At 71.7% G+C, this 49940-nt stretch carries 35 protein-coding genes (1 of these 35 only partly in view); 25 read left to right on the plus strand and 10 right to left on the minus strand.

Annotation, left to right across the window (positions count from 1 at the left end; all coding sequences use genetic code 11):
- The 5 genes from ACFY1U_RS25890 to ACFY1U_RS25910 form a co-directional block, all read right to left on the minus strand.
- Positions 1 to 493: the start of a hypothetical protein gene (locus ACFY1U_RS25890; RefSeq protein WP_390696523.1), read on the minus strand. Its footprint begins 614 nt before the window's first position; only the first 493 of its 1107 coding nucleotides appear in the window; its start codon is at positions 491 to 493; its stop codon lies off the left edge, out of view.
- Positions 494 to 602: 109 nt separating this feature from the next.
- A complete protein-coding gene (locus tag ACFY1U_RS25895) occupies positions 603 to 1631 on the minus strand; it encodes an L-idonate 5-dehydrogenase (protein ID WP_390696524.1) in 1029 nt (342 codons plus the stop codon).
- A 14-nt stretch (positions 1632 to 1645) separates the two neighbouring features.
- Positions 1646 to 2404: an SDR family oxidoreductase gene (locus ACFY1U_RS25900; RefSeq protein ID WP_390696525.1), complete on the minus strand. Its 759-nt coding sequence runs from the start codon at positions 2402 to 2404 to the stop codon at positions 1646 to 1648.
- A 10-nt stretch (positions 2405 to 2414) separates the two neighbouring features.
- Entirely contained in the window at positions 2415 to 3812 is a 1398-nt protein-coding gene (locus ACFY1U_RS25905; protein ID WP_390696526.1) for a GntP family permease, read from the minus strand.
- Between the two features lie 51 nt (positions 3813 to 3863).
- A complete protein-coding gene (locus tag ACFY1U_RS25910; protein ID WP_390696863.1) occupies positions 3864 to 4382 on the minus strand; it encodes a gluconokinase in 519 nt (172 codons plus the stop codon).
- A 158-nt stretch (positions 4383 to 4540) separates the two neighbouring features.
- Here ACFY1U_RS25910 and ACFY1U_RS25915 point away from each other — a divergent pair, with 158 nt between their 5' ends.
- On the plus strand, positions 4541 to 5242 hold the full coding sequence (locus tag ACFY1U_RS25915; protein ID WP_390696527.1) for a FadR/GntR family transcriptional regulator: 702 nt from the start codon (positions 4541 to 4543) through the stop codon (positions 5240 to 5242).
- Positions 5243 to 5252: 10 nt separating this feature from the next.
- Here ACFY1U_RS25915 and ACFY1U_RS25920 read toward each other — a convergent pair whose 3' ends face one another.
- The gene (locus ACFY1U_RS25920; RefSeq protein WP_390696528.1) at positions 5253 to 5717 is read right to left on the minus strand and encodes a YchJ family protein; all 465 of its coding nucleotides are present in this window, start codon (positions 5715 to 5717) and stop codon (positions 5253 to 5255) included.
- A 372-nt stretch (positions 5718 to 6089) separates the two neighbouring features.
- Here ACFY1U_RS25920 and ACFY1U_RS25925 point away from each other — a divergent pair, with 372 nt between their 5' ends.
- The 20 genes from ACFY1U_RS25925 to ACFY1U_RS26020 are packed head-to-tail and all read left to right on the plus strand — an operon-like array spanning position 6090 to position 35563.
- Positions 6090 to 7952: a phage tail sheath family protein gene (locus ACFY1U_RS25925; protein ID WP_390696529.1), complete on the plus strand. Its 1863-nt coding sequence runs from the start codon at positions 6090 to 6092 to the stop codon at positions 7950 to 7952.
- Between the two features lie 34 nt (positions 7953 to 7986).
- Positions 7987 to 8511 (plus strand): phage tail protein, encoded by a 525-nt coding sequence (locus ACFY1U_RS25930; RefSeq protein ID WP_004003113.1) that lies wholly within the window; start codon positions 7987 to 7989, stop codon positions 8509 to 8511.
- Between the two features lie 42 nt (positions 8512 to 8553).
- Positions 8554 to 9282, plus strand: coding sequence for a hypothetical protein (locus tag ACFY1U_RS25935; protein ID WP_390696530.1), 729 nt, complete (start codon positions 8554 to 8556; stop codon positions 9280 to 9282).
- On the plus strand, positions 9275 to 10000 hold the full coding sequence (locus tag ACFY1U_RS25940) for a hypothetical protein (RefSeq protein WP_390696531.1): 726 nt from the start codon (positions 9275 to 9277) through the stop codon (positions 9998 to 10000). Before ACFY1U_RS25935 ends, ACFY1U_RS25940 begins: the two co-directional genes overlap by 8 nt.
- A 49-nt stretch (positions 10001 to 10049) precedes the next feature.
- Positions 10050 to 10880 (plus strand): Pvc16 family protein, encoded by an 831-nt coding sequence (locus ACFY1U_RS25945; RefSeq protein WP_390696532.1) that lies wholly within the window; start codon positions 10050 to 10052, stop codon positions 10878 to 10880.
- 33 nt (positions 10881 to 10913) lie between these two features.
- Complete coding sequence (locus tag ACFY1U_RS25950) at positions 10914 to 12857, plus strand: ATP-binding protein (protein ID WP_390696533.1); 1944 nt, start codon at positions 10914 to 10916, stop codon at positions 12855 to 12857.
- Complete coding sequence (locus ACFY1U_RS25955; protein ID WP_390696534.1) at positions 12848 to 13144, plus strand: hypothetical protein; 297 nt, start codon at positions 12848 to 12850, stop codon at positions 13142 to 13144. Before ACFY1U_RS25950 ends, ACFY1U_RS25955 begins: the two co-directional genes overlap by 10 nt.
- A complete protein-coding gene (locus ACFY1U_RS25960; protein ID WP_390696535.1) occupies positions 13141 to 19809 on the plus strand; it encodes a DUF4157 domain-containing protein in 6669 nt (2222 codons plus the stop codon). The genes ACFY1U_RS25955 and ACFY1U_RS25960 overlap by 4 nt, the downstream gene beginning before the upstream one ends.
- Before the next feature lie 29 nt (positions 19810 to 19838).
- Complete coding sequence (locus ACFY1U_RS25965; protein ID WP_390696536.1) at positions 19839 to 20546, plus strand: hypothetical protein; 708 nt, start codon at positions 19839 to 19841, stop codon at positions 20544 to 20546.
- A complete protein-coding gene (locus tag ACFY1U_RS25970) occupies positions 20543 to 21226 on the plus strand; it encodes a hypothetical protein (RefSeq protein WP_390696537.1) in 684 nt (227 codons plus the stop codon). Before ACFY1U_RS25965 ends, ACFY1U_RS25970 begins: the two co-directional genes overlap by 4 nt.
- 10 nt (positions 21227 to 21236) lie before the next feature.
- Positions 21237 to 21590, plus strand: coding sequence for a hypothetical protein (locus ACFY1U_RS25975; protein ID WP_390696538.1), 354 nt, complete (start codon positions 21237 to 21239; stop codon positions 21588 to 21590).
- Positions 21583 to 22722, plus strand: coding sequence for a hypothetical protein (locus ACFY1U_RS25980; RefSeq protein ID WP_390696539.1), 1140 nt, complete (start codon positions 21583 to 21585; stop codon positions 22720 to 22722). The genes ACFY1U_RS25975 and ACFY1U_RS25980 overlap by 8 nt, the downstream gene beginning before the upstream one ends.
- A gap of 27 nt (positions 22723 to 22749) precedes the next feature.
- A complete protein-coding gene (locus tag ACFY1U_RS25985) occupies positions 22750 to 23286 on the plus strand; it encodes a phage baseplate assembly protein V (RefSeq protein ID WP_390696540.1) in 537 nt (178 codons plus the stop codon).
- Between the two features lie 21 nt (positions 23287 to 23307).
- Positions 23308 to 23643 carry a hypothetical protein gene (locus ACFY1U_RS25990; protein WP_390696541.1) on the plus strand — a complete coding sequence of 112 codons (336 nt, stop codon included), beginning with the start codon at positions 23308 to 23310 and terminating at the stop codon, positions 23641 to 23643.
- The gene (locus tag ACFY1U_RS25995; RefSeq protein WP_390696542.1) at positions 23640 to 24029 is read left to right on the plus strand and encodes a GPW/gp25 family protein; all 390 of its coding nucleotides are present in this window, start codon (positions 23640 to 23642) and stop codon (positions 24027 to 24029) included. Before ACFY1U_RS25990 ends, ACFY1U_RS25995 begins: the two co-directional genes overlap by 4 nt.
- Positions 24026 to 27142: a putative baseplate assembly protein gene (locus ACFY1U_RS26000; protein WP_390696543.1), complete on the plus strand. Its 3117-nt coding sequence runs from the start codon at positions 24026 to 24028 to the stop codon at positions 27140 to 27142. The genes ACFY1U_RS25995 and ACFY1U_RS26000 overlap by 4 nt, the downstream gene beginning before the upstream one ends.
- Positions 27139 to 30918, plus strand: a complete 3780-nt coding sequence (locus ACFY1U_RS26005; RefSeq protein WP_390696544.1) for a putative baseplate assembly protein — start codon at positions 27139 to 27141, stop codon at positions 30916 to 30918. The genes ACFY1U_RS26000 and ACFY1U_RS26005 overlap by 4 nt, the downstream gene beginning before the upstream one ends.
- A complete protein-coding gene (locus tag ACFY1U_RS26010) occupies positions 30918 to 33071 on the plus strand; it encodes a hypothetical protein (protein WP_390696545.1) in 2154 nt (717 codons plus the stop codon). Before ACFY1U_RS26005 ends, ACFY1U_RS26010 begins: the two co-directional genes overlap by 1 nt.
- Positions 33072 to 33125: 54 nt before the next feature.
- Positions 33126 to 34679, plus strand: coding sequence for a DUF6519 domain-containing protein (locus ACFY1U_RS26015; RefSeq protein WP_390696546.1), 1554 nt, complete (start codon positions 33126 to 33128; stop codon positions 34677 to 34679).
- Entirely contained in the window at positions 34679 to 35563 is an 885-nt protein-coding gene (locus tag ACFY1U_RS26020; RefSeq protein ID WP_390696547.1) for a peptidoglycan-binding protein, read from the plus strand. Before ACFY1U_RS26015 ends, ACFY1U_RS26020 begins: the two co-directional genes overlap by 1 nt.
- A 34-nt stretch (positions 35564 to 35597) precedes the next feature.
- Here the strand turns inward: ACFY1U_RS26020 and ACFY1U_RS26025 are convergent, their stop codons facing one another.
- The 4 genes from ACFY1U_RS26025 to ACFY1U_RS26040 all read right to left on the minus strand — a co-directional run bounded on the left by ACFY1U_RS26025 (position 35598) and on the right by ACFY1U_RS26040 (position 43172).
- Positions 35598 to 36968, minus strand: a complete 1371-nt coding sequence (locus ACFY1U_RS26025) for a M1 family metallopeptidase (protein ID WP_390696548.1) — start codon at positions 36966 to 36968, stop codon at positions 35598 to 35600.
- Positions 36969 to 37045: 77 nt separating this feature from the next.
- Positions 37046 to 40912: a Pls/PosA family non-ribosomal peptide synthetase gene (locus tag ACFY1U_RS26030; protein ID WP_390696549.1), complete on the minus strand. Its 3867-nt coding sequence runs from the start codon at positions 40910 to 40912 to the stop codon at positions 37046 to 37048.
- A gap of 287 nt (positions 40913 to 41199) precedes the next feature.
- Positions 41200 to 42756 carry an MFS transporter gene (locus ACFY1U_RS26035; RefSeq protein ID WP_390696550.1) on the minus strand — a complete coding sequence of 519 codons (1557 nt, stop codon included), beginning with the start codon at positions 42754 to 42756 and terminating at the stop codon, positions 41200 to 41202.
- Positions 42753 to 43172, minus strand: a complete 420-nt coding sequence (locus ACFY1U_RS26040; protein WP_390696551.1) for a DUF3291 domain-containing protein — start codon at positions 43170 to 43172, stop codon at positions 42753 to 42755. Before ACFY1U_RS26040 ends, ACFY1U_RS26035 begins: the two co-directional genes overlap by 4 nt.
- Before the next feature lie 514 nt (positions 43173 to 43686).
- Between ACFY1U_RS26040 and ACFY1U_RS26045 the strand changes: the two genes are divergently transcribed.
- The 4 genes from ACFY1U_RS26045 to ACFY1U_RS26060 form a co-directional block, all read left to right on the plus strand.
- Entirely contained in the window at positions 43687 to 44979 is a 1293-nt protein-coding gene (locus ACFY1U_RS26045) for an NAD(P)/FAD-dependent oxidoreductase (RefSeq protein ID WP_390696552.1), read from the plus strand.
- Positions 44980 to 45012: 33 nt separating this feature from the next.
- Positions 45013 to 45279, plus strand: coding sequence for an acyl carrier protein (locus ACFY1U_RS26050; protein ID WP_123964082.1), 267 nt, complete (start codon positions 45013 to 45015; stop codon positions 45277 to 45279).
- Positions 45263 to 46174, plus strand: coding sequence for a thioesterase domain-containing protein (locus ACFY1U_RS26055; protein ID WP_390696553.1), 912 nt, complete (start codon positions 45263 to 45265; stop codon positions 46172 to 46174). Before ACFY1U_RS26050 ends, ACFY1U_RS26055 begins: the two co-directional genes overlap by 17 nt.
- Before the next feature lie 70 nt (positions 46175 to 46244).
- The coding region (locus ACFY1U_RS26060) for a beta-ketoacyl synthase N-terminal-like domain-containing protein (protein WP_390696554.1) at positions 46245 to 49940 on the plus strand (3696 nt) is incomplete at its 3' end.

A 49940-nucleotide genomic window follows, 5' to 3' on the forward strand; every position in this document is an offset into this window, starting at 1 on the left:
AGCTCCCGCCCTTGCCCTGCGCGGTCAGACAGGCGGTCGCGAGGGCGTGCAGCAGCCGCCACTGCGGGTCCGTGGAGGCCGTGGGGATCGCCTTGAGGGCGGTCCCGCACTGGCCGGGGTCGCGCAGTTGGTCGTAGACGCTCGACGGGTCCGGTGTGGTGTCGGCGTTGGGCGAGACAGGGCCCGGCGGGAGCCAAGCGGGGCTCAGGAGCGGCCTGTTGCTCGGGGAGGCGCCACTCGGCGACGGAGTGGCAGCAGGCGGGTGGCCCCGGCCGCTCGGCAGTGCGGTGCCGCTCGCTTCTCCTGCGGGTGACTGCCGAGGCGTGGGGGAGGGCGACGCGACGCCGTTCGACGGCCCCGCGGTCACGATCGAGCTGCCCCCGCCCCGGCTGTCCGGCGGGCCACTCCCGTCACCTGTGAAGGCCGCGACGGCCACCGCCACCGCTCCGACCACGAGCAGCCCCGAGATACGCGTCCCGAGGGAAACCGCCATGACGCCCCCCGACCCCCAGCGCCCCTGGAGGCCGTGCCCAGGGGTCCCCTCATCATCGGGTCGGCCCCGGCGGCGGGGAAGCCGCCTCGGGCTGATTCTTGGGGAAAATTCAGGATGCGAAGTCGAGCAGCACCTTGCAGGAACGGCTGCGGTCCGCGGCCAGGGCGAACGCCGACTCCGCCTCCCGGACCGGGAGCACCGCGCTGACCAGCCCGTCGAAGGCCGGCTCGGCGGCGAGCAGCCGCAGCGCCTCGTCGAACTCCGTGTCGAAGCGGAACGCTCCCCGCAGCTCGATCTCCCGGCTCACGACCAGGTTCCCGGCGAAGGGACTCGGCCCCGGCGGCAGCATCCCGAGCTGCACGACGACCCCGCCGCGCCGCACCAGACGCAGACAGGTGTCCAGGCCCGCGGCCACCCCGGACGCCTCCACCGCCACGTCCACCTCGGACGGCCGGCCGGCATCCTCCGGATCGTCGGCCCGTACGAGGCTGTCCGCGCCCGCGGCACGTGCGTACTCCAGGGCCGCCGGGAGGAGGTCGGTGACCGTCACCCGTGCGGCGCCCGCCGCCTTCGCCGCCGCGACCACGAGGCAGCCGATGGGCCCGGCGCCGGTGACCAGGACATGCCTGCCGTGCACGTCTTGGGCCCGGCGGACCGCGTGCAGGGCGACGGCGAGCGGCTCGGCGAGGGCTGCCCGGCGCAGGCCGAGACCCTCCGGCAGCGGCCTCAACTGCTGGGCCGGTACGACGACCTGGGCCGCGAAGCCGCCCTGTACGTGCGGGAAGCGGGCCGCGCTGCCGAGGTAGCGGGTGTCCCGGCAGACGTTGCGGCGTCCCTCCACGCATTCCGGGCACACGTCGCACGGGGTCGCCGGGTGCACCGCGACCGCCGTGCCCACGGCCGGGCCCGTCGCGTCCGGGGATCCGTACGCGACGACCGTCCCGACCACCTCGTGGCCCAGCAGCATCGGCTCCTTCAGGCGGAAGTCGCCGACCCCGCCGTGCTTCCAGTAGTGCAGGTCGGAGCCGCAGACGCCGCCGTAGCGGACGGCGACCAGCGCCTGGCCGGGGCCGGGCTCGGGGACCGGCAGCTCGTCGACGCGCAGGTCGTCCTGGCCGTGGATCACACAACCGAGCATCTGGGCAGCCCCTCTCACAGCACGCTCGTCATTCCGCCGTCCACGTACAGCACCTGTCCGCTGACGAAGTCCGCGGCGGGCGAGGCGAGGAACAGCACGCCGCCCACCAGGTCCTCCGTGCGTCCCCAGCGGCCGGCCGGGGTGCGGCGGCGCACCCAGGCGCTGAACTCCTCGTCCTCGACGAGGGGTTGGGTCAGCTCGGTCTCGATGTAGCCGGGGCCGAGTCCGTTGACCTGCACGCCGTGCGGGCCCCAGTCGGCGCACATGCCCTTGGTGAGCATCTTCAGGGCACCCTTGGTGGCCGCGTAGGGCGCGATGCCGGGGCGGACCACCTCGCTCTGCAGCGAGCAGATGTTCACGATCTTGCCGTGGCCGCGTTCCGTCATCCGGCGGGCCACCTCGCGGCCGACCAGGAACGCGCTGGTGAGGTTGGTGTTCAGGATGCGGTGCCAGTCGCTGTCCGTGAACTCGAGGAGCGGGGCGCGCAGTTGCATTCCCGCGTTGTTGACCAGGATGTCGAGCGGGCCGACCCGCTCCTCGACGTCCGCTGTGCCGGCGGCCACCGATGGGCCGTCGGTGACGTCGAACACGGCCGTGTGGACGTCGCCGGGCAGCTCCGCGGCCGCCTTGGTGAGGCGGTCCGCGTCGCGGCCGTTGAGGACCACCGTGCAGCCGGCCTCCGCGAGGCCCCGGGCCAGGGCCAGCCCGATACCGCGGCTGGAACCGGTGACGAGGGCCGTACGGCCGCTGATGTCGAAGAGCGGGTGACTCATTCCCGTACCCCTAGATGACGAGTGAGAGGAGGAGGACCAGACCGCCCGCGACCACCGAGATGATCGTCTCCATGACGGACCAGGTCTTGACGGTCTGGCCGACGGTCAGGCCGAAGTACTCCTTGACCAGCCAGAATCCGGCGTCGTTGACATGGCTGAAGAAGAGCGAGCCGGCGCCTATGGCCAGGACCAGCAGGGCCGTGTGCGCGGTCGACATGTCGGCCGCGAGCGGGGCCACCAGGCCGGCCGCCGAGACCGTCGCCACGGTCGCCGAGCCGGTCGCCAGGCGGATGCCCACCGCGATCAGCCAGGCCAGCAGCAGCGCCGGGATCGACCAGTCCTTGGAGATGTCCAGGATCATCTGGCCCACACCGGTGTCGATCAGCGTCTGCTTGAAGCCGCCGCCCGCGCCGACGATCAGCAGGATGCCCGCGATGGGCGCGAGGCCCTTCTCGACCAGAGGAGTCAGCCGCTCCTTGCCGAAGCCCGCCGGCCTGAGCAGCGTGAAGATGCCGACCAGCACCGTGGCGAGCAGGGCGATCAGCGGGGAGCCGATGACGTCGAAGACGCGCTGGGTGAGGTTCGTCGGGTCGTCGATCACGATGTCGACCAGTGCCTTGGAGAGCATCAGGACGACCGGGAGGAGGATCGTGGCGAGGGTGGCGCCGAAGCCGGGGCGCTGCTCCAGTTCCTCCGAGGCGCGCTGCGGAAGCATCCGGTCGGGCGCCGGAACGTCCACCCAGCGGGCGGCGAACTTGGAGAACAGCGGTCCGGCGATGATCACCGTCGGGATGGCTATGAGGACGCCGAGGGCCAGCGTGACACCCAGGTTGGCCTTGACCGCGTCGATCGCGACCAGCGGGCCGGGGTGCGGCGGGACCAGACCGTGCATCACCGAGAGGCCCGCGAGGGCCGGGATGCCGATCCGCATCAGCGAGTAGTTGCCGCGCTTGGCGACCATCAGCACGACCGGGATCAGCAGCACGACACCGACCTCGAAGAACAGCGGCAGCCCGATCACCGAGGCGATCAGCACCATCGCCCACGGCATCGCCCGGCCACCCGCCTTCGCGAGGATCGTGTCGACGATCTGATCCGCACCGCCGGAGTCGGCGAGCATCTTGCCGAGGATCGCACCGAGCGCGATCAGTACGCCCACACCGGCGACCGTGGTGCCGAGACCGGTGGTGAAGCTGGTGAGGACCTTGTCGAGGGGCGCTCCGGCGATCGCGCCGAGCGCCAGCGAGCCGATGGTCAGGGACAGGAAGGCATGCAGCTTGAACTTGGTGATGAGCAGGACGATGACGGCGATGCCCGCCAGTACGGCGAGGCCCAGCTGAGCGTGGCCGGCCGAGGTGATCGGCGCGGGTGCGTCCGCTGCCAGCATCTCAACGCTGAGTCTGGTCACGGGGGTTCCCTTGCAGGTACGGGGATGGGGGAGGAGTGCGGGGGGTGGGTGCTACGCGGCCGGGTGAGGAAGGGCGTCCAGTGCCTCCACGGCCCGGGCGGTGATCTCCTCGGGGCTCCCGGTGACGTCCACCGCGACCCCCGCCTCGTCCGGCTGGAGCGGCTGGAGCGTGGCGAACTGGGAGTCGAGCAGCGCCGTGGGCATGAAGTGACCCTGTCGGTGCGCCATCCGGTCCTCGATGAGGGCCCGGTCGCCCGTCAGGTGCACGAAGACGACACCGGGGGCGGCGGCCCTGAGCCGGTCGCGGTACGACCGCTTCAGCGCCGAGCAGCTGACCACCCCGCCGAGCCCGGCCCGCCCGTGCGCCCAGGCACCGATGGCGTCGAGCCAGGGCCACCGGTCCTCGTCGTCGAGCGGGACGCCGGCCGACATCTTGTCGATGTTGGCCGGCGGGTGGAAGTCGTCGGCCTCGGCGTACGGAACGCCGAGCCGGGCCGCGAGGAGGGGACCGATGGTGGTCTTGCCGGTGCCCGCGACGCCCATGACCACGACGACATGGGGGGTGCGCAGCTGCTGCATGGTGCTCTCACTGTCTTCTTCGACATCCGGACGCCGGCCGTTCAACCGACGCCGACGTCACTGAAACCGATTAGGTACGACGAATTCAAGACCCTGTGACATATAAGTCTGACTTTTTGTTCCCGTGACCTGCCCCGTACGCTGAGCGCATGACCACTCCGGGCCGGGGTCTGCACGGCCATGTACTGGACTCCCTCGGCCCCGCGATCACTGCGGGCGAGTACCCCCCGGGCAGCGTTCTGCGCACCGACGAGCTCGCCCAGCGCTTCGACGTGTCACGCTCGGTGATGCGCGAGGCCGTCCGGGTGCTCGAATCCATGCACCTGGTCGAGTCGCGGCGGCGGGTCGGTGTCATCGTGCGCCCGAAGTCCGAGTGGAACGTCTACGACCCGCAGGTCATCCGCTGGCGGCTGGCCGGCGCCGACCGCCCCCACCAGCTGCGCTCGCTGACCGTCCTGCGCTCGGCCGTCGAGCCGGTCGCCGCGGGCCTCGCCGCCAGGAACGCGTCCGCCGAGCAGTGCGCCGAACTCACCGAGTGCGCGCTCGGGATGGTCGCCAACTCCCGCGGCCACAGGCTGGAGGAGTACCTCGTCCACGACATGGCCTTCCACCGGGTGATCCTCGTGGCGTCCGGCAACGAGATGTTCGCCCGGCTCGGTGACGTCGTGGCCGAGGTCCTCGCGGGCCGCACCCATCACGAGGTCATGTTCGAGGACCCCGACCCGGCCGCCGTCACCCTGCACGTCCAGGTCGCCGAGGCGGTCCGCGAGGGCGACGCGGCCCGCGCGGAGAAACTGACCCGCGAGATCACGGTGGGCGCGCTGCAGGAACTCGACATCCTGGCGCCCTGATCCTGCGCCTCTACGCCTCGGGGAACTCCCCGTCGACGTACACCCAGGCCCCCTCGACCCTCCCCCAGCCTCCGGCCGGGGGGACCCCCATCTCGCTTCGCTCGAACCGGCTGCGCTCCAGCAGTGAGCCGCCCTCGTACGAGGCGCGGAAGGTCACCGTGCCCGTGGCGTGGAACGCCGAGCCGTCGGTGGTGTCGAGGATCTCCAGGCCCGTCCAGCGCATGCCGGGATCGAGTGTGAGCGTCGCCGGGCGGGTACTCGGGTGCCAAGTCCTGAGCAGGTACTGATCGTTGAGCTTCACGAAGGCGCTGTAGCGCGAACGCATCAGCGCTTCGGCCGTGGGTGCCGCGGCCTCACCCCGGTGGAATCGGCCACAGCACGTTTCGTACGTCTCCGCAAGACCGCAAGGGCAGGAGGGCTTGTGAACGGGGGCGGAGCCGTGCTGCCGCCGGGATTGCGAGCTACGTCGGGACATGTGCTCCATTCTGCTGCACCAAGGGCTGTGTGAAATCTGTGAAGCGCCTGTTCCGACACGCGCACATCCGGTGCGAGTTGTGCACACCCGCCTTCATCGAACCTCCTTTCGGACTGGCGTGAACACGCCTTGTTCCCTCAAGGGTCAACTCGCAGTCTGGGCACAGCACTTGAGCATCAGGAGTCACAAGCGTGCGTGCTTGACCCGGGCGGCCGTCCGTCCGGGGCATTGACGGGGGAAGCTGATACGGGGTGTGCGGACCGGCGCGGCAAGGGCGCGCCGGCAGACCGCTGCGCTCCGCCGTGCCGAAACCTCTCCCTCTGCCGCCTCTTGGTGCCTTTGACCGGTGCCTGAGAAGGGATAGGAGGGGGAATGCCGACGAATGCCGCGGCCGCCAGGCCGACGTATCCGGGCGTCTACGTCGAAGAGCTTCCCAGCAGCACCCGCGCCATCTCCGCCGTGACCACTTCGGTGACCGCATTCGTGGGGCACACCCGGCGCGGCCCGCTGAACGAGCCGGTGCGCGTCACCGGATTCGCCGACTTCGAGCGGCGCTTCGGCGGGCTGAGCGCGCAGAGCCCGCTCGCCTACGCCGTCCACCAGTTCTTCGGCAACGGCGGCTCCGTCGCCGTGATCGTCCGGGTCACCAAGGCCGGCAGCGGCAAGGCCGCCTGCGTCGTCCTGGAATCCACCGAGGGCCGCAGCGAGAGCCGCGTCCTGGAGGTCCACGCCAAGGAACCCGGCGTATGGGGCAACGGCCTGCGCGTCGCCGTCGACTACGACACCCCGGACTGCGAGGCGACCTTCAATCTGCGGGTCTACGACGCCAGGGGCGACGCCCGCGAGAGCTTCACCGGCCTGTCCATGGACGCCGGCAGCGGAACCTACGCGCCCACCGTCGTCAACGCCGGGTCGCGGCTGATCCGCGTCGAGGCCGTCGGCGAGGGCCGCCCCGACCCGTCCGGCACCGTCTCCAAGCCGTTCGGCCACGAACTGCCCGACCTGGCCGTCGACCTGACGGTGAAGATCGGTGACGTGGAGCGCGAGTTCAAGCTCTACGACCCCGACCGCGACGGCGAAGCCCCGTCCACCGTGGCCGAGTTGGCGCTGCTCCTGGAGCGCAAGCTGCGGGCGCTGCCCGACGCGCCCGGAAAGCACGCCTTCGCGGGCGTCGAGGTCACCGCCTTCGGCCGCCGTGTCCAGGTGGTCGCCGGTTCCACCGACCCCGAGGACGTCGTCCGCTTCCTCGGCGAGTGCGCCAACGATTTGGGCCTGGAGGCCTCGGTCAACCCGCCGGTGTTCCCGCTGGAGGGCGGCGAGGACGGCGAGGCCCCCGGCCCGCGCGACCTCATCGGCTCCGAGGCCGACAAGACCGGCATCCAGGCGCTGCGCCAGGTGGCCGACGTCAACCTGCTCGCGCTGCCCGAACTGGCGTCGTACGAGAAGATCGACGACGCGCTCACCGTCGTATCCGCAGCTCAGCGGCTCGCCGAGGAGCGGCGGATCTTCCTGCTCGTCGACGCGCCCAGCGCCTGGGTGAGCGTGGACAGCGCCCGTGCCGGGCTGTCCGCCTTCGACCCGGTGCGCGGCAACCACGCCGGCCTGTACTTCCCGCACATCCAGCTCACCGACCCGCTCACCGGGCGGCTGCGCGCCTTCCCGCCGTCCGGCGCGGTCGCCGGCGTCATCGCGCGCACCGACTCCGAGCGCGGGGTCTGGAAGGCGCCCGCCGGTACGGAGGCACAGCTCGTCGGAGTGCACTCGCTGACCGTCGACCTGACGGACCGTGAGACCGGGCTGCTCAACCCGCTCGGCGTCAACTGCCTGCGCACCTTCCCGGTCACCGGCCCGCTGGTGTGGGGCGCGCGCACGCTGGAGGGCTCCGACGCCCTCGACAGCGCATGGAAGTACGTGCCCGTGCGACGCCTCGCGCTGCATGTGGAGGAGAGCCTCCAGCGCGGACTGCAGTGGGTCGTGTTCGAGCCCAACGACGAGAGCCTGTGGCAGCAGATCCGGCTGTCCGCCTCCTCGTATCTGCACACGCTCTTCCGCCAGGGCGCCTTCAAGGGCAGCACCCCGCGCGAGGCGTACTTCGTCAAGTGCGACAGCGAGACCACGACGGACGAGGACGTCGCGAACGGCGTCGTCAACGTGCTCGTCGGGATCGCGCCGGTGCGGCCGGCCGAGTTCGTGGTCGTCAGGATCCAGCAGACGTCCGGGCAGTTCGCTCTCTAGCGGCCCGTCAATCTCGGAGAGCTGAAGGAAATCGATGGCTGAGTTCACGGTCAACGCGCATCGCTTCGACCCCTACAAGAACTTCAAGTTCCTGGTCCTGTGGGACGGTCGGACGGTCGCCGGCATCAGCAAGATCAGTCCGCTGAAGCGGACCACCGAGGTCGTCAAGCACCGTCACGGCGGCGACCCCTCCTCCCCGCGCAAGTCGCCGGGCCGCTCCGAGTTCGAGGGCATCACCCTCGAGCGCGGGGTCACCCACGACCCCGAGTTCGACCGCTGGGCCAACAAGGTCTGGCAGGTCGGCGCGGGTCTCGGCTCGGAGGTGTCCCTCGCGGACTTCCGCAAGGACATCGTCATCCAGGTCCTCAACGAGGCCGGCCAGGTCGCCGTCTCGCACAAGCTCTACCGGACCTGGCCGAGCGAGTACCAGGTCCTCGGCGAGCTGGACGCCAACGCCAACGCGGTGGCCATCCAGTCGCTGAAGCTCGAGTGTGAGGGCTGGGAGCGGGACTACGAGGTGCCCGAGCCGGAGGAGCCGTCGTTCCTCAACCCGGCCTGACCCGGGGGCAGTTGAGCGACGACGGCGAAAACGGGGTGGGACATGGCGATCACCGGGGCGGCCGAACTGCTGGCCGCCTGGGAGGCCGGGCTCGGTCAGGCACCGGTCGGACGGGCCCTGCTGCTGCACCGCACGGCACGGCCCGACGTCGACACCGGGAGGCTGCCGCAGCTCCCGGTGGGCGAGCGCGAGGCGGACCTGTTCGCCCTGCGCCGGGCGCTGTTCGGCGAGCGGATGCAGGTGCGCCTCGACTGCGCAGCGTGCGGGGCGGACATGGAGTTCGACCTGGACGCGGGGGAGCTCGCGGGCTCACTGGGCTCCTCGGGGGACTCGGTCGTACGGGTCCGACAGGACGGCTGGGACGTGGAGTTCAGGCTCCCCGGGGTCGCCGATCTGCAGGCCGCCGCCCGTTCGGCGGACCCGCGGGCCGCGCTGCTCGCCCGGTGCCTGGTCTCGGCGACCCACGACGGGACGGCCGCGGCGGCGGGGGAGTTGCCCCTGCCGGTGCAGCGCCGGATCGCCGAGGCCGTCGAGGCCGCCGACCCGGGCGCCGACCTGGCCCTCGACGTCGCCTGCCCGGAGTGCGGGGAGGCCACCCGGGCCGAACTCGACATCGCCTCCTACCTGTGGACCGAACTGGACGCCTGGGCACGGGACGTGCTCCTCGACGTCCACCTCCTCGCCACCGCCTACGGCTGGAGCGAGCCGGAGATCCTGGCGCTCAGCCCGACGCGGCGCCGCTACTACCTGGAGCTGTGTGCCGATGTCTGACACCCGGGGTGCGCCGGACAGCCCCGACTTCTTTGATCGGCTGCTCGCACGGCACGCGTCCCCGCGACCGGCCGCGGTGCGGGTACGGCCGCGGCTGCCCGGCCCGTTCGAGCGGGTCGAGGCGGTACGGGCCGCCGCACCCGCACCGGACGAGGACACGCTGCTGTGGCCCGCCACCACGCCGGCCGCTGCCGTGCCGCCGGACGCACCGCGCCCGTCGGCGGTCCGGACACGCACGCACACGGAGCGGGAGCGGACCGTCGTACGCACCGAACGGGAGCCCGCCGCACCGGCCCCGCCGTCGTCGCCGGTCCGCGCCGAGGCACCCCTGCTGCGTCCCGTCGCGCCCGTCGCGCCGGGCCCGCGGCCGCTGCCCGAGGCCGGGCGGCGCGCGGCCGGGCGGGGGCGGGCGGAGCCAGGAGCGTCACAGACCGCGGTGTCCGCGCCCATCCCCCCGGGCACGGAGGCCGCCCCCCGAGTCGTGTCGGCGGCGCTGCGACCCAGCGCCGCCGACACGGCGGCGGCACGCGACGCCGTACGGCAGGCCGCGGCCCGCCGGCCGTCCAAGCCCACCGAGCAGGTGGTGCAGGTGCAGATCGGGCGGCTGGAGGTGACCGCCGCCACCGCCGCGGAAGGCGCCGGGCAGCGGCGGAAGGCGGCGGAGCGGCCCGGGACGGCCCTGAGCCTCGCGGACTACCTGGCCAGGGGGCGCGAGTGAGCCGCCACGCACACAGCAGCAGGACGAGAGGAACCGAGGAACTGACGTCATGAGCAACGCACTTGCCATCGCCCATGTCACCCAGGCTCTCGCCCTGCTGATCGAGAACAACGTGGGACCGGAGTTCGGCGAGGCGGTGAAGGTCGAGCCGCGCAAGCCGCCCGCCGACCCGCAGCTCGAACAGCCCACGATCTCGGTGTTCCTCTACCAGGTCACGCCCAACACCTCGCTGCGCAACAACGATCTGCCGACCCGCGCGGCCGACGGCACCCTGGTCAAGCGGCCCGCGGCGGCGCTCGACCTGCAGTACCTGATCAGCGCGTACGGCGACGAGCGGGAGCTCGTGGGCCAGCGGCTGATCGGCTCCGTGGTGCGCACCCTGCACGAGATCCCGGTCCTCCCGAAGGACGTCATCGAACAGGCCGGTGAGCGGCCGTACCTGGCGGGCAGTGATCTCGCCGAGGCGGCGCAGCGGGTGCGGTTCACGCCGACGGTGATGGACGTCGACGAGACGTCGAAGCTGTGGGGGATGCTCTACCAGACCCCGTACACGCTGTCGGTGGTCTACCAGGCGACCCTCGTCCTCATCGACGGGCGGCAGAGCCCGGTGCCTGGGAAGCCGGTGGAGCGGCCCGAGGTGAAGGTGCTGCCGTTCGGGGCACCCGGGGCGCCGGTCCCGCCGACGGCCGCGACCGACACCGATGCGCCCTCAAGTGCGCCCACTTCTACGGAAGTTGTGCACCAGAAAGCGGAGCAGTCCGCTCCCGTGCCCGCCAAGAGGCCGGCGAAGACCGTCGCGAAGACCACCGCCAAGGCGCCCGCGCGCCCCCGGAAGACCACCCCTGCCCGGCGCCGGGGCGACGACGGCACGGAGAAGTGAGACGACATGGCGACGGCGGGGGCAGGTGAGGGCATGGGAGCACATGAGCACGGCGCGCAGGCGGCGACCGCGACGACGCTGACCGCGGAGATCCGGCGTGTCCTGGCCCGCGTCGACGCGCATGCGGCGCGTGCCGCCGGGAAGGACCAGGGCCCCGGTGCCCAGCTGGTCCCCTTCGACGGCCCCGCCACCGCCCCCCTCGACGCCCTGGTCGCCTGCTTCAGCCTCACCTCCTTCGAGCGGGACCTCGTACTCCTCGCCGCCGCCCACGAGCTGGAGCCCACGGCCGCCGCCCGGTGCGCCGCGGCCTGCGGCGATCCGGAACGGGCGTACCCGACCTTCTCCCTCGCCCTCGCCGCCCTCGCGGAGCCGCACTGGAGCGCGCTCACGCCCGTAGCGCCGCTCAGGCGGTGGCGGATCGTCGAGCTGGAGGACGAGTCACGGCTGACGACCTCCCGGCTGCGGCTGGACGAGCGGATCCTGCACTTCCTGCTGGGCTCGCCCTATCTGGACGCCCGGCTGCACGGGCAGCTGCGCCGCACCCCCGTGCCGAAGGCGCTGACACCGTCCTACGACCTGGCGGCCACCCGTCTCGCCGAGGGCTGGACGAATGCGACCGAGGCACCGCTGGTCGAAGTCACCGGCGGCGATCTGCGCAGCAGGGCGGACATCTCGGCCGCCGCGGCCGCCCGCGCGGGCCTCGGCCTGTATTCCATGAGCGCCGAGGACATCCCCTCCGACCCGGCCCAACGCGACCGGCTGGCCCGGCTGTGGCAGCGCGAGGCGATCCTGCTGCCCGCCGCGCTGCTCGTCGAGGCGGGCGAACTCGACCGCGACCAGCGGGCGGCGACCGAGTCCTTCCTGGCCGGGGCGGCCGTACCGGTCGTGGTGTCGAGCGAGGACCCGCTGCGTTCGGAGCGCTCGTACGGGGCCCGGGTGGCCGTTCCGCGGCTGGACGACGAGGAGCAACTCGGCCTGTGGGCAGACGCCTTCGAGGAGATTGACCTGGGCGATGGGGAACTCCGCTCCCTTGTCGCCCAGTTCCAGCTGCCTCCGCATGTCGTGCGGTCCGCGGCCGCCGCCGTGCGCCGCCGCCTGCCGCACGAGGACGAGCTGGACGCCGGTGAGCTCGCCTGGCGGGCCGGGCTCGACGAGGCGCGGATCGGCATGGACGAGCTCGGGCGTCGTATCGCGCCGCAGGCCGGCTGGGACGACCTGGTGCTGCACGAGCGGCAGACCAGCGTGCTGCGGGAGATCGTCGCGCATGTCCGGCAGCGGGCAACCGTCCACCAGGAGTGGGGATTCGCCGCCACCCTGCGCCGCGGGCTCGGCGTCACCGCGATGTTCGCCGGCGGCTCCGGCACCGGCAAAACCCTTGCAGCCGAGGTCATGGCGAAGGAGCTCGGCCTCGACCTGTTCGTCATCGACCTCTCCCAGGTCGTCAGCAAGTACATCGGCGAGACCGAGAAGAACCTCCGCCGGGTCTTCGACGCCGCCGAACGCGGCGGCGCCCTGCTCCTTTTCGACGAGGCCGACGCCCTGTTCGGCAAGCGCAGCGAGGTCAAGGACAGCCACGACCGGTACGCCAACCTCGAGGTCAGCTATCTGCTGATGCGCATGGAGGCCTACCGGGGCCTGGCCATCCTCACCACCAACATGAAGAACGCCCTCGACACGGCGTTCCTGCGGCGCATCCGCTTCGTCGTCGACTTCCCCTTCCCCGCCGAGCACGAGCGCGCCGAGATCTGGCGGCGCGTCCTGCCCCCGCAGGCCCCGGTCAAGGACATCGACCCGACCCTCCTCGCCCAGCTCACCGTCGCCGGCGGCTCGATCCGCAACATCGCCCTGTCCGGGGCCTTCCTCGCCGCCGAGGAGGGCGACCGGCTGCAGATGCGGCACATGCTGGCCGCGGCCCGCACCGAGTACCTGAAGCTGGAGCGCTCGCTGACGCCTACGGAGGTCCGCGGATGGGTGTGAGACCGGGTCCGGAACGGGAGCCCTCGGCGATCCGCATCGAGGTCGGCGAGCTGGTGCTCGACGGCTTCCGGGCCGACCCCGAGCGCGTGTCGGTGGCCTTCGAGAGCGAGTTGACCCGGCTTGTACGGCAGCACGGCGTCCCGCTGGCGGCCGACGGTCCCCTCGCCGTCGATGCCCTGTCCGGACTGCCGCCGCTGCCGGCCGGGCTCTCGGCGCGCCGCCTCGGGCAGGAGCTGGCCCGAGCCGTGCACGAGGGACTCAGCGGGCACGGGGAGGTGAGCCGGTGAGCTCCCAGACACAGGACGCCCAGGCGGAGCAGGCCGCCGAACAGCGGCGTCGCAAGCGCAAGGAGAAGGCCGCCAAGTCCCGGGCGCCCGAGCCGAAGAACATCGTCAGCGGCGCCGGACAGCCCCTCGACCCCGGTCTGCGACGGGAGCTGGAGGAACAGCTCGGCCACGACCTGAGCCGGGTACGGCTGCACACCGGCCGGGACGCCGGGCAGCTGACCGAGCTGCTCGGCGCGGACGCGGTCGCCGTCGGCCAGGACATCCTCTTCCGCGAGGGCGCCTTCCGGCCCGGCACCGACGAGGGCCGCCGGCTGCTCGCCCACGAACTCCAGCACACGGTGCAGAACCCGCACGGCCTCGGCGCCCTGCGGGCCGGCCGCGAGCTGGGCGCCGTGAGCCTGCCGCAGCAGGCGATCGAGCGGGAGGCGGAGACAGCGGCGCAGGCGACCGTCCGGGAGGAGGCCGCCCCACAGGTCCAGGAGGGCCAGGCCACCCCCGGCTGGCTGCGGTACGCGACGGTGGACGCCGACCGGCAGCGCGCCGAGGCGATCGACCCGGCGACGCTCGTCGACCGGCTCGCCAACTCCCTCGTGCGCTCGCTGCGCGGCGACCCGGAGGACCTCTCCCAGCGCACCCGCCGCCAACTGGCGGGTCTGCCCGCCGAGTTGCTCGACAGCGTCCTCGACCGGCTCGAGGGCCGACTGCTCGGCCCGGAACACGACCGGGTGCTCGACCTCGTCGACGACATCGAGGCATACGACGACTTCGCCGACGACCGCGTGGAACGCGATGCGCACGACGCTCCCGAGGCCGAGCCCGACACGGCCGAGGACCTGCGCGCCGAGCGGGAGAGCGCCGCGCGCCGGGCCCAGGAGGACCGGGCCGACCAGGGCCGCCCGGCCGGTGCGACCGGTCCGGAGAAGGAGCGGGCCGAGCGCGAGGGCGCACCCGGAAGCACCCCGCTGAACGGCGGCACCAGGGAGCAGCAACAGGCCGAGTCGCAGGACCGGACCCGGCGTGAGCGGGCCGAGTCCGACGCCCGGGACCGGCGGCGGCAGTCGGGGACCGAAGCGCGCGGGGGCGGGGCTCCGGCGGCCGGGGTGCGGGACGAGACGCAGGCGCGGGGCACGTCGGTCACCGCCGGGCAGCAGACGCAGGACACCTCGGCCGCCGCGCCGGAGGAGACGTCCCAGGACGCGGAGGGCGGTGGGCAGCAGGAGACCTCCCAGAACGCCGAGGACGGCGGGCAGGCACAGGAAGCCGACCAGGGCGGACAGGACCAACAGCAGCAGGGCGCCGCAGGTGAGCAGGGCGTCCCCGTCGCCGGCGCGGAGGAGTCCGCCGCGCGGAACCGGCCCGGTGCCGCCGACCAGTTCGCCGCCGGCCGGCAGATCCCCCAGACGGACAAGCGGAGCTCCGACCAGCCGACGGGTTCGCCCGCGCCCGGCACGGACATCCCGCTGCCCACGCCGTCCAGCAGCCTGGACGGCGTACGCAACCAGGACCTCGACGGACCACAGGAGACCGCCGGCGACGAAGGCGCGCTCTCCGACAGCACCTCGGAGGTGGAGGTCGGTGGCGCCGAGCCGAGCGCCTGGGACATCGAGCTCCAGCCGGAGGACTTCCTGCCGACGCAGGATCCCGATGTGTCCGGGGTGCCGACGCCAGATCAGTCGGACGCAGCCGGCGCGTCCCTGCCCGACTTCCCGGCGCCGCCGCCGACCAAGGCCGACCAGGTACAGGCGGAGCGCGACGCCGAGGACGCCGAGGACTCGGCGGCTCAGGCGGACATCGAGGACAACACCGCCGAGGCACCGGCCACCGAGCCTGCGCCCTCGGCCTCGCCCGAGTCCGTGGGCGGGCCGGGTGACACCCTGCTCTCCGGCATGGAACCGCAGGAGAAGGCCACCGGGCTGCCGGACGTCGGTGCCGTCTCGAAGGACCCGAAGAGCGGCGACGATCCGAAGGCCGGTCCCGTCACCGCGCAGGCCACGGTGCAGCAGGCTCCCGGTGCCCGGCAGACGGGCGGATCGGACGGCGGCGGAGCCGTGCAGGAGGGCGCGGCCAAGCAGGAGAAAGGCACCCCGGCCGCGGGTGAGCAGGCCACCACCGCTCAGGAGAAGGGCTCGCAGCAGGCGGCGGGTGGTACGGCCGCGGCGCCGCAGAGCGCCTCCGCGTCCTCCGCTTCCGTATCGGGTGGTACGGCCGAGCGCACGCAAGCCGTTGCCGAGGCACCGGCCGCGCGTGACTCGCAGGTCACCGGCGGCTCCAACGCGGACCGGCCCGGCAGCGCCACCAGCGGCGCGCAGAACGCGGCCTCGCCCAGGGCCGGCGGCTCGACGTCCGGCACTCCGGCCGCAAGCACGGCCCCGCGGCCTGCCGCCGCACAGCCGGCGGGCCAGGCGGCCCTTCCCGCGTCCACACCGGCGAAGGCCGCCGACTCCACGGCCACGGCACAGGCGGCCGACGACGCGATCGGTGCCGCGCCGCAGCCGGACCAGGCGCCGGGCAGCGCCCCGGCGGCTTCCGCCCCGAGTGCGCCACGGGCCGGCGGCGTCGCCAGCAAGGCCGTCGGCAAGGGGCAGGGGAAGAAGGACTCGGCGCCCGCCCCGAACCTCTCCCAGGTCTCGCCCGAGGCGGGCTTGAGCACGGCCGCCACGCTGAAGCCGTATCAGGCCTACCAGGCCATGGGCGGAGTGAACGGCGCGGTGGACCGCAGCGTGGGCGACGAGCACAAACAGCTCGCCGCCGCACCGCCCTCCATGCAGCGTCCGGCGGGCGCGCCGCAGACCCTGGAGGGGAAGCCGAAGACCGACGCGCCCGCCCAGTACTCGCAGGACCCGGCCCAGAAGTCGCAGGCTCCCCAGCAGGAGAACGCACAGGTCACGGGCGCGAAGGAGCCCGAGGGGCAGATCGAGGCGGAGAAGGCCGAGCCGCCGGACGGCTGGCAGACCTTCAAGATGGCGCTGGGCTTCGGCATCGGCTGGCTCGCCTCGAAGCTCGGCTTCCACGTCGACAAGCAGGAACTGGCCGCCAAGTTCGCCGGGCTGCCCACCAAGGACGAGGCCCTAAAGCAGGCCCAGGCGGGCAACGCCCCCGGCGTGCAGATGCAGGGCGCGGCCCAGCAGACGTCCGACGAGCAGGGCGGCGCCGTCGACGCGAAGGGCCAGGAGACGCTCGACACGGCACGTGACGACGCGGGCCGTTCGATGGGCGAGGACCAGGTCTACCCCGATGCCCCGCAGGAGGAGCTGAAGGGGAACGTCCCCGGCGCGGCCTCCGCGCCGGGCGCGATGCCGGAGGGGGCGCCCACGGGTGCCGTACCCGCGAACGCGGCCTCCGCCGTGGCCGAGCACGACAAGGGGCCCGAGTTCCAGGCCGCGTTCAGCCGGGGCCAGAAGGGCATGTCCGACAGCCGCCAGACCAAGGACAAGGGCTTCCGCGACTCACAGCAGAAGCACCAACAGCAGGTCGGCAGCGAGATCGACAAGAACACCCGGGACCAGGCGGGCCAGCGGTCGAAGGCCCTCGACGAGGTCACGGCACAGCGAGAGGGCTGGCGCCAGGACCAGGACCAGGCCCTCAAGACACTGGGCGACAAGAAGAACGACCGTACGGACAAGGTCCGCAAGGACGTCCAGGACCGCGAGAAGAAGACCGACGACGACGTCACGCAGCAGAAGACCGACAGCGACAAGCAGATCAAGGACAAGGGCGACCAGGCCGAGTCGGACGCCAAGAGCAAGGCGGACAACGCGGCCCAGGACTCGGGCAACTGGCTCACCAAGGCCTTCGACTGGATCAAGCAGAAGGTCATCGAGATCAAGAACGCGATCGTCCAGATCATCCGGGACGCTCGTGACGCGGTCGTCAACTTCATCAAGAACTTCAAGGACACCGTCGAGCGCTGGATCAACGAGGCCCGGTCGTTCATCGTCGACACGATCAAGAGTCTGATCGACGAACTGATCCAGTTCGCCGTGGAGATGGTCAAAGCGATCATCGAACTGGCGCAGCGCATACGGAAGTTCGTCACCGACTTGATCGCGTCGGCGATCGCCCTCGTCACCCGGCTCGCGGCAGAGCTCAAGCAGATTGTCACCGACCTGCTCAACCAGCTCGCCAAGTTGCTCAGCGACATCCTGAACATCCTGAAGAAGATGCTCATGGACGTCATCAAGTCGGTCATCGACGCGGTCAAGACGATCCTGCAGTACGCCTCCCAACTCCTGGGCGCGCTCGGCGAGTTCATGATGATCGCGATCGACTTCCTGGACGACCCCGGCGGCTGGCTGAGCGGCGCGAAGAACTCGGCGGTCGACGGCGCGGAGCACTACATGTTCCGCGAGGTCCAGACGGCGGTCAAACAGTGGTTCCAGGAGAAGATCCAGCAGATCCTCGGCATCCCGCAGATGATCATCGACAAGCTGATCAAGGGTGGCTTCTCCCTCGAGCGGATCGTGAAGGAGACCTGGGACGCGGTCGTGCCCCAACTCCCCTTCATCATCGGCGAGATCATCATCACGAAGGTCATCGCGAAGCTGATCCCCGGCGCGGGCTGGGTGATGGCGGTCATCGACGCGATTCGCACGGCGATCGGCGCCCTCGGGCAGATCCTGACCGCGATGGGCGCGGTCCTGTCCTGGCTGCGCGCGGTCCGCCAGGGCGGCGCGGGCCTCCTGTTCGCCAAGGCGGTCGCGGCCGGCATCGTCGCCCTGCTCGAACTCGCCTACCAGTATCTGCTCAACGCGATCGGCAAGTACGTCGCCAAGGTGGGCCGCCGCCTGAAGGGCATCGCGGGCAAGCTGTTCCGTGGGGGCCGGGAGGGCGAGGGTCCGGGCAGGCGGCCCTCTGCCGGAGCGGGGGACGAGGGCGCACCGCGCGGCGACCGGCCGACGGAGAAGACCCCGACGACGACGCGTCCCAACGACGCCGAGGCGCCCACCCGAAAGCCCGCCACCGAAGATTCGGGCACCCCGACCCGCCCGAAGCCGGCGGAACCGACGGGCGCCACCCGCCCGAAGGACCGCCCCGCCGACAAGTCCTCCGGCGAGACGGACACCCGCCCCACGCCGGCGGCAAAGCCCAAGCCGAAGCCGGAGCCCCGCCCGAAACCGAAGCCCGAACCGGAGACGAAGCCGAAGACCCCCGAGAAGCGGAAGGACTCCACCCCCGACAGGCCGAAGGACGAGGTTCCCCAGCGCCCGAAGGACACGGGGGAGACACCGGGCACGAACAGGCCGAAGGACGGTGAACCCGGCAGGTCCAAGGAAGGGGAGCCGGGCAAGCCCAAACCGCCCAAGGACACTGAGGATCCGAAAAGGCCGACGACCGGCAAGGACGAGGATCCGAAGAAGCCGAGGACCGCCAAGGACGAGGATCCGAAGAAGCCGAGGACCGGCAAGGACGACGACCCCAGGAAGCCCAAGCACGGCGAGGACGACCCGAAGAAGCCGAAGCGGAAGCCGGAGGAGGACGGCCCGGGCCGCCGCAGGCCCAAGCACGAGAAGGACGGCCCGGGACGGCCCAAGTCCGGGCGCAGCAAGAGGAAGCGGAAGCAGGACGAGGACCAGAACGGACCTAAGCAGAAGCGCCTCAACAACGCCGTGGACCGCATCAGGAAAATCCTCACCGTGCTGCTCAAACCCGGGCTGCCGCGCCCTGCGCACCTTGCCGTCCTAGCCGGTCTGCGGCGGTGGTACCGCCTCACGTCGCTGGAGCGGCGGCAGACGAAACGGGACGCGTTCGAAGTGTGGGCGAAGGTCAACCCCGAGGACAGGGTGATCGACGGTTTCCCGGACACGCTCAACGACTACCTGAACAAATGGGACCTGCCCCGCCCTGAGATCACTCCGACCCCGCAGAACGGGGTGGCACCCGGACCGGATACCAACGCGCGCTACATCAACCCGGAGTACGCGAGGGCATTCGGCAGGCCGCCGAGCGGGCAGTTCACCTACGGGTTCCCCTACCTCGAGAACCTGTACAAGCACACCAGCAACCCGCCGCAGTGGGATCGGATGCACCTCATTCCCCGGGAGGTCGGCGGGCCGGCGAAGACATCGAACTTCGTTCCCGCCAGGAACGATGACAACGCCGCGTTCTACCGCACGATCGAGAGGTACGCGGCACAAGCATTCGGTGAGAAGAACACCGAAGAGCCCCCGATTCCTGGGTGGTACAGAATCCAGTTGGCGCGCTACTCCGGACCCAGTCCCGCGAGCCTTCCATACCCCTACGGGCAGTATCCGAGAGGATTCCCCGAGACGGTTGAGGCCGAGTGGGGTCTGTATCGCAAGCGTGGGGACGGATCTGGCCGGGAAAGGTCGGACTGGATGAAGCTTCCGGCCGAGCAGCGGGCCACGAAACACTTTAATCCGCCGCCCCCGACCGCAGCCAAGGATCTTAACCCGGTCAACGTCAATAGGGATTCTGAGGCGGATGTGAAACGCGCCTTCGGCAGGGTGACAAAGCTGTTCATGGAAGCGTTCATGAACGTACGGGGACAGGCTCCTCCCGGCACCGATGCGTTCAGTGACGTCGACGACATACGCAGGAAGCTGTCGAAGTTCAAGTCGCAGAACGGGAAGAGCCTCTACTCGCTGGAAAGGACGATGTTCGACATAGAGGAGCGCTTCAAGCAGGGGTTCTTCACCTTCCAGTAGCCCGTACCATCCACGAAAGGCCCGCGAGTATGACCGACCTCACCGACAACGAGCGGCGGCACGCAGCAGCGCTGGCAGCCATCCGGGAGAGTCCGTATCTGAACGCCCGATGCGGAAGCATGGTGGAACTGGCCGAGCCCCTCGAGGATCTGCTGCCTCTCTACGAACACAATGAGGACTGGGACGACGTCCAATTGGACGAGGGCATGCTGCGCTGCGCCCTCCGCTTCACCGACCTCGGCGCACAGTGGGTGACCACCGGTGGCCTGCCCGAGCTGTACGGGGAATACCGGATCCTGCACTTCTACGATGTATTCGAGCAGGACGGTGGGCCCGCGCCCATGCCCGACGCGACGGATTTCCAGCGGCAGTTCCTCTCGGAACTACGTAGCTTCGATACCACGCCGCGTTCCGGGGCCGGAATGATGTCCTTCATTCGGATGCAGTCGAACGCCAGCCCGCTGGAGATCTGGTATCAGGACATCGCGGACATCGGTGGGGACCCTTATCCATCGGGCTTCTTGAAAATGGACATCACATATTGCCAGTATCTCGATGCCCTGCTGCTGACCAAGGGAACCTACGGTTGGCAGTACCTCTACACGGACATGCCGCTGGGCGGCAGAGGTCATCAGGGCACGGTCGGTCACCTTCAGCGCATGTTGCAGGTCTTCCCGGAAATCTTCCCGCAGCACGACTACCGCGAACTGCGTGAGCGCCTGGAGGCCCGCCTGTGACCCGCTACGCCGACATCCCCAAACCCATCCGCTCCGGAATAGTCGTCGTCGCCCCCGACACCGGCATCCCCCAGCGGATTATCGTGCTGCAGTTCAACCCCGACACCCTGGAGCGCAGCATCGCCCCCCAGTCCGCCGGGGACAGCGGTGACACGGGCAGTGGCGGCACCGGCAGTGGGGACCGGAACGAGGCGCTTCGGCTCAAGGGCCCCGCGCAGGAGACCTGGAAGTTCACCGCCGAGATCGACGCCACCGATCAGCTGGAGATCGCGGCACCCGACGGGATCCACCCCCAACTGGCCGCGCTCGAAATGCTTGTGCAGCCCACCACCGCCCAGCTCCGCGCCGCCAGTCGGCTTGCGCAGAACGGGACCATCGAGATCAGTCCGATCGAGATGCCGTTGACGCTGTTCACGTGGGGGAGCAAGCGGGTCATGCCCGTGCGGCTCACCGAGCTCTCCGTCAACGAGTCCGCCTTCGACGTGAATCTCAATCCGATTCGGGCCTCGCTGAGCATCGGCATGAAGATCCTCACCGTCAGCGATCTGCCGGCGGGGCATCGCGGTGCCGACCTCTACATGGCCCATCTCGCGCAGAAGGAGCGGCTCGCTGCGGGCCGCGGCGGGAGTCTCGGGGCGCTCGGGCTGCCGGGTGTCGACGTACTGAGTGGAAGGGGCTGAGCCCAACCTCATGGCTGACATCGAGTCCTACGAGAGTGCCCTGAGCGCGATACCGGGCGCCCACCCGTACCCGCGCACCAGCCGCTACCACGACGCCGAGATCGGCATCCATGTCCAGCAGGACGGCACCGAAGTCCGTTACGCCAAGCGCCGGTTGCTGCCCCCGCTCGACGCCCAGGAGACACGGGAACACGTCGTCGGCGCCGGTGAGCGGCCCGATCTGCTCGCCCAGCGCTACTTCGGCGACCCCGGCCAGTGGTGGCGCATCGCCGACGCCAACCCCGTACTCGATCCAAGGGAGTTGACCGACGAGGCCGGGCGGGTCGTCGACATTCCCGAGCCCGGAGGACATCGGCGTGTCTGAGCAGCCCGTGTTGCAGGGCCCCGTCCACATCACGCTCCTCATGGGGCCGAAGCTCGTGAAGCCCGTGCCGGCCGAGGTGACCGAGGCGCTGCTGTCCGCGCAGATCACCGCCACCGCGGGGGAGCGGAGCGGGTTCCAGCTCGCCTTCGACCTCACCAAGACCGGGATCATCAACCAGCGGCTGCTGCCCGAGGGGTTCTTCGACCCGAAGACGCGCCTCGTCATCACCGTCAGCGTCCGGGGAACGCAGGACGTCCTCTTCGACGGGCTCGTCGTGCGCCAGGAGGTCGGGACGAGCAACCAGCCCGGCCACTCCACCCTCACCGTCACCGGCGAGGACCTCACCCTGCTGATGGACCTGGAGGAACGCACCGCCCGCTACCCCAACCTGCCACCCTCGCAGCGAGTGCTCGCGATCCTGCAGCGCTACTCCGACTACGGCATCCGGCCCGACGTCTACGCCGAGAAGATCGCCCAGCCCCCGCATCAGGACCTGCGGGTGCACTACCAGACCGGTACGGACCTTCAGTACGTCACCGATCTCGCCCGCGCCAACGGCTACACCTTCTATCTCGAGCCCGGGCCCAACCCGGGCCAGTCCTCCGCCCGTTGGGGCCCCGAGGTCCGTCTCGGCATCCGTCAGCACGCCCTCAACGTCAACATGGACGCCAATACGACCGTCGATCAGCTGACCTTCGCGTACGACGGGACCGCGCGAGAAGAGCCGCAGGCCCGCTGGCAGGATCCGGGGACCCGCGTGTCCACCCTCCTTCCCCAGCCGCCGATCAGTCCGCTGCGTCCGCCCCTCGGGCGCCGGCCGACCCCGGCCCTCAAGCGCAAGACCCTCTCCGGCACCGCCAAGCAGCAGCGCGAACAGGCCGAGGCCGAACTCCTCGCCCGGGCCGCCGTGTCGGCGGACGTCGTCTCCGGGTCGGGGTCGCTCGACGTCAACCGGCACGGATACATCCTGCAGCCGCGCCAGTTGGTCGGCGTGCGCGGCTCGGGACGGGCGTACGACGGCGACTACTACGTCAAGTCCGTCACGCACAACCTGCGGCCGGGGTCCTTCCAGCAGAACTTCACCCTCTCCAGGGAGGGCCTGGAAGCCCGCGACGACCGCGTCCGGCCGTAACACCTCATCAGTCAGGAGCAGTTCAGCATGGCGGCACCCAACAATCGCTACCTCGGCAAGTTCCGCGGCCGGGTCGTGGACAACAACGACCCGCTGCGCATCGGCCGTATCACCGTCGAGGTCCCGGACGTCCTCGGTGACGAGCCGTCCACCTGGGCGCTGCCCTGCCTGCCGTTCACCGGGCCTCAGGCCGGGCAGTTCGTGGTGCCGGCCCCGGGGGCCGGTGTGTGGGTGGAGTTCGAGCAGGGGGATCCCAGCTTCCCGGTGTGGACCGGGTGCTGGTACGGGGCTGCCGAAGAGCTGCCGCCCGACGCGCGGCGCGCGCTGCAGGCGAACTCGCCCAGCAAACCGGTCGTCGTGCAGACACCGGGCGCGCACAAGATCGTCATGGACGACACCGCGGGCGCCGAGCAGGGGATTCTGCTGCAGGCCCAGGGCGGTGCCTATATCCGCATCACCAAGGAAGTCGTCGTCATCGCGAACGGCGCGGGCGCCGAAATCCTGCTGCAGGGCGATCACGTCACCATCAACCAGGGCCAGTTGACCGTTCAGTCGAAGCGCTAGCAACACGGGGGAGAAGAGAAGTTGTCCGGGAGTCTGCTCGACGCGAGCGCCGTGATCGGCTGCCCGCACGGCGGCCGGGTCACCGCCGCCACCACACCTTCCGGCGGCGTACGCATCGGGGGCGCCGCCGTCGCCACGGGCGCGCACACCTACGTCGTCACCGGTTGCCCGCACACCGTCGCCGGCCTGCCCTCGCCGTGCGTGTCGGTCCGCTGGACCGCCGGCGGCAGCGGGGTCACGGTCGACGGCGCGCCCGTGCTGCTCGACACCTCCGCGGCCCAGTGCTTCAGCGCGGCCTTCGTGCCGCAGGGACCGCCCGTGGTCCAGGCCGCACAGCGAAAGGTCACCGTCCGATGAGCCGCGCCACACGCCGACAGCCGCGCACCGACATCGCCTTCCCCTTCCACGCCGACCGCCGCGGCCGCACCGCGCACGCGGGACACGTCGCGCACATCCACGGCCTGATCGAGCAGCTGCTGTTCACCAGCCCGGGGGAGCGTGTCATGCGCCCCGACTTCGGCTGCGGACTCCTCGACCTGGTGTTCGCGCCCAACAGCCCGGAACTGGTCAGCACCCTCGAACTCTCCGTGCAGGCCTCGCTCCAGCGCTGGCTCGGCGACCTCATCGACGTGGTGGCCCTGGACGTCGTCAGCGACGAGAACGCCGTACGCGTCCATCTGTCGTACGTCCTGCGGGCCACCGGAGCCCGGACCGACGACGTCTTCGAAGGGAGGGCGGCATGAGCACGGGTACGACCACCTCCCGCCGCGCCAAGGTGAGAGCCGCGCAGCTCAACGGAGTCGACGCCGTTGAGGCCAGTGACGACGGGCTGCTGCTCACCGTCACCTTCCTCGGCAAGGCCCCGCACGGCCTCGGCCCCGAGAACGTCCGCATCGACGGCGGCCGCCGCATCACCGGCATCACCGCCGTCGACGTCAGCGTCGAACGCGAGGAGGACCCGGAGCTCGACGACCGGCTCTACGTCACCCTCGACCGGGCCGGCGACACCTCGCGGTACGTGTTCGCGCTCGTCGAGACCGACCCGTACGGCCGCCCGGGAACGGAGCCCTTCCGGGGCTTCGACCAGCGCTACCACCGCGCCTCCTTCTCCTTCCGGCCCGACTGCCCGACCCCCTTCGACTGCAAGGACGACGAGCCGGAGCCGGACGGCTTCCCGGCCGCACCCGTCGTCGACTACACCGCCCGCGACTACGACACCATCCGCAAGCTGCTCCTGGACCGGCTGGCGCTGACCACCCCCGACTGGGTCGAGCGCAACCCCGCCGACCTGGGCGTCACGCTCGTCGAGCTGCTCGCGTACACCGGCGACCAGATCAGCTACCAGCAGGACGCGGTGGCCACCGAGGCCTACCTCGACACCGCGCGCCGCAGGGTCTCCGTACGCCGCCACGTCCGGCTCATCGACTACGCGATGCACGACGGCTGCACCGCACGGGCCTATGTCACCGTGCGGACCGCCGGCGACCACACACTCGCCCCGGGCACCTTCCGCTTCGCCTCCGTCGACGTCCGCGCCCTCGACCCGCACGACCGGCCCGAACCGGGAACGGTGATCGACGAGAACGACCTCGGCGACCTGGACGAGCGCGGCTCGGTCGAGGTCTTCGAACCCGTCGTCGCCGCCGACCCGCTGGAGCTGAAGGTCGCGCACAACGCGATCCGTCTGTGGACCTGGGGCGGCGAGGTGTGCACCCTGCCGAAGGGCGCCACCGCGGCCACCCTGCGCGACGAGTGGGACGACCCCGAGACCTGCCGGGACCGTCGACTCGCCCTCCGTCCCGGTGATGTGCTGGTCCTGGAGGAGGTCAAGGGCCCGCGCACCGGCACCCCCGGTGACCAGGACCCGAGCCATCGGCAGGCCGTGCGCCTCACCTCCGTCACCCCGGGCGTCGACCGCATCGAGGACCAGCCGGTCCTGGAGGTCACCTGGGCCGCCGAGGACGCCCTGCGCACCCCGTTCTGTCTCGCCACCCGCGGCGGCCGCGAATGCCTGCCCGTCGAGGACGTGACCCTGGCCCGCGGCAACGTCGTCCTCGTCGACCACGGCCGCACCCTCACCGGACTCCCGCAGACGGCCACCGTGCCGCCGGAGCCGGCCGTGGTCGCCTCCTGCGCCCCTCCCGCCTTCGGCTGCCACGACCGCGAGGAGGGCAACGCCCCCGCTCGGTTGATCAACTCCCTCACGGACAAGACGGAGCGCGCTCAGGCCCTCGTACCCGACGACGTCCGGGAACTCTTCGAGGTGGTCGGCGAGGCGGCGACCGTACGCGCCGGAATCGGGCTGGAGCGCGCCGGGCAGCGGCACGAGCGCGTGGTGCCCGGCACCGCGTACGAACAGGCGGCAGCCCTGCGCACCCTGCTCGCCCAGTCCGTCTACCCGGGCATCGCGCCGCGCTTCCGGCCCGTCCTGTCGCGTACGCCTGTCGTGCAGGCGGTGGCCTTCCCCGACCCGCAGGCCGTGGCCGCCGGGCAGGCCGCGCGGATCGCCGCGATCCCGGGAGCGGTCCGGCAGCGGCTCGTCGAACTGTGGCGCAGCGCCCGCGACCGCGACGGACTCGGGGACGAGGAGATCGACGAACTCACCGTCATCTACGGGCTGAAGGTCATCGAGCGGTTCGAGCTGCGGACGCATCCCGTCCGTGCCCTGCGTGAACTCCTGCACCGCAACGACGAGTTGCTCGACACGAAGCTGCGGCGCGTGGCAGTCCTCGCCTCCCGGGCCCGCGCGGGCACCGTCCTCGACGGGCACATCGCCTGGGAGATCGCGCACAGCTGGGGCCCGGCGTACGCGGCCGGACTTCACCCCGACGAGCCGGTGCTGCGGGGGTCCGCGACCGCTGCGCTCGCCCAGGACCCGCGCCGCGCCCTGCCCGCCGTACGCGTCGAGGACGGCGACCTGACCTGGCTGCCCCGGCGCGACCTGCTGCACAGCGGCCCCCGCGACCGGCACTTCGTCGGCGAGCTGGAGGACGACGGCCGTCTCGCCCTGCGCTTCGGGGACGGGCGGCACGGCGCGAAGCCGAAGCCGGGCGCACGCCTCGCCCTGCACTACCGGCTCGGCGGCGGCATCGCGGGCAACGTCGGCGCGGAGGCCATCAACCACCTGGTCGTCCAGAGCGACTGCGCACCGCCGCCGGCCGCCGTGGTCCGCAACCCGCTGCCCGCCATCGGCGGCGTCGAGCCCGAACCCGTCGAGCAGGCACGCCAGTTGGCGCCGCTCGACCTGCGCCGCACCCGTCTGCGCGCGGTCACCGCCGAGGACTACGCGGCCCTCGCCGCCCAGCTCCCCGGCGTGCAGCGCGCCGCCGCCGAGATCCGCTGGACCGGCAGCGTGCAGGAGGCCCACATCGCGATCGACGCGTACGGCAGCGCCGACCCGTCGGCCGAGCTGCTCGCGCAGGTCGAGCAGTCCCTGGAGGCCTACCGGCGCATCGGCCACGACCTCGTGGTCGGCCCCGCCCGGCTGGTACCGCTCGACATCGCGCTCACCGTGTGCGCCAGGCCCGGCCATCAGCACGGGCAGATCCTCGCCGAGCTCTACCGCGTGCTCGGCAGCGGCCGCCTCGCCGACGGGCGGCTCGGGTTCTTCCACCCGGACGCGCTGACCTTCGGCGAACCCGTGCGGCTCAGCCGTCTGGTCGCCGTCGCCGCGGCCGTACCGGGAGTGGAGAGCGTTCAAGTCACCCGGCTGCGCCGGCTGTTCGAACAGGACCGAGGAGAGAGGGAGGACGGCGTGCTGCGGCTCGGCCCGCTGGAGATCGCCACCTGCGACAACGACCCGGACCGGCCGGAGAACGGCCTGCTGGCGATATCCCTGGGAGGTGCGGCCCGATGACCGCCACCGATGAGTGCACCTGCGGCTGCGGCGGCCACGACGAGCGCCTCGCGCCCGCCCCGCTGCACAACGCGCCCGGACGCACCGCCCTCGACTACCGCGTCGGCGCGTACGGCTCGTTCCTGACCGCCCTCCTCGACCGGCTCGCCTCGCCCGCGTACCCGGCGCTGGAGGGGCTCACGGTCCGCACCCCGGACGACCCGGCGATCGGGCTGCTCGACGCCGCCGCCGTCCTCGGTGACCTGCTGACCTTCCACTCGGAGCGGATCGCCGACGAGGCGTATGTCCGTACGGCGAACGAGCACCGCTCGCTGGTGCTGCTGGGGCGGCTGGTCGGGCACCGGCCGCGGCCCGGTGTGGCCGCCGCCACCCATCTCGCGTACACACTCGAACGCGATCCGCGTGACGAGGCGCTGTCTGTGCTGATCCCGCGCGGGGCGCGCGCCCACAGCGTGCCCGCCTCGGCCGACGAGGAGTCGTTGACCTTTGAGACCAGTCGGGACCTCAGCGCCCGTTGGGCCTTCAACGAGCTGAAGGTGCGGAGGCGTCGGCCGTCCCTGGTGACGCCCGACGATCTTGAGCGGCGGTCCGAGCTGTTTGTGGAGGGCACGGCGAATTCCCTGCAGGTCGGAGACCAGTTGCTCTTCGTGTTCGGGGAGCAGGCCGGCGGGGAGCGGAAGTTGCTTCCTGTCGCGGGTGTGCGGGTCGACCGGGACGAGGACGTCACGGCCGTCTCGCTGCCGAGGTCCGCGCCGCCGACGCTGAAGGAACTCGTCGACGAGGTGCGGCGGTGGATCGCCCTGCCTGCGGGGCCGGGTGAGCCGGGGGAGGAGCCGCCCACGCCGGAGGTGCCCAATCCGCGGCCGGTCAGCCGCATGATCGAGGACTTCGAGGATCAGGTTCTGGCTCCGCTGCGGGCGGCTTTGGACGGGGTGAAGACGCCGGAGGGGCTTGCGGCTGTGCTGGCGGAGCCCGTTGCCCGGCTCGGCGAGGCGCAGGTGCTGGCGGAGCCTTGGGAGGAGGTGGCTGCGTGGTTTGAGCAGCTGCAGGCTGTGCTTGACGAACTCGCTGAGCGGGCACTGGAGTTGGCACCTGCGCAGGGCGCCGAAGGGGGTGCCGAGGACGGTCTTCGGGCGACTGCTGCGCCGTCTGGGCTGGTCGCGCCCGCGCGGCGGAAGCCGCAAATCCAATACGGCCCCGCGCCCCTGAAGGGGGGTTCGCGCGCCGCCGCTTTTCAAGCGCTGGCGGCTGTGCTGCCCGCTCTGCGGGCGCAGACAACCGCCTCGCCTGCCGGAACCGGCGCCCAGCTCCCCGGAACGGATACCGCCCGCCTTCTCCGCGCCCTCAACCCTCGCCTCGGCAGCCTCTATCCGGCCTGGCGTAGAGCTGTTGCCCCTGGATCTGCTCAGCTTCTGCGCGCCCTGCTCGCCATGCGCGTCACCGCCGCCCCCTTCGGTTCCACCGCGCCGCTCAAGCCCGTCCAGGACGACAAGGGCAGGGTCATCCGGTCCGCCGACTGGCCGCTCACGGGGGCCGTGCTGACCGGGATGCGGGTCGTCTATGACACCGCGGGCAAGGTGCCGGTGCGGGCGGAGTTCCAGTATGTCGAGGGGAACAGCTCCGACCAGCGGGCCGTGACGCTGCCGCTCGCTCAGCATGTCAACTTCGGGCTCGGTCCCGGGCATGTCGACCTCTCCAGCGGCTCCGGCCAGGAGCCCGCCGTCAGCATCCACCTCCGCGACGGCCTCCCCGACCGCACCCTGACGGTGTCCCGGCCGGGCGACGACGGGCTGATCCTCGTCGGCGTCCACAACGGCACCGCGCAGGAGATCTCCCTGCGGCCGGGCGCCACCGAGCAGTTCACCCACGGCGAGTACGAGGTGAGCCTGCGCTACACGGTGGGCAGCACCGAGCCGAACGTCGAGATCGTCATCGCCAGCAAGCCGGCGCCGGTCAACCGCCGTGTGCTGCAGCTCGACAGCGTGCACACGAGCATCACCGTCGGGAGCTGGGTCGCGATCCAGCGTCCGGCGAAGGGGGCCCCGGACGGCATACCCGGCGACGCCAAGCTCGCGTTCGTCACCACCCAGGTCGTGGCGGCGCGTACGGCGGCGTACTCCAACTACGGCATCACCGGCCGCGGCACCGAACTCACCCTCGCCGACCCTTGGCTGGACGAGTTCGACGTGCTGCTGTCGCACATCCGCGACACCACCGTGTACGCCGGGGGCGAGCCGCTGCGGCTTGCGGACGAGCCGCTCGGCGAGGACGTGCACGGCAACGAGATGGAACTCGCCGAGCTGTACGACGGACTGCGCCCCGGGCGTCTGCTCGTCGTCACCGGTGAGCGCAGCGACATCCCCGGGACGACCGGGGTGGTGGCCAACGAGGTCGTCACGATCGCCGCCGCCGATGCCGCCGTGGACCCGCAGCTGCCCGGTGACCGTGTCCACACCCGTCTCACCCTGACCGCGGACCTGGCCTACCGCTACCGCCGCGAGACGGTCCGCATCCTCGGCAACGTCGTCGAGGCCACCCATGGCGAGAGCCGGGAGGAGGCCATCGGCAGCGGTGACTCGGACCGTGTCAACCAGACATTCGCGCTCTGGCAGTCGCCGCTGACCTGGCTCGCCGACGACAATCCCCTCGGCGCCACACCGGTGCTGGAGATCCGGGTGGACGGGGTCCTCTGGCACGAGGTCGACAGTCTCGCCGGACGCGGCCCGCGCGAGCGCGTCTACATCACCGGCACCGCCTCCGACGGCCGTACGACGGTCACCTTCGGCGACGGCATCCACGGCGCCCGACTGCCCAGCGGCCACGAGAACGTCCACGCCCGCTACCGCTTCGGCACGGGCAAGGCGGCCAACGTCCCGGCGAACCGCGTCACCCAGCCCCTCACCCGCCCGCTCGGCGTCACCGCGGTCACCAACCCCCGCCCGGCGACGGGCGGCGCGGACGCCGACGGTCCCGGCCTGACCCGCCGTACGATCCCCCTCGCCGTCTCCGCCCTGGACCGGCTCGTCTCGCCCACCGACTACGAGGACTTCGCCCGCTCCCGCGCCGGCATCGGACGGGCCGCCGCGCGCGAACTCTTCGACGGGCGGCGGCGCGTGCTGCACGTGACCGTCGCGGGTACGGACGACGTACCGCTCGACGGCGACTCGGACACGCTGCGGGCCCTGCGCGGGGCGCTCACCGAGTACGGCGACGGCAACCTGACCGTCCGCGTGGACGTGCGCGAACTGGTCCTGCTGCTCGTCGCCGCCAAGGTGAAGGTGGCCCCGGACCACGCGTGGGAATACGTCGAGCCCCGGCTTCGTGCGGCACTGCTGCGCCGACTCGGCTACGAGGGACGGGAGTTGGGGCAGCCCGCCCGGCTCTCCGACCTCCTCGCCACGGCCCACACCGTGCCCGGCGTCGACTATGTGGACGTCGACGTCTTCACCGGCGTCCCCGCCTCCGTCACCCCTGCGGAACTCGCCGCGCTGCTCACCGATCCGGGGGAGCCCAGGCCGAGTGTCCCGGCGCATCCGGCGGCGTACGACGAAAGGGTCCACACCGTACGGGCCGCGCACGGCGAGACGTTGTCGGAGATCTGCCATGACCACGGCATCCCGCTCGCCGAACTCCTGCGCCTCAACCCCGACATCACCGACACCCGGCGCCTGAAGAAAGGCCGGTCGGTGTACGTCTTCCGCGGCATCCGCCCCGCCCAGCTGGCCCTGCTCTCCCCGCGGGCCGCGGACACCCTCATTCTCACGGAGGTCAAGTGATGTCCCCGGACGTGCAGTTCGACACGGAAGCCCCGGCGACCTCTCGCGAGCCGGACGGTCTCGCCGCCCTGCTGCCCCGCTGGCACCTTCTGCGCGACGCCGAGGAGGGCGAGCCGCTGCGTGCGCTCCTCGCCGTGATCGCCGAGCAGCTCGACCGGGTCCGCGACGGCGTGGCGCAGGGCTACGAGGACCTCTTTGTGGAGACGGCGGCCCCCTGGGTGCTGCCGTACCTGGGTGACCTGGTCGGTTACCGCACCCTGCCGGGCTATGAACGGGTCCTCACCACCGGCTTGCACGAGGGCGGCCGGGAGGCCCTCGCGGAGGCGATCGCCCCGCGCGCCGACGTGGCCGCCACGGTCGCGAGCCGGCGCCGCAAGGGCACGCTGCACCTGCTGGAGGAGATCTCCGAGCAGGTCGCCGGCTATCCCGCCCGCGCCGTCGAGCTGTCGCGGCTCGTCGCCCACCACCAGTCGGTGAAGCTGTACCGGGACACCGGCAGGGGCCGCCTCCTCGACCTCCGCGACGGCTCGGCGCTCGCCCTCCAGGGCGGTCCCTTCGACACCACGGCCCGCACGGTCGACGTCCGCCGCGCCAACTCCGCGCGCAGACAGGGCGGTTGGAGCCCGGCCGGAGTAGCCCTCTTCGTCTGGCGGCTCAAGGCGTACTCGCTGACCTCCTCCCCGGCGTACTGCATCGACCGCGCCCGCAACCTGTACACCTTCTCGATCCTCGGCAACGACAGCCCCCTGGTCACCAAGCCGGTCCCCGAGCCGTCGCCCACCCACATCGCCACCGTCGACAACGTCCCGGCGTTCATCACCCGACGCCTGCTGCACGACCGGCTGCTGGACTACTACGGCCCCGGCAAGAGCTTCGTCATCCGGCGCGACGGCGAGGACCAGCCCGTACCGCCGTCCGACATCGTGGTCGCCGACCTGTCCGACTGGCGTTACCGGCCGAAGCGCGGGCAGATCGCCGTCGACCCGGAGCTCGGGCGGATCGCGTTCGGATCGCGGTCGGCGCCCCGGCAGGGCGTGTGGGTGGACTACCACTACGGGTACGGCGCCGACATGGGCGGCGGCGAGTACGAGCGGCCCGACCGCGTGGACCGGCCGGACGCCACCTTCTACCGGGTCGGCCCGGGACAGCCGTACCGCCTGATCATGGACGCCTACCGGGCCTGGCAGCACGACCGGCGGGCTGGCGGCACCGGTCCCGACGGCATCATCGAGATCACCCACAGCGGCGCCCACCAGGAGCAGCTGGACTTCGACCTCGACCCCGGCGACCGGCTGGAGCTGCGGGCGGCCGAGGGCACCCGGCCGGTGATCCGGCTGCTCGACTGGTACAGCAACCGGCCCGACGCCCTCAACATCCGTGCCGTACAGGAGGACTGCGCGCCGCACGAGCGGCCGCGGATCGTCCTCGACGGGCTGCTGGTCGCCGGGCGCGGCATCAACGTCACCGGGCCGATGGGAGCCGTCGTCGTACGGCACAGCACCCTCGTACCCGGCTGGTCGCTGGAGCCCGAGTGCGAGCCGCACTCGCCCGAGGAGCCCAGCATCGTCCTGGACCGCACCACCGCCTGCCTGCAGATCGAGCACAGCGTCCTCGGCACCATCGAGGTCATCGGCGACGAGGTGAGCGAGGACCCCCTCGACATCCACCTCCGCGACAGCATCCTGGACGCCACCGGGCACGACCGCGAGGCCCTGTCCGCCCCGGACTGCCGCCACGCCCACGCCGTGCTCCACGTGCACCGCACGACCGTCATCGGTGAGGTCCACACCCACGCGGTGGAGATCGCGGAGAACTCGGTCTTCACCGGCAGGCTGCACGTGGCCCGGCGCGGTATCGGCTGCCTGCGCTACTCGTACGTCCCGGCCGGCTCGCGCACGCCCCGACGGCACCGCTGCCAGCCCGATCTCACCCCGGGCGTACGGCCGTTGTTCGCCGCCGTGCGCTACGGGACGCCCTGGTACGGACAGCTGGCCGACCCCTGCCCCGAGGAGATCCGGCGGGGCGCGGACGACGGGGCCGAGATGGGCGCCTTCCACGACCTGTACCGCCCGCAGCGCGAGGACGGTCTGCGGGCGCGGCTCGCGGAGTACACGCCCGCGGGCGCGGACGCCGGGATCTTCTTCGTGACCTGAGCAGTGCCGCCGTACGACCCACCCGCAGAATCCTGAACCAGGGGGACCCCCTTCATGCACGCTGATCTCTCCCGTCTCACCTTCCGGCCGGAGCGGCACTACTCCGCGGTCGTCGCCCAGCAGGGCCGCGTCCAGCTCGACGCCGACACCAACGAGCAGACCGCGATCCAGCTCCACCAGGCCCGCACCCTCGCCGCCGACCTGATCGGCCGCCACGGCGGGCCGCGCGACGCGGCGGGCCGCGACATCGCGGGCTTCCACATCGACTACGTGGGCGGCAAGTACGACATCGACACCCTCCACATCTCCGGCGGCCGCTACTACGTCGAAGGCATCCTGGTCGACGCGACCCGCCCGGCACCCGGCGAGCCCGTACCCGACGAGGAGGGGGACGAGGACCCGCCGACCCCGCCGCCGTACTGGACGTACTGGGACCAGCCCGACGCCTTCCGCGACCCGGAGCGCGACCGGCTGCCCTCACCCGCCCAGACGCCGTTCGTGGTCTACCTGAACGTGTGGGAGCGGTCGGTCACCGCCGCCGAGGACCCCGCGCTGCGCGAGGTCGCCCTGGGGGCCGCGATGCCGGACACCGCGGCCCGCGTGAAGGTGGTCTGGCAGGTACTGCCGCTCTCCCTCGCCGAGCTGGCGATCGAGAACACCGACCTGTCGAAGGACGTCGTCCGCGCCGCCTTCGACAAGTGGGCGCAGAAGCAGTCCCTGTCCTCCGCCCGTCTGGCCGCCCGCAGCCGACGGCCCGACCACGCCGACGAGGACCCGTGCCTGGTCAGGCCCGATGCCCGCTACCGCGGAACGGAGAACCAGCTCTACCGCGTCGAGGTGCACACCGGCGGCGAGGCGAAGGACGCCACCTTCAAGTGGTCCCGCGAGAACGGCTCGGTGGTCTTCCCGGTCGACGAACTCGACGGTACGTGGGTGCAGTTGGCGTCCCTCGGCCAGGACGACAAGCTGACCCTGGACGTCGGCGACTACGTCGAGTTCACGGACACGGCGTATTCCTCGCGTCTGGAGGCCCTGCCCCTGCTGCGGGTGGAGGAACTGGACCTGCCCGGCCGTAGGGTCCGGCTGTCCGCCGAGCCCGAGCCGGGTGTCGGACGGCGGCCCGACCTGAACCCGTTCCTGCGCCGCTGGGACCACCAGGAGGGGCCCCGCCGGCAGGGGCGTTCCACCTCCCTGAAGGGCGGCGCGGTGCCGGTGACCGAGGGCGAGTGGCTGCCCCTGGAGGACGGCGTCGAGGTGTACTTCGCCAAGGGCGGCGGCTACCGCACCGGCGACCACTGGCTGATCCCCGCGCGCACCGCCACCGGCAGCGTCGAGTGGCCGACCGACCCCGCGCGCCGCCCGCTGCTCCAGCAGCCCGCCGGCATCACCCGCCACCTCGCCCCGCTCGCGCTGGTCAAGGGCGAGGAGGGCGCCGTCGACCTGCGCTTCGGCTTCCGCCCGCTGGCCGGCAGCATGCCCGCCGCCGACGAGGCCACCCTCGCGGCGGAGGAACAGGCACGCCGGGAGGAGCTGGCGGCCGAGGACCCCTCGCACGGACGGTCACAGACCACCGCGGAAGCGGAAGCCGCCGTGGGAGAGGGCGAGTGATGGCCACTCCCATGACGGCATCCCAGTTCCTGCAGATCCTGCGTGCAGAGGGCCTGACGGTCCACGAGGTGGGCAACTGGCGCACCCACAACCGCAATACGAAGGGCCCTTGGGGTCCGGTGAACGGAGTGGTCATCCACCACACCGCCACCTCGGGCACCGACAGCTCCGTGAACCTCTGCTACAACGGCTATGCCGCCCTGCCCGGCCCCCTGTGCCACGGCGTCATCGACAAGCAGGGCGAGATCCACCTCGTCGGCTACGGCCGCGCCAATCACGCGGGCCTCGGCGACCACGACGTGCTGCGCGCCGTCATCGACGAGACGAAGCTGCCGCACGACAACGAGGCCGACACCGACGGCAACCGGCACTTCTACGGCTTCGAGTGCATCAACCTCGGTGACGGCCGTGACCCCTGGCCCGAGGCGCAGCTGGAGGCCATCGAGAAGGTGTCCGCCGCCGTCTGCCGCCATCACGGCTGGAGCGAGCGGTCGGTCATCGGCCACAAGGAGTGGCAGCCCGGCAAGGTGGATCCGCGCGGCTTCACCATGGACGGCATGCGCAGACGGATCGCCGGGCGACTGGCCGGCCATGGCGGCTCGGAGCCCGACCCGAAGCCCGCCCCGTCCAAGCCCTCGTACGCACCCTTCCCCGGCGCCTCCTTCTTCCACGACGGGCAGAAGTCCGCGGTCATCACGGCCATGGGCAAGCGGCTGGTCGCCGAGGGCTGCAGCCACTACGAGGAGGGGCCGAGCCCCGAGTGGAGCGACGCCGACCGTGAGTCCTACAGGGCCTGGCAGCGCAAGCTCGGCTTCAAGGGCAGGGACGCGGACGGCATTCCGGGCAAGGTCAGCTGGGACAAGCTGAAGGTGCCCGCGACCTGAGAGCCTCGGTCACCTGTCCGGTGTGCCCGCCCGCCTACGCCGACTCGGCGTTGGTGGGCGGGTGTGCCGGACGTGCCGGGATCTGCGCGGGCAGGGGCGGCAGCGCCGTGCCGTACACCCAGGCCTCGAACAGGCCGTCCAGCGGCTCGTCCGCGTACCGCCCGACATGCGCGGTGAACGTCGCGGTCGTCACCGCCCCGCCCCGGTGCAGCGCCGTCCAACCGCGCAGCATCCGGAAGAAGGCGTCGTCGCCCATCGCACAGCGCAGCGCGTGCACGGTCAGGCCGCCGCGCTCGTAGAGCCGGTCGTCGAACATCGCCTTGCGGCCCGGGTCGGCCAGTCGGAGATCCTGCGGCTGCGAGGACAGCAACCGGTGTGCGACGGAGGCGAGTTGCTGGGCGCTGCGCCCGCCCGAGCGCTCCGACCACAGCCACTCGGCGTACTTGGCGAGGCCCTCGTTCAGCCAGATGTGCCGCCAGTCCGCTATGGACACGCTGTTGCCGAACCACTGGTGCGCCAACTCGTGCGCCACCAGCCGCTCCGAACCCCGCGCCCCGTCCACATGGTTGGCGCCGAACAGCGACAACCCCTGTGCCTCCACGGGGACATCGAGCTCCTCGTCGGTCACGACGACGGCGTACTCGTCGAACGGGTACGGCCCGAAGATCTCCTGGAACAGGTCCATCATCTGGGGCTGCCGCGCGAAGTCCCGGGAGAACTCCGGCAGGAGATGCGCCGGGATGTGCCCGTGCTGCGGCACTCCGCCCGGCCCCGGGTCGCCCAGGAGCACCGTCTGGTACTTGCCGATCGCGAGGCCCACCAGATAGCTCGACGTGGGCGCCGACTGCTCGTACACCCAGGTCGTCGTGGACGCCTTCGTCGTACGGGTCAGCAGCCGGCCGCCCGCCGCCACCGCGTACGCGGACGGCGTGGTGATCGAGATCTGGTACGCGGCCTTGTCGGCGGGCCGGTCGTTGCACGGGTACCAGGACGGCGCCCCGATCGGCTGGCTCGCCACCAGCGCCCCGTCCTCCAGCTCCTCCCAGCCGAGCCCGCCCCAGGGGCTGGGGACCGGCTTGGGGTTGCCCGACCAGTGGACCTCGACGGTGAAGGCGGCCCCGGCCCGGACCGGCTTGGCGGGGCGGATGCGCAGACGGCCGCCGCGGTGCGTGTAGTGCGGCTGGCGCCCGTCGACCCGGACCCGGCCGATCTTGAAGTCGGAGAGGTTGAGGGTGAATTCGGTCAGCGGCGAGCGGCCCGCGATGGCGTTGATCCGGGCCGCGCCCGCCAGCCGGTTCGGGCCCGGGCGGTAGTCCAGCGTGAGCTCGTACCGGTGCACCCGGTAACGGGGGTCACCGTGGTCCGGGAAGTACGGGTCCGAACCCGCCGTCTGCTGAACTGCCACTGCCGCTTCTGCTCCCTGCCCCGTCGTGCCACTCCGATCCGCCGGTACACCGCTCACCGAATCCGAGTGGCCCGCGCTCAGGGACGCCATGCCTCGATCGGGTTGCCGAGCCAGCGGGTGTCGTCCGGGACGGACTCCGCGGCCATGACGAGCGACGCGGGACCCAGGGTGGTGCGGGCCCCGATCGTGCTGCCGGGCAGCACGATCCCGCCAGGGCCCAGCGTGGCGCCCTCACGGAGTACAACAGTATCCGTCCGCAAGATCCGGTCGTGGAAGAGGTGGGTCTGCAGGACGCACCCGCGGTTCACGGTCGCCGCGTCCTCCAGGGTCACCAGGTCGGTCTCGGGCAGCCAGTAGCTCTCCACCCACACGCCCTTGCCGATCTTGGCGCCCAGGCCGCGCAGCCACGCGGTCATCAGCGGTGTGCCGGGCACCGAACCGGCCAGCCAGGGCACGGCCACGACCTCGACGAACGTGTCCGCGAGCTCGTTGCGCCACACGAAGCCGCTCCACAGCGGGTGCTCCCCGGTGCGGTGCCGCCCGACGAGCAGCCACTTGGCGACGAACGACACCACAGCGGCCGCGGCACCGGCGGCCAGCAGCACCAGACCGGACAGCAGGGGAGCCCAGGGCCCGAGCAGGCACAGCGCCGCCACCGTCAGTACGGCGAGGCCGGCCGAGCAGAACACCGGCACGATCCGGCACAGCTCCACCAGACCGCGCGCCCACAGCAGCCGGGCCGGCGGGTCGTAGGTCCGGCTCTGGTCGCCCGTCTCGGCGTTCCGCGGCAGCTTCACCGGCGGCAGCCCCAGGTAGGAGCTGCCCTTCTTCGCCTTCTTCGGGGTGGCGGACAGCACGCCGACCAGTCCGCCGTCCGGCACGCTGCGCCCCGGCGCGGTCATCCCGGAGTTCCCGAGGAAGGCCCGCCGCCCGATCTCCGCGCGCCCGATCCGCATCCAGCCGCCACCGAGCTCGTACGGCGCGGTCAGCGTGTCGTCGGCCAGGAACGCGCCCTCACCGACGGTCGTGAGGCTGGGCAGCGCCAGCACGGTGGACACCTCGGCGCCCCGCCCGATCTTCATCCCCAGCAGCCGCAGCCACACCGGGGTGGCGAGCCCGGCGTACAGCGGGAACAGCGTCTCCCGGGAGCGGTCCATGAGCTGTGTGACCGTCCAGGCCTGCCAGCCGATCCGGCTGTGCGTGGGGTGCGTGCCCTCGCGCAGGCCCAGACTGAGCAGCCGTACGGCGACGAGGATCAGCAGGGCGTACGCCAGCCCGAACGCCAGCGTGGCGGGGATGAGCGCGAGTGCGGCACCGCGCAGGGGCGCGGCGGGGTCGATGAGGGCGTGCGCCACGAGGAATGCGACGCCACCGGCCACCAGCGGCAGCGCGGAGAGCGCGAGTCCGGTCAGGCCGTACATCACGCGCCAGTACGTGCCGCGCTGCGGGCGCTCCTTGGGCCAGTTCCGCTTGGCCTTGCCGAGCTTGACCGCGGGCGCGCCGGCCCAGCGCTGGCCGGTGGGGATCTGGCCGGTGACGGCCGAGCCCGGGGCCACCTCGGCCCGCTTGCCGACGCGGGCGCCCGGGAAGAGGATGCTGCGGGTGCCGACGGTGGCGTGCGCACCGACCTTGACCTGGCCGATCTCCAGGCGGTCGCCGTCCAGCCACCAGCCGGACAGATCGACCTCGGACTCCACGGCCGCGCCCCGGCCGAGCTTCAGCAGGCCGGTGACGGGCGGCAGGGAGTGCAGGTCGACGTCCTGGCCGACCTTGGCGCCCAGCGCCCGCGCGTACCGCTCCAGCCAGGAGCCGGTCAGCGAGGTCGCCCCGCTGAACTCGGCCAGCCGCTCGGCCGTCCACAGGCGCAGGTGGACGCTGCCGCCGCGCGCGTACCGGCCGGGCTCGACGCCGCGCAGCAGCAGTCGTGCGCCGCCCGCGGCGATCGCGAGCCTGCCGGGCGGGCTGAACAGCAGCACCGCCCCGATGGCGATCAGCCACCAGGGGGCGGTCGGCAGCCAGGAGTAGCCGGGCAGCAGGTTCCCGGCCGCGGCCAGGGCCACCGTCCAGCGCAGACCGAGCAGCGTGAACAGCGGCACGAGGAGCAGCAGCTGGAGCACCTTGGCGCGGGTCGGCACCGGGGTGATCGTGCGCCGGCCGCCGTCGTCCTGCGCCGACTTCTCCAGGTGGCGGGCCAGCTTGCGCAGGGTGGGCTGCTGGTAGATGTCGAGGACGGCCGCGCTCGGGTAGCGGGTGCGCAGCCGCGTGGTCAGCTGGGCGGCGGCCAGGCTGCTGCCGCCGATCGCGAAGAAGTCGTCGCGGGCGCTGGTGACCGGGATGCCGAGGACTTCCGTCCACTGCTCGGCCAGCCACGCCTCGGTGCCGTAGAGCTGCTCGGCCGGACCGCCGGTCTCCAGGCCCTCCAGGGGCCACGGCAGCGCGTTGCGGTCGACCTTGCCGGACGTCCGGGTCGGCAGGTCCTCGACCGGTGCGAGCAGCGGCACCAGGGCGGCGGGCAGCTCGGCGCGCAGCTTCTCGACGGCGGCCGCGTGGTCCCAGCCTTCCTGGGTGACGACATAGCCGACGAGGAGCTGGTTGCCGCTGCGCGCGGTGCGCACGGCGGCCGCGGCACCCGCGACGCCGGGCAGCGCCTGCAGTGCGGCGTCCACCTCGCCCAGCTCGATGCGGCGCCCGCCGAGCTTGATCTGCTCGTCGGCCCGCCCGAGGAAGACAAGACCCTCCGGCTCGGCCTTGACCAGGTCACCACTGCGGTAGGCCCGCTCCCAGCCCAGGGACTCCAGCGGCGCGTACTTCTCCGCGTCCTTCTCGGCGTCGAGATAGCGTGCGAGCCCGACCCCGCCGATCACCAGCTGACCGCTGCCGCCCATCGCGACGGGCTCCCCGGCCTCGTCGACGACGGCCAGCTCCCAGCCGTCGAGCGGCAGCCCGATCCGAATGGGCTCCTCACCGGACATGAGGGAGGCGCAGGCGACGACGGTGGCCTCGGTCGGCCCGTAGGTGTTCCAGACCTCGCGGCCCTCCGTCACCAGCCGCTGCACCAGCTCGGGCGGACAGGCCTCGCCGCCGAAGATCAGCAGGCGTACGTCGTTGAGGGTCTCGGGCTCCCAGAGCGCGGCCAGCGTCGGGACCGTGGAGACCACGGTGATCTCCTGCTCGACCAGCCAGGGACCCAGGTCGGCGCCGCTCCTGACCTGCGAGCGCGGCACCGGCACCAGACAGGCGCCGTAGCGCCAGGCCAGCCACATCTCCTCGCAGGACGCGTCGAAGGCGACCGACAGGCCCGCCATGACCCTGTCACCAGGACCGATGGGGTCGTCGGTGAGGAACAGGGCGGCCTCGGCGTCCACGAACGCGGCGGCGCTGCGGTGACTGACGGCGACGCCCTTGGGCTTGCCCGTGGAACCGGACGTGAAGATGATCCATGCGTCCTGCTCGACACCGGGCCGGGCGGCGGGGACGTCGCTGCGCCCGGTGACCGTCAGCTCGTGCCCGGCGCCGACGACCGCCCGGACGTCCGCCTCCCCGAAGACCAACTCGGCCCGCTCGTCCGGGTCCTCGGCGTCCACGGGGACATAGGCGGCCCCGGCGGCGAGGACGGCGAGAATCGCGACGTACAGGTCATTGGTGCCGGAGGGGACCCGCACACCCACGCGGTCCCCGAGCCCGACCCCGGCCGCGGCGAGGCGCCGGCGCAGCTGCTCCACCTCGGTGGCCAGCGCCCGGTAGCTCAGACGGGTCGTGCCGTCGTCCAGGGCGAGCTCGTCCGGGTACGACCGCACGGATGCGTCGAAGATGTCGACGAGCGTGCGCGGGGAGGCCGCCTGACCTCCGGAGAAACGTGCGGTGTCACCGAACTGCTGGTGGATCTCTGCGCTGAGCTCATCGTCGAGCAGGCCGAGAGCGCTGCTCTCGTCAATGGCTGCCATCCGGTCCTCGCGTCTCGATCCCGGAAGCCTCCGGGGCGCTGGCGGGCCCGCAGGTCTGCCTGGGGTTGTCCGGGTCCAGCTCCGTAACAAGCCGGAAATTTTAGTACGACGCTAGGTTCGGGACGGCGGATCGGCCACTCGGGTGGGCTGTTGGAGGCGGTCAGGAGAGCGGCGGATGCGCTGTGACCTGCTGTTCTTTACTCCGGGGAGAGATGGCCCACACAGTGCGTGAGGAGAGCATCTGCGGGGCGCGAAAGGGCACTTGCTCCCTCTGCGGGCAACCGTACTCACTCCCCGTGCGGGGACCGGCGTGCGAGCAGCGTCCAGGCCAGGACCGCCGCACCGAACGACACCCCCGCCACCACCCACAGCGCGCCGTGCACGCCCGCCGTGAACGCGTCCCCGACCGCGCCCGTGACCTGCGGTGACGAGCGGCCGGCGGACCTGCCGCCGCTGCGGGCGACCGAGACCACCTGGTCGATCACCGGCGCCGGCAGACGGTGGGCCGCGAGGCGGTCGGGGAGGGTGCCGAGGAAGCGGACGGCGAGGACGGCGCCGAGTATCGCCGTCGCCAGCACCGAGCCGACCTGGCGGAAGGCCGTCACGGCCGAGGAGGCCGCGCCCATCTGCGGGCCCTCGACCACCTCGAAGGCGGCCGTCGTGGACGGAGCGACCACCAGGCCGCTGCCCAGCCCCGCGAGCACCAGCCCCAGCGCGGTGACCGCATAGGAACCGTCCGGCTGCTGGCCCAGCAGGACCAGAGCCGCGGCGGTCGTGACGAGCGAGCCCGTCGCCAGCAGCCGGCCCGCGCGGACCCGTCCCGCCAGGCGCTGCGCCGTGGCCGTCGCCGCGACGAACGCGAGCATCGCGGGCAGCAGCCGTATGCCGGTGTCCAAGGGGCCGAAGGCGCGGACGCGTTGGAGGAAGAGCACCTCCAGGAAGACCACGCCGACGAACACGAACAGGGCGGCCGCCGCGACGCACAAGGCCGCCGTGTAGCGGGCGTTGGCCATCATGCGGACGTCCAGCATCGGCACCGCCCTGCGCCGCTCGGTGAGGACCAGCGCGGTGAGGGAGAGCGCGGCCACCGCCAGCACGGCGACCACCACCGGGTCGTCGTAGCCCGCCCGGCCGCCCACCGCGATTCCGTAGACCAGCGTGGACAGTCCGAGCACGGCCCAGAACTGGCCGGCCAGGTCGAGGGGCCGGTCCGGGACCCGGGACTCGGTGACCGCCCTCAGCGTCACCGCAATGGTGATCACCGCGAGCGGTGTGTTCACCAGGTACACCGCCCGCCAGTTCCAGGTCTGCAACAGGGTGCCGCCCAGCAACGGCCCCACGGCCAGCCCCACGCCCGAGACCGACACCCACACGGCTATGTAGCGCACCATGCGCGGCAGATCGACGAAGAACGTGGTCGTGATCAGGGCCAGGGAGGTCGGCAGGACCAGAGCGCCCCCCAGTCCGCTGATGCCCCGCCCTATCAGGACCTGCGGATAGCTCTGCGCCGACGCCACGACCAGCGAGCCGGCCGCGATCAGCACCGTGCCGGTGAGGAACACCCGGCGCCGCCCGAACCGTTCGCCGAGCGCACCGCCCGACAGGACGCAGGCCGCGACCACGAGCGTGTACGTGCTGGACACCCAGCTCAGGTCGGCGGGCGCCACCTGCATGTCGACCTGGAGCGCCCGCAGCGTGGAGATGGCCGCGGTCACCTCGATGAACGACATGAACAGGCCGAGGCAGGCGGCAAGGAGGACGAGGCGGCCGTGCGGGACGACCGGCGCAGGCGGCGCGTCCGCTGCCGGCGACGGGCCCGTGTTGAGCGGTGCGCCCGTGCTCATGTCGCCTGGGCCTCCCGCTCGGCCTGCTCGGCGAGGCGGCGCTGCGCCTCGTCCCAGGTGATCGGCAGCTGGTCGCGCTCGGTGTTCCAGAACACGAACACCGAGCCCTTCATCCCGGGACGCAGCCCGCGCACGCTGCGCGCGTGCGGATCGGTCGCGGAGAAGGTGTTCAGCGCCTCCTGGTCGCGCCAGGCCGACAGCGTCCAGAACGTCCTCTTCAGCGGCTCCGCCTTCAGCGAGGCACCCAGCAGCCCGGGTGACCTGCGCACCTGCTGGAATATCACCAGGGACAGCAGGAAGAACCTGGGCACGCCCAGCAGCGAGCGCAGCTCCAGCCGGGAGGCCATGACCAGCGGCGGGCCGGCGGGCTCGGTGCCGTCCTTGGCGGTGCCGGGCATCCAGGGAATCGTCGGCATGAAGGGTCTCCTCGGCTGAGCGGTCGGGAAGGCCGTGCAGGAGCAGGCGGTCGGTTCGGTCGGTCCTTCACAAGAGTCCGTGAGCGCCGGATTCCGTACACCCCCGCAGGGGTGAAAACGGCGACACTACGTTCAGTTGTGCGCGCGCAGCTCGGCCGCGTCCCGAAGGGGCGGGGGACTGTATCGATGTGCGGCTCCGCCGCGGGCGCGACCAGCCACGACGGCGTCGCACACGGGCGACGGCACATCCCGGCCCTCCCGGCGGAGCGCTGCGCGCCCACGGAGCCCCGTACGACCGGATCCGGACAGTCCGCAATGCCCGTCATCGGAGCCTTCGATAGCGGAAATCCGGGTGTCGATGGGCCGATTGACCCCGTTTTCCCGCCCGGCCTACGGTTCTTGTGCGCCGTCCGACGGGCAACTCGCGGACCGCGACCCCTTTCAGAGGTATCAGCCCTCTGCGCCTCACCGTGACCGTTCCCGAGAACTGTTCGAGCCGAGGTGCAGCCCTGCCATGACCCACCGTGTCGCTGTCGTCGGAGCCGGGATCTCCGGACTCTCCGCCGCCCATCACCTGCCGGACGACGTCGAAGTCACCGTGTACGAGAGCCAGGACCGCCCCGGCGGCCACGCCCACACCGTGGAGGTCGACGAGGGCGGCCGCACCATCGGCGTGGACACGGCGTTCGTGGTCTTCAACGCGCGGACCTACCCCGAACTCACCGCCTTCTTCGAGAAGCTCGGCGCGACGGCCCTCGACCACACCGGCGGCTTCGACTTCTTCGACCTCGACCGCGGACTCGACTACGGCACCGCCGAGTTCGAGCTCTCCGAGGACGAGATCGCCGCCCGCTACCCGGCCGACTTCCTGCCCCTGTGGCGCGACGCGGAGCGCTTCCACCGCGAGGCCCCGAAGGACTTCCTGCGCAAACGCACCGACCTCTCCCTCGGCGACTACCTGGACCGCGGCGGCTACAGCGACGCCTTCAAGTACGGCTATGTCGTGCTGCTCGCCACCGCCGTCTGGTCGGTGCCCGCCGAGCTGATCTGGGAGATGCCCGCGACCACGGTGATCGCCTTCTTCATGTCCCACGACCCCGGCGGCCTCGGCGGCCGCTCGGTCGCCTGGAAGACCGTGTCGGGCGGCAGCATCGAGTACGTCCGCCGTGTCGTCGCCGGCGTCAACGGCAAGGTCCGCACCGGCGCCGAGGTGACCCGCGTACGCGAGGACGCAGACGGCGTCGTCGTCGGCACCGCCACCGGCGAGGAGCGCTACGACTACGCCGTACTCGCCGCGCACGCCGACCAGACCCTCGCCGTGCTGGAACAGCCCACCCCGCTGCAGGCGCAGATCCTCGGCAAGGTCCGCTACAGCGCCACCCGGGCCGTCCTGCACACCGACCCGTCGAGCATGCCGCCGAACCGGGACCGCTGGCAGAGCTGGAACTACGGCCTGAAGACCGTGGACGGCCGCCCCCGCACCTGGGTCGCCTACTACATGAACTCCCTGCAGGGCTTCACCGCCGAGCAGGACTACTTCGTCACCCTCGACTCGCCGATCGTCCCGCGCGACGAACTCGTCGTCCGTGAACTGCCGTTCACCCACCCGGTCATCGACCTGGAGGTGCGCGCCATGCAGCGCACGATCTACGACGTCAACGCGCCCGGCGGCCGGATCAAGCTGGCCGGCTCCTACTTCCACGCGCCGCGCATCGGCGTCGACCTCATCGGCTCCCACGAGGCCGGATTCGTCTCCGGGCGCAAGGCGGCCGAAGCCGTCGCCCGCGAGATCAAGACCCGTCACTGAACCGCACAGCACGAACGGACAAGGGGAACCCCAATGCAGCGTGTCACCGCCGAAGAAGCCCAGGCCTGGCTGGTCGAGAAGCTGGCGATCCGGCTCGGGGTCGGCCAGGAGCAGATCGATGTCGAGCGCTACTTCGACGAGTTCGACCTCGACTCGACGGAGGCGCTGATCCTCGCGGGCGAGCTGGAGAAGTGGCTCGGCTTCGAACTCGAGGCCACGGCGCTCTGGTACCACCCGACGATCGCCGCCCTGTCCGAGCACATCGCCGAGGAGAGCGACCGTCATGTCGCCGCGGCCTGACCCGGCCACCCCACGGCGACCGGGCGCGCCCCGCCCGCTGCTGACGACGCTCGGGCCGGTGGATCCGGCCGCGCGGCCGGTCGTCGCCGTGCATCCGGGCGCGCTGCCCGCCACCGCCTGGCAGCCGGTCGCGACACGGCTGCCCGAGGACCACGTACTGCACCTGTGCGACCTGGGGAACGTCCCCGAGTACTTCGCTGCGGCCCTCGTCCCGACCCTCTCCGTCATCGGCGTCCGCGAACTCGCCCAGCGCTGCCTGGGGGAACTGACCGCCGCCGGACTCACCGACCGGCCGTTCACCCTCGCCGGCTGGTCGTTCGGGGGAGTGGTGGCCTACGAGATCGCCGCCCGTCTCGACGCCCAGGGCCTCGGCGACCGCGTGGAGGACCTCGTCGTCCTCGACTCCATCGCACCCGTGCCCGCCTTCCAGCGGCCCGACGAACTGCTGCGGCCGGACATGCTGCTCACCTGGTTCGCGATGTACCTGGGCGCCAAGCGCGGCCGCCGCCTCACCCTGGATCCGGGAGCCCTGGACGGCCTCGGCGAGGAGGACGGCCTGGGCGTCCTGCTCGCCGAGGCGATCGCACAGGGAGTGCTGCAGGACGGCACCGAACCGGCGGGACTGCGCAAGCTGTACACCGCGTTCCACACAGGACTCGTCCGCAACAACCGGTGCACCGCCGGATATCTGCCCGCCCCGCTCGACCGCACCGTCACCGTCGTCAAGCCGGAGCGCTCGCTCCTGCCCGACAGCCCCGACCTCGGCTGGAGCGGCCTCAGCGGCCGCCCGCTGCGGCAACTGGCCGTCCCCGGCGACCACTACACGATGCTCCACGAACCGGAGACCGCGGACACCCTGGCCGCCTTGCTCTCCACCGGTTCCCGAACCGGCTGAGCCCCCAGATCACTTGACGTACCCGCCGCACACGACCCGCGCGACGCGCAAGCCCGAGAGGACCACCATCGTGCACTACTCACGTCTGGCCGAGACGCCGATCGCGATCGTCGGGTTGGCGGGCCTCTTCCCCAAGTCGCGCGACCTGCGCGAGTTCTGGCACAACATCGTGGACGCCCAGGACTGCATCGAGGACGTCCCCGAGAGCCACTGGAACACCGCGGACTACTACGACCCGGACCCCGCGGCCGAGGACAAGACCTACGTCCGCCGGGGCGGATTCCTGCCCGAAATCGCCTTCAACCCCATGGAGTTCGGGCTGCCGCCCAACACCCTGGAGGTCACCGACATCCTCCAGCTGCTCTCCCTCACGGTGGCGCGCGACGTGCTGCGCGACGCCGGCGCGGACAACGGCAGCTGGTACGACGCCTCCCGCACCGGAGTCGTCCTCGGCATCACCGGCGCCAACTCCCTCACCCAGCCGCTGTCCGCGCGTCTGCAGACCCCGGTGCTCAAGGAGGTCGTACGCAGCGTGGGCCTCAGCGAGGCGGACGCCGAGGAGATCGCGAGCCGGTTCAAGAAGGCGTACATCCCCTGGGAGGAGAACTCCTTCCCGGGCATGCTCGGCAATGTCGTCGCCGGCCGCATCGCCAACCGCTTCGACCTCGGCGGCACCAACTGCACCGTCGACGCCGCCTGCGCCAGCTCCCTCGCGGCCGTCAAACTCGCGGTGAGCGAACTCATCGAGGGCCGCGCCGACATGATGATCACCGGCGGCTGCGACGCCGAGAACACGATCCTCATGTACATGTGCTTCAGCAAGACCCCGGCGTTCTCGAAGACCCAGCAGATCCGCCCCTTCGACGAGTCCGCCGACGGCACGCTGATCGGCGAGGGCATCGGCATGCTCGCCCTCAAGCGCCTCGCCGACGCCGAACGCGACGGCGACCGCATCTACGCCGTCCTGCGCGGCATCGGCACCTCCAGCGACGGCCGCTTCAAGAGCATCTACGCCCCGCGCGCCGAGGGCCAGCAGCTCGCCCTGCGCCGCGCCTACGACGACGCCGGTGTACCCGTCGACTCCATCGAACTGTTCGAGGCACACGGCACGGGCACGGCCGTCGGCGACCACACCGAACTGTCCGCCCTCTCCTCCGTCGTCGCGGCCGGCAACGACGACCACGGCTACGCCGCCATTGGCAGCGTCAAGTCGCAGATCGGGCACACCAAGGCGGCCGCGGGCGCCGCGAGCCTCATCAAACTCTCCCTCGCCCTGCACCAGAAGGTGCTCCCGCCGACCATCAACGTCGAGACACCGAGCGAGGCGGTCGACCCCACGAGCACACCCTTCTACGTCAACACCGAGGCGCGCCCCTGGGTGCTGGACCCGGAACGCGGCAAGCGCCGCGCCGCCGTCTCCTCCTTCGGCTTCGGCGGCACCAACTTCCACATGGTGCTGGAGGAGCACGAGGGCCCATCGGAGGCCAAGTCCCTTGGCCCGAGCGTCCGTTGGGGCCTGTGGCACGCGGCAGGGCCCGAGGCGCTCGCCCTGCGCATCGAGAACGGCGCGGCCCCGGACGAGTCCGGTGCGATCCCCGCGTCCGACGCCCGCATCGGGATCGTCGCCCGCAGCGACGCCGAATTCACCGAACTGTGCGCCACGGCGGTGGAGTTGCTGCGCGCCCGCCCCGACGCCGAGTCCTGGCAGCACCCCAAGGGCATCACCTACCGGCGCCAGGCCCTGCCCACGTCCGTCAGGACGGCGGCCGTGTTCGCCGGACAGGGCAGCCAGTACGTCGGCATGGGGCGGCGGGCCGCCGTCGCGCTGCCGCCCGTACGGGCCGCGTTCGACCGCGCCAACCGGCTGACCGAGGGCCCGGACACCCTCGCCCGCACGGTCTTCCCGCCGCCCGCCTTCACCGACACCGCGCGCAGCGAGCAGGAGACGGCCCTGCGCCGCACCGACTTCGCCCAGCCCGCCATCGGCGCGCTCGCCTCCGGCCAGTACGCCTGGCTGCACCGACTCGGCTTCCGCGCCGAGGGCGTCATCGGACACAGCTTCGGCGAACTCACCGCGCTCTGGGCGGCCGGGGCACTGGACGACGACGGGTTCGCCCACCTGGCACGCGCCCGCGGCCGCGCCATGGCCCCGCCCGAGCAGGCCGCCGCGGACTTCGACCCCGGCGCCATGGCGGCGATCCGCGCCTCCCTCTCCGACGTCCAGGGCCTGGTCGCCACGTACCGCAATGTGGCCATCTGCAACATCAACGCTCCCGGCCAGATCGTCGTGGGCGGCCCCACGGACGAGATCGACCGCCTGGTCGCCGACGTCTCGGGCCGCCGCATCCCGGCCAAGCGGCTGCCGGTCTCGGCCGCGTTCCACACCGGCTTCGTCGCCCATGCCGCGGACGCGTTCCGGCAGGCCGTGGAGTCGACGGGGCTGGGCGTTCCCACGATCCCGGTCTACGCCAACACCCCCGGATCCGCATACGGCGGCGACGCGGCGGCCAACCGTCGCACCCTCGTCGACCAGCTCCTCCAGCCGGTCGACTTCGTCGCCGGCATCGAGAAGATGTACGCCGACGGGTTCCGCGTCTTCGTCGAGTTCGGCCCCAAGCGGGTCCTGACGGACCTGATCGACCGCATCCTCGAAGGCCGCACCGACGTCGTGACCCTCGCGGCGGACGGCGGGCCCAGCAAGGACAGCGAGGTCTCGCTGAAGCGCGCCGCGATCGAACTCGCGGTCCTCGGACTGCCCCTCACCGGCTTCGACGACCACGTGGAGCCACGGACCGAGCTGCCGGCCCGCAAGGGGATGAACATCCCGCTGCGCGGCATCAACTACGTGACGCAGGAACGGCGTTCGGCGTACCGGGAGGCGATAGCGCAGCCGCTGGCGCTGACGGCGGGGGCGAGTTCCGGCGACGGCGCGGGCGGCTCCGACGGCGTCGAGGACGTCGTACGCGACGGCCTGGCCCTTCAGGCGGAGATCCTCACCGCCCACGCGGACACGGTGCACGCCTCGGTCCGCTCCCTGGAGGAGTCCGTACGGGCCGGAGGGCACCCCGACACGGATGCCGCGCTGCGGCTCATACGGGAGCAGAGCGCGACGATCGGCGCGGCGCACGAACGGTCCACCCGGCTGCTGCTGGACGCGCTGCGGGGACGGACGGAGGCCGAACCCGAGCCTGCGCCCGAGCCCGAGGCCGAACCCGCCCTCGAGCCTGAGCCCGCTTTCGTGGCCCCGGTCGAACCGGAGCCTGTTCCTGTCGTCGAGCCCGAGCCCGAGCCCGTCTCTGTCGCTGATTCGGCCATTGCCGCCGGTGTGATGGAGGCGCTGATGGGGGCGGTGGCGGAGAAGACGGGTTATCCGGTGGAGATGTTGGAGCCGGGGATGGATGTCGAGGCCGATTTGGGCATCGATTCGATCAAGCGGGTGCAGATTCTGGGGGCGTTGCAGGAGTCGTATCCGGTGTCGGAGGACGTTGATCCGGAGGTGCTCGCGGAGCTGCGGACGCTGGACGACATCGCCGGCTTCCTGGCCTCCACGGTGCCTGCCGAGTCGGCTCCGGAGCCGATCGCTTCTGCAGTGGAGACCGTCAACCTTCCCGAGCCCGAGCCCGCCCCAGTCACCAACTCCGCTGTCGCCGCTGGCGTGATGGAGGCGTTGATGGGGGCGGTGGCGGAGAAGACGGGTTATCCGGTGGAGATGTTGGAGCCGGGGATGGATGTCGAGGCCGATTTGGGCATCGATTCGATCAAGCGG

The sequence above is a fragment of the Streptomyces sp. NPDC001351 genome, assembly GCF_042896045.1.
Taxonomy (GTDB): Bacteria; Actinomycetota; Actinomycetes; order Streptomycetales; family Streptomycetaceae; genus Streptomyces.

Excerpts from the sequence above, each read along its gene's own strand:
- ACFY1U_RS25895 (WP_390696524.1), bottom strand. The coding sequence starts at position 1,631 with ATGCTCGGTTGTGTGATCCACGGCCAGGACGACCTGCGCGTCGACGAG.
- ACFY1U_RS25900 (WP_390696525.1), bottom strand. The coding sequence starts at position 2,404 with ATGAGTCACCCGCTCTTCGACATCAGCGGCCGTACGGCCCTCGTCACC.
- ACFY1U_RS25915 (WP_390696527.1), top strand. The coding sequence starts at position 4,541 with ATGACCACTCCGGGCCGGGGTCTGCACGGCCATGTACTGGACTCCCTC.
- ACFY1U_RS25920 (WP_390696528.1), bottom strand. The coding sequence starts at position 5,717 with ATGTCCCGACGTAGCTCGCAATCCCGGCGGCAGCACGGCTCCGCCCCC.
- ACFY1U_RS25925 (WP_390696529.1), top strand. The coding sequence starts at position 6,090 with ATGCCGACGAATGCCGCGGCCGCCAGGCCGACGTATCCGGGCGTCTAC.
- ACFY1U_RS25930 (WP_004003113.1), top strand. The coding sequence starts at position 7,987 with ATGGCTGAGTTCACGGTCAACGCGCATCGCTTCGACCCCTACAAGAAC.
- ACFY1U_RS25935 (WP_390696530.1), top strand. The coding sequence starts at position 8,554 with ATGGCGATCACCGGGGCGGCCGAACTGCTGGCCGCCTGGGAGGCCGGG.
- ACFY1U_RS25940 (WP_390696531.1), top strand. The coding sequence starts at position 9,275 with ATGTCTGACACCCGGGGTGCGCCGGACAGCCCCGACTTCTTTGATCGG.
- ACFY1U_RS25945 (WP_390696532.1), top strand. The coding sequence starts at position 10,050 with ATGAGCAACGCACTTGCCATCGCCCATGTCACCCAGGCTCTCGCCCTG.
- ACFY1U_RS25950 (WP_390696533.1), top strand. The coding sequence starts at position 10,914 with ATGGGAGCACATGAGCACGGCGCGCAGGCGGCGACCGCGACGACGCTG.
- ACFY1U_RS25955 (WP_390696534.1), top strand. The coding sequence starts at position 12,848 with ATGGGTGTGAGACCGGGTCCGGAACGGGAGCCCTCGGCGATCCGCATC.
- ACFY1U_RS25965 (WP_390696536.1), top strand. The coding sequence starts at position 19,839 with ATGACCGACCTCACCGACAACGAGCGGCGGCACGCAGCAGCGCTGGCA.
- ACFY1U_RS25975 (WP_390696538.1), top strand. The coding sequence starts at position 21,237 with ATGGCTGACATCGAGTCCTACGAGAGTGCCCTGAGCGCGATACCGGGC.
- ACFY1U_RS25985 (WP_390696540.1), top strand. The coding sequence starts at position 22,750 with ATGGCGGCACCCAACAATCGCTACCTCGGCAAGTTCCGCGGCCGGGTC.
- ACFY1U_RS25995 (WP_390696542.1), top strand. The coding sequence starts at position 23,640 with ATGAGCCGCGCCACACGCCGACAGCCGCGCACCGACATCGCCTTCCCC.
- ACFY1U_RS26000 (WP_390696543.1), top strand. The coding sequence starts at position 24,026 with ATGAGCACGGGTACGACCACCTCCCGCCGCGCCAAGGTGAGAGCCGCG.
- ACFY1U_RS26005 (WP_390696544.1), top strand. The coding sequence starts at position 27,139 with ATGACCGCCACCGATGAGTGCACCTGCGGCTGCGGCGGCCACGACGAG.
- ACFY1U_RS26010 (WP_390696545.1), top strand. The coding sequence starts at position 30,918 with ATGTCCCCGGACGTGCAGTTCGACACGGAAGCCCCGGCGACCTCTCGC.
- ACFY1U_RS26015 (WP_390696546.1), top strand. The coding sequence starts at position 33,126 with ATGCACGCTGATCTCTCCCGTCTCACCTTCCGGCCGGAGCGGCACTAC.
- ACFY1U_RS26020 (WP_390696547.1), top strand. The coding sequence starts at position 34,679 with ATGGCCACTCCCATGACGGCATCCCAGTTCCTGCAGATCCTGCGTGCA.
- ACFY1U_RS26030 (WP_390696549.1), bottom strand. The coding sequence starts at position 40,912 with ATGGCAGCCATTGACGAGAGCAGCGCTCTCGGCCTGCTCGACGATGAG.
- ACFY1U_RS26035 (WP_390696550.1), bottom strand. The coding sequence starts at position 42,756 with ATGAGCACGGGCGCACCGCTCAACACGGGCCCGTCGCCGGCAGCGGAC.
- ACFY1U_RS26040 (WP_390696551.1), bottom strand. The coding sequence starts at position 43,172 with ATGCCGACGATTCCCTGGATGCCCGGCACCGCCAAGGACGGCACCGAG.
- ACFY1U_RS26045 (WP_390696552.1), top strand. The coding sequence starts at position 43,687 with ATGACCCACCGTGTCGCTGTCGTCGGAGCCGGGATCTCCGGACTCTCC.
- ACFY1U_RS26050 (WP_123964082.1), top strand. The coding sequence starts at position 45,013 with ATGCAGCGTGTCACCGCCGAAGAAGCCCAGGCCTGGCTGGTCGAGAAG.
- ACFY1U_RS26055 (WP_390696553.1), top strand. The coding sequence starts at position 45,263 with ATGTCGCCGCGGCCTGACCCGGCCACCCCACGGCGACCGGGCGCGCCC.